Source organism: Streptomyces sp. NPDC096311, assembly GCF_044763085.1.
In the GTDB taxonomy this organism is placed as follows: domain Bacteria; phylum Actinomycetota; class Actinomycetes; order Streptomycetales; family Streptomycetaceae; genus Streptomyces.
Window position 1 is genome coordinate 342,416 of record NZ_JBIWFN010000010.1, and the last position, 57,671, is coordinate 400,086.

The following is a 57,671-nucleotide window of genomic DNA, read 5'->3' on the forward strand; positions in this document are numbered from 1 at the left end:
GGCTGAGGTCGACGATCGAGAAGGCGGTGTCCGCCGGGTTGCCGTCCGCTCCGTGCTCCCACAGCCCGTTGTCGTACTGCTCCTCGGCGAGCGCGTCGGCGAGTTCGGCGGCGGGGCTCAGGAGCGCGGCGGAGTGGTGGTACACCGAGCCCTCGTGCACGTACACCGAGACGAGGGTGCGCAGCGCACGAGTGGCCGCGCGGGCCTCGCCGCCGTCACGGAGTTCGACGAGATCGGCGGCGTACCCGTCGAGGACGGCCTTGGCGCTGGTCTCGGCGGTCGCGGTGAGCAACTCGACGAACGCGGTGTCGAGGGGGACACCGGCGTCGGCGAGCGCGGCGAGGAAGGTCTTGCGGGCTGTCACTGGGGCTCCTGGGAGAGGTCGCGCTGTTCTTCCACGTCACTGTGGTCGAGGGAGGGGTCTTTCACGTCTGTGTGGTCTCTGACGTCTGTGTGGTCTCTAATGTCTGTGCGGTCTCGTACGTCGATCGCGGTGAGCGCCATCGCCAGGGGGCCCGGCACCAGGAACGCGAGCGGTACCAGCATCCACGCGCACAGTACGGCCGCCACCAGGGCGAGCAGCACCAGCGCGCTGCCGCCCACGTCCCGGACCGAGTCGCCCGCCGCCTCGCGCACGGCGGCCCGCCAGTCGGTGCGGGACGCGGGGCGCGCGCAGGCCCGCAGGGCGATCACGGCGGCGTACGCGCCGATCGTGGCGGCGACGACCGCGAAGACCGGCGCGCCCGGCAGCCCCGCGCCCGCGAGCGCGAGGTCCGCCACGAGCAGCCCCGCGCCCGCGATCCAGACCAGCCCGGCCGCCAGGTCCGCCGCCCACGGCCGCTCGCGCAGCAGGGCCACGTACCGCCGTGCGGTGGCCGGTTCGCCCACGCCGGTGGCGCGCAGCACCGCGCACGAGGTCGACAGCGCGGCGGGGACGGTGACCAGCGGCAGACAGGCGACCGCGGTGACCACCCCCACCAGCAGCACGTCGGCGAACAGCGTCATGCGCGGGCCGAAGATCTCGCCCGGCTCCCGGGCCGTGCGGTCGGCGCTCATCCCTTGATCCCCGAGTTCGCCATGCCCTCGACCAGGAACCGCTGGAAGGCGAGGAAGAACAGCACGATCGGCAGCAGCGCGATCACGGACATCGCGAACATCGGGCCGAAGGCCGACTGGCTGGAGGCGTCGACGAACGACCTGAGGGCCAGCGTCAGCGTGAACTTCTCGGGCGAGAAGAGGTAGATGAGCTGGGTGAAGAAGTCGTTCCAGGTCCAGATGAAGGTGAAGATCGCGGTGGTGATCAGGGCGGGGCGGGTGAGCGGGAGGATGACCAGGAAGAAGCTCCGGAAGGGGCCGCAGCCGTCGATCCGCGCCGCCTCCTCCAGTTCACGCGGCAGCCCCCGCATGAACTGCACGATGAGGAAGACGAAGAACGCCTCGGTGGCGAGGAACTTCGGCAGGATCAGCGGCCAGTAGGTGTTCACCATGCCGAGCTTGTTGAAGATGATGTACTGCGGGATCAGCACGGCGTGATGCGGCAGCATGATCGTGGCGATCATGAACGCGAAGAGCGGGCCGCGGAAGCGGAACCGCAACCGGGCGAAGGCGTAGGCGGCCAGCGAGCAGGACAGGACGTTGCCGAGGACCGCGCCGCCCGCGATGAGCAGGGAGTTGCCGAGCAGCCGCCACACGGAGACGTTGTTCACGCCGTCGAGAGCGGTGGTGTAGTTGGACCACTCCAGGTGGCTGGGCAGCAGGTTCAGACTGGCGATGACCTCGTTCGCGGGCTTGAGGGAGGTCGCGAGCAGCCAGGCCAGCGGGTAGAGCATGACCAGCAGCGCGGCCAGACAGCCGGCGTGCAGGGCGACCCGCCGCCAGGCGACCGGCTTGCGGGCGCCGGCGGTCGACGCGCTCACCGGCGTACGCGTCGGTGTACTTGTCTGCGTGGTCATCGGTCCCCCTCGGACGCGTAGAAGACCCAGGAGCGTGAGGTCCGGAACAGCACGGCGGTGACGGCGCCGATGACCAGCAGCAGCACCCAGGCCATCGCGGAGGCGTAGCCCATGTGGGAGGCGACGAAGCCGCGGTCGTAGAGGTAGAGGGTGTAGAAGAGCGTCGAGTCGGCCGGGCCGCCCTTGCCCGCGCTGACGGCGAAGGCGGGGGTGAAGACCTGGAAGGCCTGGATGGTCTGGAGCACCAGGTTGAAGAAGATCACCGGGGAGAGCATCGGCACGGTGATGGAGAGGAACTGGCGCCATCGGGAGGCGCCGTCGACCTGGGCCGCCTCGTACAGCTCGCCCGGGATCTGCTGGAGTCCGGCCAGGAAGATCACCATCGGGGCGCCGAACTGCCACACCGTGAGCAGGGCGACGGCGAGCAGTGCCCAGCCGGGCCGGTTGACCCAGCCGCCGGTGCCCAGGAGGTGGTCGACCGTGCCACCGTCGTTGAAGATCGCCCGCCACACGAGGGCCACGGACATGGAGGCGCCGAGCAGGGAGGGCGCGTAGAAGGCGGAGCGGTAGAAGCCCTTGCCGCGCTTCATGTTCTTCAGGGCGAGCGCGACGACGAGGGCCAGCCCCAGTTGCAACGGTACGGCGATGACGACGTACGTCAGTGTCGTGCCGACCGAGCGCCAGTAGCGCGGGTCCTCGGTGAACATCTGCGTGTAGTTGCGCAGGCCCACCCAGTGCGGGGCGTTGAACAGGTCGTAGTCGGTGAAGGAGAGGTAGAGCGAGACCGCCATCGGCAGCAGGGTGAGGACGGCGGCGCCCAGGACCCAGGGGGAGAGGAACACCCAGGCGGCGCCCTCGCGTCGGCGCTTCGGCTGCTTGGAGGTCGCGGTGCGGGTGCGCACCCGGCCGGCGGGCAGGTCGGTGGTGGTGGTCATGACCGCAGCTCCGCCTTCGCCTCGGTGACGTAGTTCCTGGCCGCCTCGCGGGGCGACATCCGCTCGAAGGAGACCTGGTCGTAGTCGCGCTGGAAGGTGGTCTGGAGCGCGTTGTCGCCGGAGGGCGGGGCCTGTGGTGGGGCGTTGAGGCTGCCTTCCAGTGAGCCCTGGAAGTCCGCGACGGTCTTGTCGAAGTCCTTGAGGTCCGGGGTGAGGTCCCTCCGGATCGACTCGTTGACCGGGATGCCGCGGGTGGCGCCGAGGATGGCGGCGGCCCCCGGGTCGTTGAGCATGAAGTCGATGAGCTGGGCGGCCTGGTCGGGGTGACCGGTGTCGGCGGCGGCGCCCATGAACATGGACGGCTTGAAGTACTGGCCCGGGGTGCCGTCCGCGCCCGAGGGCATGGGCGCGAGGGCCGGGCCGTCCGGGACGAGCGCGAGATAACCGCTGGAGGGGGCGTCCCAGTTGAAGTCGGAGACGGCCTTGCCGCGGCCGAGCGGGGTGTTCTCGACCGAGCCGTCGAGCTGGGTGGTCTGTTCGGCGGGCGAGACCGCGCCCTCGCGCCGCAGTCCGTCGGTGAAGGTCCACCAGCGGGCCAGGTCGTCGGCGGTGAAGCCGAGCCGCCGGTCCTTGGTGTAGAGGGCCTTGCCCTGGCCGCGCAGCCACACCTCGAAGGCGTCCTCGCTCTGCCCCGGGTCGGTGGCGCCGGGCTTGTGGGACCTCTTCCCGAGCGCGCGCACGGCGTCGGCCCACTCGTCCCAGGTCCAGCCCTTGGCGGGCGGGGCGACCCCGGCCGCCTTCCACTGCTTCGCGTCGTAGACCACGGTCTCGGTGCCGCGGCCCTGCGGGACGGCGTACTGCTTGCCGTCCACGACTCCGGTGGCCAGCAGCCCCGCGTCGATGTCGTTGGTGCGCAGCGCCGTCCGCTTGCCGAGGTCGAGGAGCACACCGCCGGACGCGTACTGGTCGATCATCCGGTAGTCGAGCTGCATCACGTCGGGGGCGTCGCCGCCGGCCGCCTGGGTGGCCAGCTTCTGCTTGTAGGCGTCGTATCCCGCGAACGAGGTCTGGACCTGAATCCCGGGATGCTTCTTCTCGAAGAGTGAGACGGCCTGTTCCGTTCTGGCCGCCCGGTCGGGGTTGCCCCACCACGTGTAGCGGAGCACGACCTTCCCACCCGTGCCGCTCGATCCTCCCGAGTCCGAGCAGCCCGCCGCCAGCGTCGCGCAGAACGCGAGAACGAGTGCTGCGGTACGGGACTTCATTGTCCTGTTCCCGGGCATGAGTGAGTCACTCCTCCCATCCAGAAAGCGCTTGCACCTGGAAAGACCCTAGGTAATGTGCGGATGTCACTACAAGACCCGTACACGGATCGGCAGCACGGATCCCCAGGACGGACGGAGACCGTATGACCCCCGCCTCCCCACGCCGCCGCGCGGCCGTGGTGGGCCTCGGCGCCCGCGCGCAGCTGTACACCGAGGCGCTGACCGGCCCGCACGCCGACCGCGTCGACCTCGTCGGCTTCTGCGACGTGAACACCCACCGCATGGCGGTGCACAACGAGTGGATCGCGGCGGCCCACCCCGGCCGGGCGCCCGTACCGGCGTACGCGGCCGAGGACTTCGACCTGATGCTGCGCCGCGAGCGCGTCGACCTGGTCGTGGTGTGCACCGTGGACCGCACCCACGACGCGTACATCGTGCGCGCCCTGGAGGCGGGCTGCGACGTGGTGACCGAGAAGCCGATGACCACCGACGCCGACCGCGCCCGCCGCATCCTGGACGCCCGGCGGCGCACCGGCCGCGAGGTCCGCGTCGCCTTCAACTACCGCTACAACCCGGTGCATTCGGCCGTACGGGAGATCCTCGCGTCCGGCGGGATCGGCGAGGTCGGCTCGGTGCACTTCGAGTGGCTGCTCGACCTGCGGCACGGCGCCGACTACTTCCGCCGCTGGCACCGCGAGAAGGCGAACTCCGGCGGCCTGATGGTCCACAAGTCGACCCACCACTTCGACCTGGTCAACTGGTGGCTGGGCACCCGCCCCGAGACCGTCTACGCGCAGGGCGGCCTCTTCTTCTACGGCGACACGGCCGGCGAACGCCGCGACCTGGCCCGCCCGTACACCCGGGCCCACGGCTCCCCGGCGGCGCGGGACGACCCCTTCGCCGTACACCTGGCGGACTCACCGGCACTGCGCGCGCTGTATCTCGACGCCGAGCACGAGGACGGCTACCACCGGGACCAGAACGTGTTCGGGCCCGGGGTGACCATCGAGGACGACATGGCGGTCCTGGTCCGTTACGCGTCCGGTGCCACCCTCACCTACCACCTGACCGCGTACGCGCCCTGGGAGGGCTACCGGGTCTGCTTCAACGGCAGCGAGGGACGGCTCGAACTCCTCGTGGAGGAGTCCACGTGGTCGAGGCCCCCGGTACGGACGCGGACCTCGGGCCCGGTGATGCACGGCGCGGCGGTGGGCGACGAGGCCGGGCGCACGGAGTTGCTGCTGCGCCGCTTCTGGGAGCCACCGCAGGAGGTGAAGGTGCCGACGGGCGAGGGAGGCCACGGCGGCGGGGACGTCCGCATGCTGGCCGATCTGTTCGGGGAGCGGACGGACGGGGCCGATCCGCTCGGGCGGGCGGCGGACGCGGTGGACGGGGCACGGTCCCTGGTGACGGGCCTCGCCGCGAACCGGTCGTTCGAGAGCGGGCTGCCGGTGCGGGCGCAGGCGCTGCTGGACGTCTGAACAGACCGCAGCTGCCGGCGCCGGAAGGCGAAGCCAGGTACCGTCTGCCGCCCCCTGACGGCCCCCGACCGCCCCTGACCGCCGCTGACCGCCCTTGACCGCCGCGCCGCGTCAGCCCAGCTGCACCGGCAGTACCCGGTAGCCATGGCCGATGAAGGACTCGGCGAGGCGGGCCGGGCCGCTGGTGCCGTCGAGGCTCAGGTCCGGGAAGCGGGCGAAGAGCGCGGGGAGCGCGAGGGACGCCTCCAGGCGGGCCAGCGGGGCACCGATGCAGTAGTGGACGCCGTGGCCGAAGGCGAGGTGCTCCTTGTCCGCGCGGCCGAGGTCGAAGCGGCCCGCGCTCTCACCGTGCCGCAGGGGGTCGCGCCCGGCCGCCGCGTACGTCGCCAGGATCGCGTCGCCCCGAGCGATCAGCGTGCCGTCGGGGAGCTTGATGTCCTCGACGGCGTACCGCAGCGGGAGGTTGGCGATGGAGGGCGCCCAGCGGAGGGTCTCCTCGATCACCTCGCTCCAGGGGATCTCGCCGCCGCGCACCCGGAGCAGCTGCTCGGGGTGGGTCAGCAGGGCGTGGACCGCGTTGCCGATCAGGTTGACCGTGGTCTCGTGGCCCGCGCCGATGACAAGGAGGAGGGTGTCGATCAGTTCGCTCTCGGCGAGCTGCGAACCCTCCTCGTCCCGGGCCGCGATCAGGGCGGTCGTCAGATCGTCGCCCGGCCGCTCACGCTTGGCGGCGACCAGTCCGGCGAGCAGTTCGTGGATCTCCCGGTAGGTGGCCATGGCCTGTTCGGGCGTGATGGTGGTGTCCATGTTGGCCTCGATGAGGCGCGCGGTGTCGGCGCGCCGGTCCTCGGGCAGGCCGAACAGCTCGCAGATCACCTGCATCGGGAGCGGGTGCGCGTAGGCGGACCGGAGGTCGACCCGCCCGTCGGGGGCCTCGGCCATCCGGTCGAGCAGGGTGGCGGCGAGTTCCTCGATGCGGGGCTTGAGCGCGTCCGTACGGCGTTTGGTGAACGCGGGCGAGACGAGTTTGCGCAGCCTGCGGTGGTCGGCGCCGTACGCGGTGAACATGTTGGTCACGCCGACCCAGAGGGTGATCCAGCTCTCGCGGTACTCGCCGCTGATCCAGGCGGGCCAGTGCTGGTTGGGGTCCTTGGAGACCCGGTCGTCGGCCAGGAGCCGCTTGAGGATCTCGTACTGGGTGGGCGCCCAGGCCCTTATCCCGCCCGGCAGTTCGATGAGGGCCGCGGCACCGCGCTCGCGCAGCAGCTCCGCCTCACCGTGGAGGTCGGCGCCCGCGGGGTCGATGACGTGGGGCTGGTCCGGCACGTGGACTCCTGCTCTCTGGGTCTTTGGATCTCTGGGTCTCTGGCGTCTTTTGGGTCTTTGGGTCTTTGGATCTCTGGACCGGTTGATCACGGGGGGTGCGGTGCAAACGGGGAGTGCTCCCCGGATAGCCTGGTGTCTGGCGGACGGTGTGTCAACAGCACGGGAACGAGCGGGAGTTGTCCGTGGGCTGGTCGAAATCGACGGGCGGGCGGTCGGGCGGCGCGGTTAGCATCTCGTGCCGTCGGTCTCGTGCGGCGGGGCTTTGGTGAGGGAAGCGGGGGCGCATGGGCGGGGAGTCGCTGACGGCGGCGGTGCGGAGTGGGGACGTGAAGGCGGTGACGGCCCTCCTGGACGCCGGTGCCGATCCCGACGCCGTCGACGACCGGGGCACGCCCGCGCTCTGCCTGGCGGTGGACGGCTTCGACCTGGCCGCTGTCGAGGTCCTGATGCGCTCCGCCCGGCTGGACCGGGTCGTGGACGGCCGGACCCCGCTGCTGCGGGCGGTCGACCGTGGCGCCTCCGACATCGTGAACGCGCTCATCAACCATGGGGCGCAGCTGTGGCACAAGGACCCTGAAGGACGCGACGCCCTCGCGCTGGCCCGGTCCTGGCACGAGACGGATGCCGTGGCCGAGCTGCGCCGCAGGAGCGGTTCGGCGGGAACGGTGCGGCGCGAGACGGTTCGGGACGAGCACGGGGTGAGCGTCGAGGAGCTGACGCTGGCCGGCCTGACGGTCCGTACCGGGCACGGCGCGATCCTGACGGCGCTGGAGCCCCGGTACGGGATCAGGACCTCGTTCACCGAGCTGCTGTCGAGGGCGCTGGCCGAACCGGACGTCGACCACGAGATCTGGTGGGTGACGACGGATGTCCTCCAGCAGCGCCGCGATCGCGCCACGTGGGACATGGCCACCGCCCTGCGGGACCGGCCGGACCCGCGGGAGCGGTACTTCGGTGCGGAAGTGCTCCGGCTGTTCAACCTCTTCGACTACAGCGACGAGGCACCGTACGACGCCCCGCTGGTCGATCTCTTCCTGCCGTGGGCCGCGCGTGAACCGGATCCGCGCGTGCTGCGACCCCTGACCGCGGGACTGTCCGGCGCCCTGGATCCACGCGCCGAGCGGCCCCTGCACGACCTCGCCCGGCATGCCGACAGCAGGGTCCGGGGGTGGGCGGTCTTCGGTCTGCGGTACGGAGTCGACGCCGGGCGTCGTGACGCCCTGGCCACGGTCCTCGCGTGCACCCGGGACGAGGTGGCCGAGGTCCGCCGGGGGGCCTGCGCCGCGCTGGTCTCCGGGCCCGCGGATTCCGAGGTCGCGGACGCGCTCGCGGCGTGCCTCACCGACGAGACGGAGGACGTACGGGTCACCGCGGCCGTGCAGTTGGCCCTGCGCGACGATCCGCGCGGGGACGAGATCCTGGCCGCTCTCGACGCCAGTGACGATGAGGGGCCGTACTTCGGGCAGCTCTACGACGTGGGGCGGCACCGCCGGAAGACGGACGCGGCCGCGCCGCGCTGACCCGCGGGGTCGTGGGTGGGTCGGGGCCGTGCTGGTACGCCGCGCCCGTCGCCGCCGGATCAGACGTGGGCCGGGCAAGGGAGCCGCTGCTCGATCCGAACGTGAGCGACGGGCTTGCGACGCACCGCCACGGCCCCTCGCGTCGCAGGGCGGCTGCGGGTGAGTGGGACGGACGGTCGGGCCGCCTACGATCGGGCCGTGGTCCTCTTCCAGCTGGAACGCGCGTCCCCTTCTCCCGTCGAAGAGAGTTGGCGTCGCCTCACCGACTGGCCCCGGCATGCCGCCGTCGTCCCGCTGACCCGGGTCACCGTGCGCACGCCGCCGCCGACCGGCGAGGGCACGGTGTTCGTCGCGCGGTCGGGGGCGGGCCCGTTGTTCTTCGACGACCCGATGGAGGTCGTCACCTGGCGGCCGCCCCGGGACGGGGGCGCGGGGAGGTGCCGACTGGTCAAGCGCGGCACGTTCGTCACGGGGTGGGCCGAGATCGAGGTCCGTGCGGTGGCGGGCGGGGGCTCGCGGGTGCTCTGGCGGGAGGACCTGAACGTGCGGTGGCTGCCGCGGTTCTTCGACCGGCCGCTGGGGTGGGCGGGGCGGTGGATGTTCGGGCGAGCGGTGGAAGGGCTGCTGCGGCCGGCTTCCCCAAGATCCTGACGCTCCGTGCCCGCGGCGGGTCGCACGCCGGTGCATGAAACGCGGGAATTGTAGTCTTTACATCATGAATACACGGCTGGCTCTGCTCAGCGCGGTGGACCGCGGTGTCACGGAGAGTGAGATCTTCCGGCTGGCGCTCCAGCACGCGGTGGGCGAGCTGGGCGCCCTGGGGGGAATGATCCATCTGCGGGGCCCCATGTCCGCGCTGCGCCTGGTGTCGGCGGCCGGCCTTCCCGCGGTCCTCACCCGGCCCTGGGAGATCATCGACCAGGAAGGCCCGTTGGCCCCGGCCCGGGCCCTGCACCAGGGCCGCGGTGTGTGGATTGCGCCGGGATCCGGCGAACAGCCCGGATCCGGTGCGGTCTCATGGCCCGGGACCGGGCTGGCGGCCGTGCCGGTGTTCAGCGGCGATCGCGGTATCGGCGCGCTCACCGTGGTGATGGGCGACCAGGGGGAGCCCACCGTCGAGCAGTGGGGTTTCCTTCAGGCCGTGATCGCCTGGACCGAGGAGCGCATGCGGCAGGCACCGCCGCCCGCTCGGCCGCCCCGGGAGGAACTGAGCGGTGACCGGCTGCGGCAGGCTCTGGAGGAGGTCCGGGTCGGCTCGTGGGACTGGAACATCGAGACCGGCGAGCTGGTCTGGGACGAGGCCGCCCTTGAGATCTACGGCACCAGGCCGGCCGAGTTCACCGGCAGGATCGAGGACTGGATGAGGATCGTCCACCCCGACGACCTGGCGCCGACCCTGGGGGCGGCGGAGAAGGCGCTCCGGGACCGCACGGTGTTCGAGGCCGAGTACCGGGTGCGCCGCCTGGACGGCACCTACGGATGGACCCGGGCCCGCGCCCGGGCGACGTACAACGCTCAGGGCGAACCCCTACGGATGGTCGGCGTGGGATGGGAGAGCAACGAGTCACGCTCCGCCCGCGACGCGCTCAGCCGGGCTCTTCGCCATATGAGTGACGGCTTCCTCGCCGTGGACGAACGCTGGCGGATCACCTTCCTGAACCTGGCGGCCGAGCGCATGCTGGGCTCCTCCGAGGAGGAGCTGTTCGGCCGCGTCATGTGGGAGCTTCCCTCCGTCCGGCAGGTCCCCGATCTGGAGAAGCGCTGCCGGGAGGCCGCCGCCGCGCAACAGCCCGCCGGCTTCGACGTGGATGCTCCGAACACCGGGCGCCGCCTCCACCTGCGGCTGGTCCCGGGAGCCGACGGCCTCACCCTCTACTTCACCGACGTGACCGAGATCCGGCGGCACGAGGACGAACGGTCCGCCGCCGAGCAGGCCGCCGCCGAGCGCGCCGCCCGGATCGCCGAGCTGACCGAGTCCCTCGCCAAGGCGGCGACCTCCCGGGACGTGGTGGACGCGGTCGCGCAGCACGTGCTGCCGCCGTTCGGCGCCACCGGCCTCCTGGTTCAGGCCATCGAGGGCGACCGGACGTACAACGTCGGCGCCGTCGGCTATCCGCCCACCTTCCTCGACACGATCAACGGCCGTATGCGGGTGGCCCGCGACCCGGTCTGGGACCCGATCCTGACCGGCACGCCGCTGTTCATCTCCTCAGCCGCCGAGTACAGGGCCCGCTACCCCGAACTCGCCGTCCGGCCGCGCCAGGCGGGCAAGCAGTCCTGGGCGTTCATGCCGCTGACCGTGTCCGGGCACACGTTCGGGTCGTGCGTGGTCTCCTTCGACCGGCCGCGCCGTCTCGGCGACGAGGAGCGCACCCTGCTGACCGCGATCAGCGCCCTCGTCGCCCAGGCCCTGGAGCGGGCCCGGCTCTACGACGCCGAGCACACCCGTTCCCAGGAACTCCAGCGCAGTCTGCTCCCCAGTGGCTTGCCCGAACTGCCGGCGTGCACCGCGGCCGCCCGCTATCTCCCCGCCGGACAGGGCATGGACGTCGGCGGCGACTGGTACGACATCATCCCTCTCTCCGGCGGTCGGGTAGCCCTGGTCGTCGGTGACGTGATGGGCCACGGGCTGCCCGAGGCGGCCACCATGGGGCGGCTGCGCACAGCGGTCCACACCCTGGCCGACCTCGAGCTTCCCCCCGACGAGATCATGAGCCACCTCAACGACATCGTCGGCGGCATGGCGAAGGAGTCCTACGCCACCTGCCTGTACGCGCTCTACGACTCCACCACCCAGATCTGCTCCCTCGCCCGCGCCGGGCACCCCCCGCCCGCCTTGGTCCACCCCGACGGCAGTGTGCATTTCCCCGAGGTCGCCCCCGATCCGCCGCTCGGCGCGGCGGAGCCGCCCTTCGAGACCTTCGAGATGACGGTGCCGGACGGGAGCCTGCTCGTCCTCTACACCGACGGCCTGGTCGAGTCGGCCACCCGCGAGATCGACGACGGCATGGCCGAACTCGCCCGGCTGCTGCGAGCCGCACACGAGGGTCCCGGCGACACGGCGGCCGACCTGGAGCGCCTCTGCGACACCGTCACCGCAGGACTGCTCCCCTCCGAGCACTCCACCGCCGACGACGCGGCCCTCCTCATCGCCCGCCTGCACGCGCTGACCGAGGACAACATGGCTTCCTGGCTGCTCCCCGAGGACCCACGAGCGGCCGGGCAGGCCCGCCGCCACATCCGCGAGCAGCTCCACACCTGGGACCTGGACGACCTGACGCCGACCACGGAACTCCTCGCGAGCGAACTGGTCGGCAACGTCGTGCGCCACGCGAAGGGACCCGTGCGACTGCGCCTGCTGCACGGACCCGAGCTGGTCTGCGAGGTCTTCGACGGGAGTCTGACCGTGCCGCGCATCCGCCGGGCGTCGGAGACCGACGAAGGCGGACGCGGACTGCAACTCGTCACGGCGCTGTCCCGGCGCTGGGGTACCCGCTACACGGCGACCGGAAAGTGCATCTGGACCGAGCAGTCGCTGTTCGGTCCGGAGGGCCCGACAGGGCTGCCCACCGATGTCCTGGACCTTCCGCTCCTGGACACCGAGGAGTTCGCCCGGGACCTCGATGAGCTCACCTCCGGGGACCGGGAACTGCCGGGCCCGGCCCCCCAGTAGCCGACCGGCGGCCGCATCACCCCCGCACTCCCCCGTCGCCGACGCGGCTCAGGCCACCGACCCGATCCGCCGCGCCGGAACCGACATCGCGTCGTGGTGGATCGGCGTGTGTGCCCCGGTGAGCGACACCCCGCTCCCCCCGCGCCGGTTGGCCACGATCTCCGAGGCGATGGACAGGGCCGTCTCCTCCGGGGTGCGGGCGCCCAGGTCGAGGCCGATGGGGGACCTGAGGCGCGCCAACTCCAGCTCGGTGACGCCGACTTCGCGCAGGCGGTCGTTGCGGTCCAGGTGGGTGCGCCGGGAGCCCATCGCGCCGACGTACGCGACCGGAAGCCGCAGCGCGAGCCGCAGCAGCGGTACGTCGAACTTGGCGTCGTGGGTGAGGACGCACAGGACGGTCCGGGCGTCCACCTCCGTGCGCTCCAGGTACGTGTGGGGCCACTCGACGACGATCTCGTCGGCGTCGGGGAAGCGGGTGGCGGTCGCGAAGACCGGGCGGGCGTCGCACACCGTCACGCGGTATCCGAGGAACTTGCCCATGCGGACCAGCGCCGACGCGAAGTCGATCGCACCGAACACGATCATGCGCGGGGGCGGCACGGACGACTCGACGAGAACCGTGAGCGGTGCTCCGCAACGAGAGCCCTGCTCTCCGATCTCCAGGGTGCCGGTGCGGCCCGCGTCCAGGAAGGCGCCCGCCTCGCCGACCACCGTGCGGTCCAGCTCCGGATGGGCGCCGAAGCCGCCCTCGTACGAGCCGTCGGGGCGGACGAGCAGCGCCCGGCCCCTGAGTTCGGCGGGACCGCTGACGATCCGCGCGACCGCCGCCGCCTCCCCGCTCGCGGCGGCGGCCAGCGCGGAGCCGAGCACCGCCCGGGCGGGGTCGCCCGCGCGGACCGGTGTGACGAGGATGTCGATGGTGCCGCCGCAGGTCAGACCGACGGCGAAGGCGTCCTCGTCGCTGTATCCGAAGCGCTCCAGGACACTCTCGCCGTCCTCGAGCGCCTGCCGGCACAGTTCGTAGACCGCGCCCTCCACGCACCCGCCGGAGACCGAGCCGATCGCCGTGCCGTCGGAGTCGACGGCAAGTGCGGCGCCGGGCCGGCGGGGCGCGCTGCCGCTGACGGCCACCACGGTGGCCACGGCGAAATCGCGTCCCTGCTCGACCCACCGGTGCAGCTCTTCGGCGATGTCCAGCATGTCTCGGTCTCCTTAACAGGGGGTGCGTGGAGGGTCGTGGACCGCAAGAGGCGTGTCAGTGCACGCCCATCCAGCTCTCGATCGGATTCAGGGCGAAGAAGACGAGGAAGACCGCCGCCAGGCCCCACATGAACGCCCCGATCTCCCGGGCCTTGCCCTGGGCGATCTTGATGGCGACGTACGACAGCACTCCGGCCGCGACGCCCGCCGTGATGGAGTACGTGAACGGCATGACGACGACGGTCAGGAAGACCGGGATCGCGGTGGCGCGGTCGGCCCAGTCCACATGGCGGGCGTTCATCATCATCATGGCGCCGATGACGACCAGTGCCGCCGCCGCGACCTCGCCGGGGACGATCGCCGTCAGCGGGGTGAAGAAGAGACAGGCCGCGAAGAACAGACCCGTGACGACGGAGGAGAGGCCCGTACGGGCACCCTCGCCGACCCCGGTCGCGGACTCGACGAAGACCGTCTGGCCCGACGCGCCCGCGACCCCGCCGACCGCTCCGCCCGCGCCGTCGATGAACAGCGCCTTGGACAGACCCGGCATCCGGCCCTGCGCGTCGGCGAGCCCCGCCTCCGTGCCGACGCCGATGATGGTGGCCATCGCGTCGAAGAACCCGGCGAGGACCAGCGTGAAGACGATCATGCCGACCGTCATCACTCCGACATCGCCCCAGCCGCCGAACTCGACCTTGCCGAAGAGCGAGAAGTCCGGCAACGAGACCGCGCTGCCGTGCAGTTCGGGGGCGCCGCTCGCCCACTGCTTGGGGGCGATGACGCCGAGCGCGTTGAGGACCACGGCGAGTACGGTGCCGCCGACGATGCCGATCAGGATCGCGCCGGGGATGCCGCGCGCCTGCAGCATGAAGATGGCGAGCAGCGTGGCGGCGAAGAGCAGGACCGGCCAGCCGGCGAGTTCACCGGCCGGGCCGAGAGTGACCGGGGTGGACTTCCCCTGGTGCACGAAACCGGCCTTGTAGAAGCCGATCAGCGCGACGAACAGGCCGATGCCCATGGTGATGGCGTGTTTCAGCGCCAGCGGGATCGCGTTCATGATCATCTCGCGCAGGCCGGTGACGACCAGGAGCATGATGACCGCTCCGTACATCACGCACATGCCCATGGCCTGCGGCCAGGTCATCTGCGGAGCGACCTGCGAGGAGAGCACTCCGGAGACGGAGAGTCCGGCGGCGAGGGCCAGGGGAACCTTGCCGAAGAAGCCCATCAGGAGTGTGCTGAAGGCCGCCGCGAACGCGGTCGCGGTGATCAGCGCGTTCTGGCCGAGCGTGTGCCCCGCCGCGTCCTTGCCGGACAGGATCAGGGGGTTGAGCAGGAGGATGTACGCCATCGCCATGAAGGTGGTGACGCCGCCGCGCACCTCACGCGCGACCGTGGATCCCCGCTGGGATATGTGGAAGTAACGGTCGAGCCAGGACCGCCCGGCCGGGACGCGGGTACCCGCACCCGCGTCGTCGGCGACGGTCCTGGGCTCCACTGACTGCTGGGTCATGGTGCCATCTCCCAAGGTTCACAGGGGCACCCGCGTCAGCAACCACGGTGGTTGCTACGGGATTTGGGATGGTGCACGACCCGGGGGACGGCCCGAGACGAACAGAGAACTACTTGCCGGTCAGGTGCTCGGGACGTACCGGCGTCCTGTTGAGCTCCAGACCCGTCGCGTTCCGGATCGCCGCGAGGACGGCCGGGGTGGACGACAGGGTCGGGGCCTCTCCGATGCCACGGAGCCCGTACGGGGCGTGGTCGTCGGCGAGTTCGAGCACGTCGACCGGGATGGTCGGCGTGTCGAGAATCGTGGGGATCAGATAGTCCGTGAAGGAGGGGTTGCGCACCTTCGCGGTCTTGGGGTCGACGATGATCTCCTCCATGACCGCGATGCCCAGGCCCTGGGTGGTGCCACCCTGGATCTGGCCGATGACGGACAGCGGGTTGAGCGCCTTGCCGACGTCCTGGGCGCAGGCCAGCTCGATGACCTTGACCAGCCCGAGCTCGGTGTCGACCTCGACCACCGCGCGGTGCGCGGCGAACGTGTACTGGACGTGGCCGAAGCCCTGTCCGGTGCGGAGGTCGAAGGCCTCGGTCGGGCGGTGCCGCCACTCGGCCTCGATCTCGACGGACTCGTCGCCGAGCACGTCCACCAGGTCGCAGAGGACCTCGCCGCCGTCGGTGACGACCTTGCCGCCCTCCAGGAGCAGCTCCGCGGTCGCCCAAGCGGGGTGGTACGTACCGAACTTGCGGCGGCCCAGCTCCAGGACCTTCTCGCGGACGAGTTCGCAGGAGTTCTTGACGGCGCCACCGGTGACGTACGTCTGCCGCGACGCGGACGTCGAACCGGCGCTGCCCACCTGGGTGTCGGCCGGTTGGATGGTCACCTGGGTGACGCCCAGCTCGGTGCGGGCGATCTGCGCGTGGACGGTGACGCCGCCCTGGCCGACCTCAGCCATCGCGGTGTGCACGGTCGCGACCGGCTCGCCGCCGACGACCTCCATGCGGACCTTGGCCGTCGAGTAGTCGTCGAAGCCTTCGGAGAAGCCGACGTTCTTGATGCCGACCGCGTAGCCGACACCGCGTACGACGCCCTCGCCGTGCGTGGTGTTGGAGAGGCCGCCCGGCAGCTGCCGTACGTCGGCCGCCTCGCCGGCGCTGAGCCACTGCTGCTCCGGCGGCAGCGGCATCGCCTTGACCCGGCGCAGGAGTTCGGCGACCGGGGCCGGCGAGTCGACGACCTGTCCGGTCGGCATGACGGTTCCCTGCTCCATCGCGTTGAGCTGACGGAAGGCCACCCGGTCCATGCCCACCATGTCGGCGAGCTTGTCCATCTGGGCCTCGTAGGCGAAGCAGGCCTGGACCGCGCCGAAGCCGCGCATGGCGCCGCAGGGCGGGTTGTTGGTGTAGAGGGCGATGGCCTCGATGTCGACGTCATCGACGACGTACGGGCCCGCGCCCAGCGAGGAGGCGTTGCCGACGACCGCGGGGGAGGCGGAGGCGTAGGCGCCGCCGTCCAGGACGATCCGGGCCTTCAGGTGGGTGAGCTTGCCGTCCTTGGTCGCCCCGTGCTCGTAGGAGAGCTTCGCGGGGTGGCGGTGCACGTGCCCGAAGAAGGACTCGAAACGGTTGTAGACGATCTTGACGGGCTTGCCGGTGCGCAGGGCGAGCAGACAGGCATGGATCTGCATCGACAGGTCCTCGCGTCCGCCGAACGCGCCGCCGACGCCCGAGAGCGTCATCCGGACCTTGTCCTCGGGCAGGCCCAGGACGGGCGCGATCTGGCGCAGGTCGGAGTGCAGCCACTGGGTGGCGATGTAGAGGTCGACGCCACCGTCCTCGGCGGGCACGGCGAGACCGGACTCGGGGCCCAGGAACGCCTGGTCCTGCATACCGAAGGTGTACTCGCCCTTGACGATGAAGTCGGCCTTCTTGGCGGCCTCTTCGACGTTGCCGCGGACGATCGGCTGGCGGTGCACGATGTTGGGGTGCGGGACGTGGCCGATGTGGTGGTCGTCGCGGCCCTCGTGGATCAGGACCGCGTCCGGCGCGGTCGCGGACGCCTCGTCCGTGATGACCGGCAGTTCGCGGTACTCCACCTTGATCTTGGCGGCGGCACGGCGCGCGGTCTCCGGGTGGTCGGCGGCGACGATCGCGACCGGCTCACCGTGGTGGCGGACCTTGCCGTGCGCGAGGACCGGGGTGTCCTGGATCTCCAGGCCGTAGTTCTTCACCTCGGTCGGCAGGTCGTCGTACGTCATGACGGCGTAGACGCCGGGCGTCGCGAGGGCCTCGCCGGTGTCGATGGAGACGATCTCGGCATGGGCGACCGTGGAGCGCAGGATCTGGCCCCAGAGCATGTCCTCGTGCCACATGTCGGACGAGTACGCGAACTCGCCGGTGACCTTGAGGATGCCGTCCGGGCGGAGCGTCGACTCGCCGATGCCGCCCCTGGTCTTGGAGCCCTGCGTGAGGTTGGTGGGTGTACCCGTGGTTCCCATGGTCAGACCGCCTCGGACTGCCGGGCGGCCGCGAGGCGGACCGCGTCCATGATCTTCTCGTAGCCGGTGCACCGGCACAGGTTGCCGGAGAGCGCCTCGCGGATGTCCGCGTCGGTCGGCGTGGGGTTGCGCTCCAGCATCTCGTCGGCGGCGACCAGCAGACCCGGGGTGCAGAAGCCGCACTGGACGGCGCCGGCGTCGATGAACGCCTGCTGGATCGGAGAGAGCTGTCCGCCCTCGCCCGTGTGGGAGTCCTGGGGCTTCGACTCCCAGCGCCTGGCCTCGTCCAGCGAGGTGCCGCAGGAGCCGGTGGCGCAACCGCCGTGCTCCGCGCGCTGCTTGGCGAACTCCGCGAGGCCCTCGACCGTGACCACCTCGCGGCCCTCGACCTGGCCGGCCGCGACCAGACACGAACACACCGGCACACCGTCGAGGCGGACCGTGCAGGAACCGCACTCGCCCTGCTCGCAGGCGTTCTTGGAGCCGGGCAGGCCCAGCCGCTCGCGCAGCACGTACAGCAGGGACTCGCCCTCCCACACGTCGTCGGCTTCCTGGGGACGGCCGTTGACCGTGAAATTGACACGCATTACGCGACACCGTCCTTCTGGAATGTCTGGCCGTCAGTGCCGCGGTACGACTCCCAGGTCCAGGTCAGGGTGCGGCGCGCCATGATGCCGACCGCGTGGCGCCGGTAGCTCGCGGTGCCCCGGACGTCGTCGATCGGGTTGCAGGCGGCGGAGCAGAGGTCCGCGAACTGCTTGGCGACCGACGGGGTGATGATCTTGCCGTTGTCCCAGAAGCCGCCCTCCTCGAGCGCGGCGTTCAGGAACTCCTCTGCCGCCTTGGCGCGGACCGGCGTGGGCGCGGCGGAGCCGATGCCGGTGCGGACCGTACGCGTCTCGGGGTGCAGGGCCAGGCCGAAGGCGCAGACCGCGATCACCATGGCGTTGCGGGTGCCGACCTTGGAGTACTGCTGGGGGCCGTCGGCCTTCTTGATGTGGACGGCGCGGATCAGCTCGTCGGGCGCGAGCGCGTTGCGCTTCACGCCGGTGTAGAACGTGTCGATCGGGATCAGGCGCGTTCCCCGTACGGACTCGGCCTCGACCTCGGCGCCGGCCGCGAGGAGGGCGGGGTGGGCGTCGCCGGCCGGGGAGGCCGTGCCGAGGTTGCCGCCGACACCGCCACGGTTGCGGATCTGGGGAGAGGCCACGGTGTGGGAGGCCAGGGCCAGGCCGGGAAGCTCGCCGCGCAGGTTCTCCATGATCCGGGTGTACGGGACGGAGGCGCCCAGGCGCACGCTCTCCTCGCCGACCTCCCACTCGCTCAGCTCGCCGACGCGGTTCAGGTCGAGGAGGTACTCGGGCCGGCGGTGATCGAAGTTGATCTCGACCATCACATCGGTGCCACCCGCAATCGGCACAGCGGTGGGGTGCTCGGCCTTCGCGGCGAGCGCCTCCTCCCAGCTGGCGGGGCGAAGGAAGTCCATGAGTGGCTCTCTTCTTCGTATCGTGGGTCGTTCTGATCAAGCCAGATCGTGTGCGGCGGCCCGGGCTCGTTCATGAGTTGTTCACGTGGAGTGAGGTCAGTACACCGTGCTGTCCTCCACCGGGGTCAGTCACCGAAACCATGAAGGAGTTGGCTGGCCAGGGCGGTCATCTTGTAGATTCGTATGAACGGAGGTCATCAGTAACCTCCTCGTTTTCCTCTGGAAACTTCCGATACAGCCCTAGGGAAACGACAGGAAACATCCAGCACACGCTGGGACCAGGGAGTACGGCTCGCGGACCCGCTCGCCCATTGCTCACCTTCAGATCCATCGTAGATTTCGAGACAAGAACGGCGGCGACGAGAATGCGGCTGCGCGCACTGCTGGACACCGACGCGCTGGGCCTGCGGCTGCTCGGCGGCGAGGACGAGCTGGACCGCACCGTACGCGGTGTGATGACCACGGACCTCAAGGACCCCAGCCGCTACCTCTCCGGCGGCGAGCTGGTCCTCACCGGGCTCGCCTGGCGGCACGGCGCCGCGGACTCCGAGCCCTTCGTACGGATCCTGGCGGCCGCCGGGGTCGCGGCCCTCGCCGCCGGTGAGGCGGAGCTCGGCGACATCCCGGAGGACCTCGTCCTGGCCTGCGTCCGGCACCGGCTGCCGCTGTTCGCCGTGCACGAGTCGGTGGCGTTCGCGACGATCACCGAGCATGTCGTACGACAGGTCTCGGGCGAGCGCGCCGGGGACCTCGCGGCCGTGGTGGACCGGCACCGGCGGATGATGACGTCCGGCCCGGCGGGCGGCGGCCCCGACGTGGTCCTCGACCTGCTCGGTACCGACCTGGACCTGCGGGCCTGGGTGCTCTCCCCCACCGGACGCCCCATCGCCGGTTCGAAGCTCGCCGGGGCCGCGCTGCCCGCCGACGTGTCCGCGAAGCTGGCCGCGGAACACCTCGCGGCGGCACGCACCGGGCGGCGCGGACCGCACCGGGTGCTCGTGGGCACGACGACGTACTCCCTCTTCCCGATCCGCTCCTCCGGGCGCTCCGCGGCCGCCTCCCGCGATGTGCGCGAGACGGTGCTCTCCGACTGGCTGCTCGCGGTCGAGGCGGACGCCGGTGACTGGCCCGCGGAGCGGCTCGACCTGCTCCAGGGCGTCACCCAGCTGATCGCGGTCGAGCGGGACCGGCGGGACGCGGCGCGCACGGTACGGCGCCGGCTCGCTCAGGAGGTCCTCGAACTGGTGCAGACGGGGGCGGCACCCGCGGAGATCGCGGCCCGGCTGCGCGTCGCCGCGCCGGTGCTGCTGCCCGGGCTCGGCGCCGCACCGCACTGGCAGGTGGTGGTGGCCCGCGTCGAGTGGGAAGGTGGCGAGGTCGAGGGCGGGCCGGTCACCCAGTCGCTCCTGGAGGAGATCCTCGTCGACCCGCTGACCAGCGGCCCCGAGCCCTCCGACCGGATCGCCGTCGCCCATACGGGTGAGGAGGCGATCGCGCTCGTCCCGCTTCCGGCGGTCTCCGCGGAGCACGACGGCTCCGAGTCGGGCGTGCTCGCGGACGCCCTCCTGGAGGCCGTACGCGACCCGCTGTCGGCCGGCCTGAACGACGACGGGCGGCTCACGCTCGGCGTCAGCGCCGCCGTGCACTCGGCCGAGGGCCTGCGCGGCGCCCTGGAGGAGGCCCGGCACGCGCGCCGGGTCGCCGCCGCCCGCCCCGGCCGGGTCTGCGCGGCCGGACACCAGGAGCTGGCCTCGCACGTCCTCCTGCTGCCCTTCGTTCCGGACGACGTACGCCGCGCCTTCACCGCGCGCCTGCTCGACCCGCTCCGGGACTACGACCGCCGCCACCGCGCCGAACTCATCCCCACCCTGGAGGCGTTCCTCGACTGCGACGGCTCCTGGACGCGCTGCGCCACGCGGCTCCACCTGCACGTCAACACACTGCGCTACCGGGTCGGCCGCATCGAGCAGTTGACGGGCCGGGACCTCTCCCGCCTCGAGGACAAGCTCGACTTCTTCCTCGCGTTGCGCATGAGCTGAGGTCACGGGTCCGTGCGGCGCGTGTCAGCAAGTGCCGCACCAGTCCCACGACTTTGTGAAATCCTTCACCCACCCCCTTGGCCGGGTGCCGCGATCCGTGCTGAGATGCCACCACTCAACAGCTCAATGGCGTGCTCGGGGAGGGCAACGTGGCGCATACCGCCATGTCTGGTTCCGGAACGAACGCAGGGGACGATCCACTCCAGACCGCGGTATGGCGGCTGCGCTCGCGCGCCTGCTGGGTCGACGCGGCCGCACTGCTGCAGCCCGGGACGGCGGGTCCCGCACTGCAAAGAGCCTCGCTCCTCGTCGAGCGGTGCCTGTACACCGAGCAGGGCTGGGCCGAGGCGGAGGACGCGCTGCGGACGGCGGAGGCGGTGGCCCAGAGCGACGACGAGCGCGGGGCGGCGGCCTGTGAGCGCGGGCAGCTCGCGTACGCGGCCACGCTGCTCGGGGTGCGCGACCGGGCGGACGAGGCACGGGCCGCGCTCGGGCGGGCCGCCGCGCTGATCGCCCCGGGGGCGCCGGGGCGGGCGCTGCTGGACTTCCGGCGCGGGCTGCTCGCCGAGAACCTCGCGCAGTCGCCGCAGGCCGCGCGGGCCGCGTACCGGCGTGCCCACGCGGGCGCTGTCGCCCAGGGCGACCCGCTTCTGCTCTCCTTCACCTGGCGGCACCTGGCCGGACTCGCCCTGCGGGACGGGGAGTTGGCCGAGGCACGGCACGGGTTCGGTGAATCCCTGCGGATCCGGGAGGAGTTGGGGTACTTGGTGGGCACGGCTCCGGCATTGGCCTCGCTCGCGGACGCCGAGGCCGAGCCGGAGGCGACTCGGTTGCGGGCGGAGGCGGGGCGGTTGTTCCGGTTGCTCGGGGGTGTGCCCACCTGGTTGGCCCGGCAGTTGACTCCGCCTGCGGCGACGGCTTGAGGTTGCGAGGAGGCTGCGGATTCGTCATGGCTGGTCGCGCAGCTCCCCGCGTTCGCCGGACCGGGTCAGTTGCTCTGGACGTGTGCCAAGAGGTTGCGGGCGAAGTTCCCCACCGCGGTCCGGAGTTCGGGGTCGTGGGCGACGTAGACCACGACCCCGACGATGATGATCAGGACCAGGAGGCCGCGCAGGCCGCCGCCCCGGGCGCCGGTGTGCGGCACGGGGCGGTGCGTGTGGGGCGCCCCGGTGTGCCGGGCGTGGGCCTGGGCCATGTCGTGCGCCGCGCGGTGGTGGCGTACGTGGTTCTGGTGGATCTGCTGGGCCTGCTGAGCTTGCTGCATCGCCTGCCAGGACGGGTCGGGCATCGTCTTCTCCCCCGGTGTGCTGCTGGTACCGGGGGACACGCGTGCGGGGCCGTCCGGGTTCCCGGCGGCGCGTCCTGTTGCTCGGCGCCCACGGAGCCGTGACGTCCGCCAGGGGAAGGGGACGTACCGGCCCTAGCTGTCGGCGAAGTGCTCTCGTACGAGGGACTGGACGGCCGGGAGGTCCTGGGCGGTCAGGGCGTCCAGGAGGGCGAGGTGCTCGGCGGCGTCGGCCATGAGGTCCGCGCGGCCGCGCGGGACGGGGCCGCCGACGAGGGGCCACTGGGCGCGGCGGTGCAGGTCGTCGGCGATCTGCACGAGCTGGTCGTTGCCGGCGAGGGCGAGGATCGCGTGGTGGAAGGCGCGGTCGCACTCCGCGTAGGTGGCACGGCAGCCCACGGACGCGGCACGCGCCGCCGCCTCGGCGAGCGGGCGCAGTTCGGCCCAGCGCGCGGCGGGCACCGTGCGGGCGAGGCGCAGCACCACCGGGACTTCGAGGAGGGCGCGGATCTCGGCGAGTTCGGCCAGCTCGCGCGTCCCACGCCGGACGACCCGGAAGCCCCGGTTCGGTACGACCTCGACGGCACCTTCGAGGGCGAGCTGCTGCATCGCCTCGCGTACGGGTGTGGCGGACACCCCGAAGCGTTCGCCGAGCACGGGCGCGGAGTACACCTGGCCGGGGGCGAGCTCGCCCGCGACGAGGGCGGTGCGCAGGGCGTCGAGGATCTGCCCGCGGACCGAGGCCCGCTGGACCACGGGGCGCGCGCTCTCCACGGGGCGCGTGGCCTCCACGGGCCGCGCGCTGTCCACAGCGCGCGTGCTCTCCACGCGGGGGTGCGGGATGGGCGGCTCGCTGTGGGTGTGCTCGCCACGGGCCCCGGACGCGGACCGGGACTCGTCCGAGGCGACGCCCCGCTCCCGCTCGACGTCCGCCGCCCGCGCCTGTGCGGGCACCCGGACGGACGCCGTACGGATGTCCGGGGCCGCCGACCCGGTGGAACCGCGCGCGCCCAGCGAACCGGCCTGCTCCACGGGGTCCTCCTCCGGGCTTGGTGGTACTTGGGGGTCATTGCGGCGGTTGTTACCCGTCCGTCAAGCACCATAGGCGCACATGGCCCCAGTTCAAACATCCGATATCGAGGGTAAGGTAAGCCTAACCTTTCAACGATCGTGAAGTGGGGTCCCCGTATGTCCGCTGCCGCCCTGGCCAGGGACCCCCTGGGCCTCGCCGACGGCCACCCCGCCCGCTCGGCCGTCACGGACGCCTACACCCGGCTGACCGAGGTCTTTCCGGGGCTGAGCGTGCGGGAGCTGGGACACGGGGAAGCGGCCCCGGAGGGCGAAGGCTGGGTCGGCGCCGCCGGGCTCGCGGCGGGCGGGACGGACCTCGACACCTTCCTCGCCTGGGACGAAGCGCAGGTCATCAGGGACTACGGGCAGCGGGCGCGCCCGGACGTGGTGGCGAGCTTCGGGCTGCACCGGTACGCCTGGCCGGCCTGTCTGCTGATCACCGCCCCGTGGTTCCTGCTGCGCCGGGTGCCCCGCCTCCCTGTGGAGCGCGTCACATTCCAGCGCACGCTCGGCCGGATGGCGGTGCGGATCGAGGAATTCGCCTGCCTGCCGGGCGACCCGGCGGCCCAGCTGCCCGGTGCCCGGGTCGTCCCGGACGAGGAGGCGCTGCGGGCCGAGGTGCGGGCGGCGGCGGCCGAACACCTGGAGCCGGTCCTCGGCGGCTTCGGCCCGCGCATGCGGCGCCGCGGCCGGGCCCTGTGGGGCATGGCGACCGACGAGGTCGTCGAGGGTCTCTGGTACGTCGCCGAACTGCTCGGCGAGGAGCGGCGCGCGCGGCGCGAGCTGGAGCTGCTGCTGCCGGGGGCGACCCGGCCGTACGTCGGTTCCGCCGCGTTCCGGGAGCTGAGCGGCCCGAACGGGGAGTCCCTGCCCACCCGCGACCGGGCGAGCTGCTGCTTCTTCTACACCCTGGATCCCGAGGACACCTGCGTCAACTGCCCGCGCACCTGCGACACGGACCGCATCGCCAAGTTGACGGCCACCGCGAGGGATTGAACACCGACCCCGCCGTACGGACGGGCCTCCCGGGTGCCCTAAGATCAACTCCGATCGAGACTCCCGGCGGGTGCCCGACAGATGACAGGCACTTCACAACTTCCTCACTTGTCGCAGGAACTTTCCGTAGAACCATCCGTACGGGTAATCTTATTCGCACTCAGCTCCCGTCCCTCGCGCGGCAGTTCGAGCAGAATGTCGCCCTGCGCATCCCCTTGCACTCTCTTGGCGGCCTCTTGCCCCGAAACCCCCTGAGGGTCGACGGGCGTGGGCCAATATGGCGGGCGTTACGCCCTATCCCAATGCAAGGGACCCCAGATGAGATTGACCGACATATCGCTGAACTGGCTGCTTCCGGGCGCCGTTTTGCTCCTGGGACTGCTGGCGGCGGTGGCGGTGCTCGCGCGCAGCAAGCGGTCCGGGGAGAACGCGAGCAGCAACAACGACGACTCGTGGGAGCGCAGCGAGGAGCGTCGCAGGCGTAAGGAAGCCGTCTACGGCACGGCCTCCTATGTACTGCTCTTCTGCTGTGCCGCGGTCGCCGCGGCGCTCTCCTTCCACGGCCTCGTCGGCTTCGGCCAGCAGAACCTCGGACTCACGGACGGCTGGGAGTACCTCGTCCCGTTCGGTCTGGACGGCGCGGCCATGTTCTGCTCCGTCCTCGCCGTGCGCGAGGCCAGCCACGGTGACGCGGCGCTCGGCTCCCGGATACTCGTATGGACCTTCGCCGGTGCCGCCGCCTGGTTCAACTGGGTGCACGCTCCGCGGGGTGTGGACCACTCGGGCGCTCCCCAGTTCTTCGCGGGCATGTCCCTGTCGGCCGCCGTGCTGTTCGACCGGGCGCTGAAGCAGACCCGCCGTGCCGCGCTGCGTGAGCAGGGCCTGGTCCCGCGTCCGCTGCCGCAGATCCGTATCGTCCGCTGGCTGCGCGCACCCCGTGAGACGTACAGCGCCTGGTCGCTGATGCTCCTGGAGAACGTCCGCACGCTGGACGAGGCGGTGGAGGAGGTCCGCGAGGACAAGCGCCAGAAGGAGCAGAACCGCCTGCGCCGGCGCAACGAGGAGCGGGTCGAGCGGGCGCACCTCAAGGCGCTCAGCCGCGGTCACCGGGGCCTGCCCGGCCGTGGTGGCGGCGGTGGTGGCCGGCAGCAGCTGGAGACGACCGTGGAGCGTGCTCCCGCGCAGGCCACCGCGGAGCCTGCCATAGCGCCGGAGCTGCCCGTACGCTCACGGCCCTCCCTTCAGCCCGTCCGCAAGAGTGGTGACCCGATCACGGTCGATCTCACCGCGGAGGACGACACCATGGCCCTGCCGCGACTCGACTCCCTGGAGCGCAAGCTCAAGGACCTGGAGCAGCAGTTCGGCTGAGACACCGGGGTGGTCCGGCCGTTGAACGGCCGGACCCCGGACAGGAATTACGGCGGCGCGGTGACTACACCGTGCCGCCGTCCAGTTCGAACCAGACCGACTTGCCCACGCCGTGGGGGCGTACCCCCCAGGCGTCCGCGAGGGACTGGACCAGGACGAGGCCTCTGCCGTGCGTACCGTCGTCGGCGATCGGTACCCGCAGTCTGGGCCTGCGTCCCACGAAGTCCCTTACCTCCACGCGGAGTCCGCGGGGTTCGACGGTAACCGTCAGGACCGCGTCGTGGTCGGTGTGGATGAGGGCGTTGGTGACGAGTTCGCTGGTCAGCAACTCGGCTATCTCGGACTTCTCCGGCTTCCCCCAGTGCCGTAAGAGTTCCCTCAGCGCTCTGCGGGCCTCCGGCACCGCCCGTAGATCGGCCCTGGCCAGCCGCCGCCTGAGCTGCGGGGCGGCCGGGTCCCTCGTGCCGTCGGTCGCTTCTTCCTCCACTGCCTGTGCCGAGGAGGCCCCGATGGCCACGGGACCGCCCCCTCGTACCTGCCTCTTCATGACCCCCGCCTGCATGCCGATGTCGGGTTCCCCTCCTGATCGAACATGTTCACGGGAATCCATGCCCCATCGGGGACGCGGCAGTCATGTCGAATGGTCAACCACCAGCCAATCCCGAGCGGAAGCACGGCGTCGCGCCGCGACGGCGGCCCGTGGGGCTCCTCCGCCCTGACGTCAGGGCTCTCCGGGACCGGCCCGCGCGACGGCGATCCGCCCCGTGGACAGCCCTGCCTGCCCTGCTCAACGCCTGTTGAGGCGCACGGTTCGGCCCCGGCGCACGGCGGTGGCGCGCCCGGCGGACCCGCACCACCCGGCGCCTCCCCTCCCCGGCGACGTGTTGACCGCGGGCGCTCGGCCCATCTACCGACTCTCGGCTGCGGGTATGGCCGTACTCGACGGGGAGTCGGCGCGGCGGCCCGAGTTCGGTGGTGGTGGTGGTGCCGCTCCGCTTACGGAACGCGGTGGCGGGCCAAGGAAACGGTCAGGGACGCGGCACGTTGCGCAGATTGGAGCGGGCCATCTGCACCATCCGGCCGACGCCCCCGTCCAGGACCATCTTCGACGCCGACAGGGCGAACCCGGTCACCATCTCCGCGCTGATCTTCGGCGGGATGGACAGGGCGTTGGGGTCGGTGACGACGTCGACGAGGGCGGGGCCCTTGTGCTTGAAGGCGGCCTTCAAGGCGCCGGTGAGGTCCTTGGGCTTCTCGACGCGCACGCCGTACGCCCCGCACGCACGCGCGACGGCCCCGAAGTCGGGGTTCTTGTTCGTGGTCCCGTACGAGGGCAGCCCGGCGACCAGCATCTCCAACTCGACCATGCTCAGGGCGGAGTTGTTGAAGAGGACGACCTTCACCGGCAGGTCGTACTGGACGAGGGTGAGGAAGTCGCCCATCAGCATGGCGAACCCGCCGTCTCCGGACATCGAGACGATCTGCCGGCCCCGGTCGGTGAACTGGGCCCCGATCGCCATCGGCAGCGCGTTCGCCATCGAACCGTGCGAGAACGAACCGATGACCCTGCGGCGGCCGTTGGGCGAGATGTAGCGGGCCGCCCACACGTTGCACATCCCGGTGTCGACCGTGAACACCGCGTCCTCGTCGGCGAGTTCGTCGAGGACGGAGGCCACGTACTCGGGGTGGATCGGCACGTGCTTCTCGACCTTGCGCGTGTACGCCTTGACGACACCCTCGAGCGCGTCCGCGTGCTTCTTCAGCATCTTGTCGAGGAAACGGCGGTTCCCCTTGGGCTTCACCCGGGGCGTCAAACAGCGCAGGGTCTCCTTCACATCGCCCCACACCGCCAGATCCAGCTTGGAGCGGCGGCCCAGCCGCTCCGGCCGGACGTCGACCTGGGCGATCTTGACGTCGTCCGGGAGGAAGGCGCTGTACGGGAAGTCGGTGCCGAGCAGGATCAGCAGGTCGCACTCGTGGGTGGCCTCGTAGGCGGCGCCGTAGCCGAGCAGACCGCTCATACCGACGTCGTACGGGTTGTCGTACTGGATCCACTCCTTGCCCCGCAGCGCGTGTCCGACCGGGGACTTGACCTTCTCCGCGAACTCCATGACCTCGGCGTGCGCGCCCGCCGTGCCGCTGCCGCAGAAGAGCGTGATCCGGTCGGCCTCGTCGATCATCGCGACGAGCTTGTCGATCTCGGTGTCGCCGGGGCGGACCGTGGGCCGGGAGGTGACGAGAGCGGTCTCCAGCGCCTTGTCCGGGGCGGGCTCGGAGGCGATGTCGCCGGGGAGGGAGACGACGCTGACGCCCGACTGGCCCACCGCGTGCTGGATGGCGGTCTGCAGCAGCCTCGGCATCTGCTTCGGGTTGGAGATCATCTCGTTGTAGTGACTGCACTCGCGGAAGAGCTGGTCCGGATGGGTCTCCTGGAAGTAGCCGAGGCCGATCTCACTGGAGGGGATGTGCGAGGCGAGGGCGAGAACCGGGGCCATGGAGCGGTGCGCGTCGTACAGACCGTTGATGAGGTGGAGGTTGCCGGGGCCGCAGGAGCCGGCGCAGGCGGCGAGCTTGCCGGTGATCTGGGCCTCGGCGCCCGCGGCGAAAGCAGCCGTCTCCTCGTGCCGGACATGGATCCAGTCGATCGCCGCGTTGCGCCGGATCGCGTCCACCACCGGGTTGAGGCTGTCGCCGACGACGCCGTACAGGCGCTTGACGCCGGCACGGACGAGGATGTCGACGAACTGCTCGGCGACGTTCTGCTTGGCCATGCTGCACGCACCTCTTTGTGATCCATGGATCCGGTGGGTCCCTCGGTTCATCCGTCGGGTCCATGAATTCACACGGTGCGCCGTTACGCCTCCCAAACGGCCGCGACGGTCCGGTCGTCGGCGTATCCCTTGACCCGTACCTGGGTGTCGGCGAGGAACGCGGCGAGGCCGGGCGGCTCGCCCGCCGACCACCGCGCCGTCAGGTGCTCGCAGAACTGCGGTTCGCCGTGCAGGGGCTCCGCGAGGCCGCCGGTGCACAGCAGCAGCGTGTCACCCGGTCGGGCGACGGAGGCGCGGAAACGGAAGGGTTCGCGGGGCGGTTCGGGGGCCGGTTCGTACGGGCTCGGGGGCGTGGTGATGCCCAGGTCCATGGTGAGCCGGTCGCCCTCGGGGGTCTCGTGCGGCAGCGATCCGAAGCCGACCACGGCCTCACCGGTGGTCTCGGCGACCCGCGGCTCGATGTCCTGCCACTCGCCGTCCCGCAGCCGGAACAGGCCGCCGGCGCCGACCCCGAAGAAGACGCGTGTACGGCACTCGGGGTCCCCGGTGAGCAGCAGGCAGCGCAACCCGGCGGTGTACTCCTCGGGTTCGATGCCCTGTTCGGCGGCGCTCGCGCGCAGCTTGCCGAGAGTGCGGTCGGTGAGCCGGTGCAGGCCCGACTTCAGGTCGCCGCGACGGGCCGCCCTTATGTCCTCGGCCAGCCGCGCGTGACTGCGGCCCACGGCGCGCCCGATCCACCGGCATGCCTCGGCCGCCGCCCGGTGCGCGCCGGGGGTCGCCCGGGCGCCGGTCGCCATCGCCACCAGCACCAGCGCGTGCTCGCCCGTTCCGAAGCGGGCGGTGAGCAGGGAGTCCCGGCGGGGCTCGCCCCTGAAGCGCGCGGAGTCGCCGCGCACGGAGGCCGCGCGCAGGGTGCTCGCCCCGTAGCGCGCCCCTTCCATGACGGTGTCGGCGACCAGGTCGTCGAGGTCGTCCGGATCGGCGGGCGGGAGGGCGGTGGGCTCGGCGTCGTAGGTGGGCGGGCCCGAGCCGACGTAGTCGACGGGGGGTGGCTGCTGGGGGACGGTGAGGACCGGCTCGGGGAGGGCGTCCACGGGGGCGGCCGCGCCGGGCGGGGCGGGATCCGGCGGCGCGGTGGGGCGCGGCGGCACCGCCGCGCCGGGCGACTCCTTGGACGTACGGCCACGGAGCGACTCGGCGTGGAACCCGGGCGGCGTCGGTCCCTGCGGAAGGGCCGCGGGGGTCGGCGGTTCGGCGGGCGGACGTTCCCAGGAAGCCGAGGGCTCTTCGTCGCCCCCCGAGGAGCGCGGATCCACACCACTCCGAGAGAAGCCGGTGGCCCCACTGCTCCACCAAGGGCCGGGCTCCGCATCGGCCGGCGAGGGACCGGGATCGTCCCCGCTCCCCGAAGGGCCCAGGTATCCGCTGCTCCACGAAAGGTCCGGGTCCCCGTCACCCCGGGAGACGCCGGATCCCTCCCCACCCCCCGGGAGGCCAAGGTCCCCGCCACCCCGAGAAGAACCGGAGTCCCCGCCACTTCGCGAGGAGCCGCGACCCTCGCCGCCCCACAAGGCACCGGGATCCTCACCGCTCCCCGAGCGGCCGTAGTTCTCACCGCTCCCCGAAGGGACGGCGTCCTCGGTCTCCGAGGGGCCCGGGGCGGCGTCCGCGCTCGTCGAGGGGGGCAGGTTCTCGGCGGGCCGTGCCGGGTCGAGGAAGCGGTCCGGTGGGTCGGACCGGGGCTCGCGGTCCCAGCGGGCGAGGCGCCGGCCCAGCGCCTCGCCACGCGGGGTGGCGCCGCCGCCCCGTTGCTCAGGGACGACGGGAGACCCGTCCGGCTCGGGTGGCGCGGTCCCCGATCCCACCGTCCCCGCGGCCGACGCGAAGCGGTCGTCGAGGGAATCGGCCGCGGGCGTGGGCCCCGTGTCCCCGGTGGCGTCGTACAGCTGCCTCCACCAGTCGTCCTCGTGACCGGTAGGCCTCTCCCCCTGCTGGCTCATGCCCCTAATTGTCCACCGCGAGAGCCGGATGAAAACGGGGCATCCGGAAAAACCGGCCACGGGACTGGTAGTCGAACGGCATGTCGGGTGACGTATCGAACGGCCGTATGAGTGGGGAGGGCTGACGAAAGGTCGGACGTCGCGTCGAACCGGACGTGGCGTCGAAGCCGCCGGACGATTCCACCCCCCACGGGAGAACCGCCCGGCGGCGCCCTGAGTGTGACCTGCTTCCCTGAGGTTCCCCTGTGACGCGCGTTGCCGCGCTCCCCAAGGTGCCACTCCCAAGATCACTCCGCCCACGTCCACGCAGGCCGGTCCGGCCCAAGTCGGGCATTACGGGCGGCTGTTGCTGCCGCGGTGCCGTGATCTTGGCAGAGTTACGTGTGCTGCGGCGATGATGTGCCGAGGCGGGTTTGCGCCGTGGCCGATTTCCGCCAGGTCACGGCCGGAACGGGATTCGGGGAGGGCATCGCCGCATGCTGGGAGCGATAGGTCTGGACGAGACGCACGAGTCGGCGTACCGGGCACTGGTGTCCGTGGGCGCCGCCGACGTGCCCGACCTCGCGCGGCGGCTCACGCTCGGCGAGCACGACACCGAGCGCGCCCTGCGCCGACTGGAGCGGCACGGCCTCGCGGCCCAGTCCTCGGGCCGCCCGGGACGCTGGGTCGCGGCGCCGCCCGGCGTCGCCCTCGGCGCACTGCTCACCCAGCAGCGGCACGAGCTGGAGAAGGCGGAACTGGCGGCCGCCCTGCTCGCCGAGGAGTACCGCGCCCAGGCCACCGAACCCGCCGTGCACGACCTGGTGGAGGTGGTGATCGGAGCGGCGGCGGTCACCCAGCGGTTCCTCCAGCTCCAGCTCGGGGCGACCACGGAGGTGTGCGCGCTGGTCACCGGGACCCCGATGGTGGTCTCCGGGATGGACAACGACGCGGAGGAACAGGCCGCGGGACGCGGCGTCGGCTACCGCGTGGTGCTCGAACGCGCCGTACTCGACCAGCCCACCGGCCTCACCGAACTGTCCGCCGCGCTCAGCCGCGACGAGCAGGTACGGGTCGTGGACAAGGTGCCGACCAAGCTGGTGATCGCCGACCGGACGCTCGCGATGGTGCCGCTCACCTCGCACACCGCGGAGCCCGCCGCCCTCGTCGTGCACGCCAGCGGGCTCCTGGAGCTGCTGTCGGGCCTGTTCGAGTCGGTGTGGCGGGACGCGCTGCCGCTGCGGCTCGGCAGCCGGGGCGTCATGGAGCAGGAGCCGGACGGTCCCGACGTCACCGACCTGGAGATCCTCTCCCTGCTGCTGGCGGGGCTGACCGACGCGAGCGTCGCCAAACAGCTCGACCTGGGCCTCAGGACCGTACAGCGCCGGGTGAAGCGGCTGATGGAGCTGGCGGGCGTCACGACCCGGCTCCAGCTGGGCTGGCACGCCTACGAGAAGGGCTGGGTGGCCCGCGACTGACCTGCGCTCTCGCGCCCGCTCAGTCACCCTGGACAGATGGGAGTGTGGGAACTCCTGCTGGTCGGCGTGGTGATCGTGCTCGGCCTGTGCGGAGTGCTGGTGCCCGGTGTGCCGGGGTCGTGGCTGGTCTGGGCCGCGGTCCTGTGGTGGGCCCTGACCGACCCACGGGCCCTCACCTGGGGCGTACTGGTGGGCGCGACCGTGGTCCTGGTGCTGGCCCAGGCGATCCGCTGGGGGCTGCCGCCCCGACGGCTCCGGGAGGCCGGCGCCACTCCCCGGATGGGCGTGTACGCCGGGATCGGGGCACTGCTGGGTTTCCTTCTGCTGCCGGTGGTCGGCGCGGTCCCGGGCTTCCTCGGCGGGATCTACCTCTACGAACGGCCGCGGCTGGGCGGGCACGGCCCGGCGAAGGCGGCGGTGGGGACGGTCATGCGGTCGGGCGGCTGGCACGTCCTGACGGAGCTGTTCGCCTGCCTGCTGGTCACGGCCGCATGGCTGGCCACGGTGATCTGGGGCTGACAGCGCTGCCAACGGAGCCAACGGAGCCAACACATCGGATCTCTCCCTTCATATTGACGGGCTGCAGTCACTTCTCTACGTTGCATCGCGGGATAGCTCCGATGAATCGATGAATCGCCCGCAGCGCAGTCGCTAGAGCCGCCTGGAGGCACCCGCATGCCCAGCCCGTCCAGACGTACCGTCCTCGCCACCGGATCCGCCCTCGGCGGCACCCTGCTCGCCGGAGGCCTGCCCGCCCAGGCCCGGGCGGCCGATCACGCGGACACCTCCGACCCCTGGCGCACCGTCCTCGACGACGCCGATCTGGTCTGGCAGCGGATGCCGAAGACCTGGTACGAGGGCCCGTACCTCGGCAACGGCTTCCTCGGCTCCGGGATCTACGCCGAACCGGGCGCGGAGACCGGTTCCTTCTCAGCCGTACGTTTCAACGTCCAGCACTCGCAGGTGCAGGATCACCGCCCCGAGTTCGGCTCCCTCTTCGGCCTCGCCCGCCTGCCCATCGGCTGGTTCACACTGGAGCCGGTCGGCGCGATCACGGGCCTGGACTGGCGGCTCGGCCTGCGCGACGCCGAGCTGACCGGCACGCTCACCACCGACAAGGGAACGCTCACGCTCCGCGCCCTGGTGCACAACTCCCGCTCGGTCCTCGCCGTCGAGGTGACCCCCAGCGAGGGCGAGCGCGACTTCCGCTGGGTCTTCCACCCGGCGGACGCGATCAGCCCGCGCGCCGACTTCAAGCCCCTCCCGGACGGCTACCAGGGCAACCCGCCCGCCGAGGTCGCCACGCACGACGGCGTCTCCACCGCCGTACAGCCCCTGCTGTCGGGTGGACAGCATGTGACGGCGTGGCGGGAACGGACGCGAGGCAGCACACGATGCCTGTACGTGCATGTCGCGCACTCGTATCCCCAGTCCACGGCGCTGGGCCGGGCGCTCGCCACCGTGCGCGGGGCGTCGGCGCTGCCGTACGACCTGCTGGCCACAACCCATCGCGCCTGGTGGCACGCCTACTACCGCAAGAGCTTCCTCTCCCTCCCCGACGCGCGCATCCAGCGCTTCTACTGGATCCAGCTCTACAAGGCGGCGTCGGCGGCCCGGCGGGACGCGCCCGTGATGGCGACCAGCGGCCCCTGGCTGGAGTCCACGCCCTGGCCCAACACCTGGTGGAACCTCAACGTCCAGCTGGAGTACTGGCTGATCCACGGCTCGAACCACCTCGAACTCGACGCCGTGACCCGGGCGTTGAGCGAGTTCCGGGGCAATCTGTCGAAGGAGGTGTCGGACCGGTACCGCGCCGACTCGCTCGGCATCCCGCGCACCACGGACCCGCAGCTCGTCAACGGCGCGGCGGGCACCCTCACCGGCTACGGCGTCGGCATCCCCGGCCAGGACCCGCCCACTCCCGAGGTCGGCAACCTCACCTGGGCCCTGCACAACGTCTGGCTGAGCTACCGCCACACCATGGACGAGTCGATCCTGCGGGACGTCCTCTTCCCCCTGCTGCGCAAGGCGGTCAACTACTACCTGCACTTCCTGGAGCCGGGCACGGACGGGAAGTTGCACCTGCCCGCCACCTTCTCCCCCGAGTACGGCGGCAACTCGCGCGACTGCAACTACGACCTGATGCTGCTGACCTGGGGCTGCCGCACCCTGCTGGAGTCGGCCGAACTCCTCGGCGTCCACGACGAGTTGGCGCCGCGCTGGCGCGAGGTGCTGGCCAAGCGGGTGCCGTACCCGACCGACGCCAACGGCTTCATGATCGGCGCGGACATCCCCTTCGCGAAGTCGCACCGGCACTACTCGCATCTGCTCGCGGTGTACCCGCTGTACGAGCTGACCGGCCGCACCCCCGACGAACTGGCCCTGATCGAGAAGTCGTTGGCGCACTGGGTGGGCTTCGAGGGCGCTCTCCAGGGCTACACCTTCACGGGCGCCGCCTCGATGTCCGCGCTGCTCGGCAAGGGCGAGGACGCTCTCAAGTACCTCGGCCAGCTCATGACCCGCTTCATCCAGCCCAACACCATGTACAAGGAGTCGGGCCCGGTCATCGAGACCCCGCTGTCGGCCGCCCAGTCCCTGCACGACATGGTCTGCCAGTCCTGGGGCGGCGTCGTCCGGGTCTTCCCCGCCCTGCCCGCCGACTGGGCGGACCTGACGGTCCACGACTTCCGCACCCAGGGCGCCTTTCTGCTCAGCGCGGTACGGAAGGGCGGCGCGACCCGCTGGGTCCGGCTGGTCAGCGAGGCGGGCGCGCCCTGCGTCGTACGGCACGGCATCGCGGGCGCGATCGACGTGCGGGACGGGCGGGGACGGCCGCTTCGGTACGAGACGGTGGGCGACGGGACGATCCACGTCACCCTGCGCCGCGGCGAGTCGGCGCTGATCACCGCACGGGGCGACCGCCCTGACCTGACCGTCACGCCGGTACGGCCGAACACGGACGCTCCCCGGTGGGGGCTGCCCGCTTAGAGAGAGAGCGTGTCAAGGTCGATGTCGTCGGCCAGCGCCTGCATCCCCGTGTCGTTGAAGTGGAGGTGGTCGCCGGGATCGTAGGCGGGGAGGATGCGGTGCGGGTCGGCCGGGTCGCGGACGACGGCGTCGAAGTCCGCGACCGCGTCGAAGAGTTCGGCGTTGCGGATGAACGCGTTGACCGTCAGCCGGACCGCCTCGCGGGACTCCGTATAGGCGCTGTACCCGCCGTACGGGGTGATCGTGGCACCGACGACCCGGATCCCGCGGGCGTGGGCGCGCTCCACGATCCGGCGGTACGCGTCCTCGATGGCGAGGGGATCCTTCTGCTCGGGCGTGCCCTTGATGTCGTTGATGCCCTCCAGCACGATCACCGCACGCACCCCGGCGCGGGAGAGCGCGTCGGCGTCGAGGCGGGTCAGGGCGCTCGGGCCGCCGTTCTCCAGCAGGAGGCGGTTTCCGGAGATCCCCGCGTTGAGGACACCGAGCCGGCGGTGCTCGGGGAGCGTGCGCAGACGGGCGGCGAGCAGGTCGGGCCAGCGGTGGTTGGCGCTGGACGTCGAGCCGGTGCCGTCGGTGAGGGAGTCCCCGAGCGCGACCACGCTGCCCGCGGCGGGAGCGCCGAGTACGTCGACGCCGGTCACGTAGTACCAGTTGTCGAGGGTGACGGTGTACGCGGTGCCGGGCTCGTCGGCGGTCCGGTCCCCTTCGCGGGCCACGAAGTTGGCCTGGAATGCGGAGCGGTGGTAGGTCGCCGGGCCGGAGTCGGCGGGGGTGTGGACCGAGATCAGGAGGTTGGCGTCGGCGGGGACCGGGAGGTCGACGGGGTCGCTGATCATGTCCTGTCCCACGGGGACCGTCACGGACCGGCGGCCGCCGAACGTGGCGACGCGCAGCGACCCCGGGGCGGCGTTCGGGCTCATGGGCCTGCCCCACTCCTGCAACGCGACCGTGACGGCGGCGAGCTGGAGCGGCGCGGTGCCGAGCCGGTTGGAGACGTGGACGCGGGCGGCGCTGCCGCCGACGCTGGTGTGCACGACGTTGCGGATCGAGGCGCCGGGCAGGGCGGGGGCGGTTCCGGAGGGGGCGGTCTCCCAGGTGCCGGTCCAGCGGGCCTGGTCGATGTCGTGGCCGTGGCCGGTGAGGTGGGTGATGGACCCCGCATCGGCGCTCGCGGCCGGCGGGACGAGCGCCAGAACGGTCACCAGGGCGGTGAAGAGATGGCGAGCCTTGATCACGCGGGTCATGCGGTATCGCTTCCCTGCCCCTCGGGCCGGTCAACGAAAGGTCACACCGTTGGCCGTGCCCACTCACCCGCACCACTGATTCGTAGGACCTATCGTTCGATCGTCCCGAACACAGCGACGTCCGAGCCGCTTTGGGGCGGGAGACCTACGACCAGGACCCGATGCGGTCCGCGCACGGGCGTGTTTGGCTGCTTCCATGACCGAATTCAGCAAGGCGGAACGCGCCTACCTCACCACACAGCGGCTGGGTCGGCTGGCCACCGTCGACGCCCACGGGCAGCCGCAGGCGAACCCCGTCGGCTTCTTCCCGCAGGACGACGGGACGATCCTGATCGGCGGTTACGCGATGGGCACCACGAAGAAGTGGCGCAACCTGCGCAAGAACCCCAAGGTGGCGCTCGTCGTCGACGACATCGTCAGCCACCAGCCGTGGAAGGTGCGCGGCATCGACATCCGGGGCGAGGCCGAACTCCTCACCGGCCCCCACGACTTGGGTCCGCACTTCAGCGAGGAGCTGATCCGTATCCATCCCCGGCGCATCCACAGCTGGGGCCTGGAGGACTGACCGGAGCCCCGACGGCGCTTGGTAGGGTCACCGACCATGACCGCCACGGAACCCACCGTCCTGGCCACGTCGGGTGGTCACCGCGTCGGCAGCCGCACCTGGCTGACCTTCGACGCGCTCGTCCACCACGCCGTCGAACTGTCGGGCGTGCACGGGCGCCGGCCCCGGGTCATGTACGTCGGTACCGCGATCGGCGACGCCGAGCACTTCGCCGCCCGGATGAGCGAGGCGGCTCGCGTGGCGGGCTTCGACCTGACGCCGCTGCGCCTCTTTCCCATGCCCAACTTCGATGACATCGAGGCGGCGGTGCTGGAGCAGGACGTGGTGTGGGTGACGGGCGGTTCGGTGGCGAACCTGCTCGCCGTATGGCGCGTGCACGGACTGGACGCGATCCTCCGTCGCGCGTGGCGGGCCGGGGTCGTCCTGAGCGGGGTGAGCGCCGGTTCGCTCTGCTGGTTCCAGGGCGGCACCACCGACTCCTTCGGCCCCGAACTGCGCCCGCTCACCAACGGTCTCGGCTTCCTGCCGTACGGCAACGGTGTCCACTACGACACCGACCCCGGCCGCCGCCCCCTGGTCCACCGGCTCGTCGCCGAGGGCACACTGCCGCTCAGCCACTGCACCGACGACGGCGTGGGCCTCGTCTACCGCGGCACCGAACTCGTCGAAACCGTCAGCGAGACACCGGGCAAGGGGGCGTACGTCGTCCGGCGGGAGGGGGACCGGGCGGTCGAGGAGCGCGTGGAACCGCGCCTGCTCCCGGCACCGCGACACTGACGTTCCCGACGGCCACCCCGGGGGGCTTCACTCCAACTCCCCAGCCGCCCTGAGGTGTTGAACGGCGTACGAGCGCCACGGGCGCCACGCGTCCGGCACGTCCACCCCCGGCGGCACCACGTCGGGGTCGCCGAGCGCGCGCGTACGGATTTCCGCGGCGGTAGTGCCGTCCAGCCCCGGCAACGCCAGCAGCGCCTCCCGTGCCTCGTCGCGCTCCGCTCCCGCGTCCAGCCGCAGGGTGCCGTCGGCGAGGGCGGCGGTGAGCGCGCCGAGGGGGCCGTCCGGCTCGGCCTCCGCGAGGACGGCCGGCTCCGGGAACACATGGGTGAGCGTGCCGCTCGGGGCGTCCAGCGCCTTCCCGTACCGCCGCACCAGCCGCTCGGCCTCCGCCCGCCCCACCAGTGCGCGCACGGCCAGCTCGTCCGGATCGGCGGCACCCGGCGAGCGCAGGCCGGGGCGCGCGGCGACCAGCGGGGCCAGCCGGGGATCGGCGCCCAACCGCTCGTCGACGGCGTACGGATCGGCGTCGAGGTCGAACAGCCGGCGCAGTCGCTGGACGGCGGTGGTGAGGTCGCGCAGGTCGGTGAGGTGGAGCCGGGCGTCGAGCCAGCCGCGCGAGCGTTCGTCCACCGCGACGATTCCGGTGCCGTAAGGGAGGCGGAGGGTGCGGCGGTACGTACGACGGCCGGGGGTGCCGTCGATGTCCTCGACCCCCGGGACCGCCTCGTGGGCGAGCAGGTCGAAGACGGCGGCGGACTGGTAGGGGCCCCGGTGGGCGAGGCGCAGGGGGATCCCGGCGGTGGGGGTGACCGTGCGCCGGGTTCCGCTCCCGCCCCGTGGTGCGGCTGCCGCGCGCAGTTCGCTCGGCGTCGAGGCGTACACCGCGCGGATCGTGTCGTTGAACTGCCGGACGCTGGCGAACCCGGCCGCGAACGCGATCTCCGTGACCGGCAGGCCGGTGGTCTGGAGCAGGACACGGGCGGTGTGGGCGCGCTGGGCGCGGGCGAGGGCGACGGGGCCCGCGCCGACCTCCGCGGTGAGCTGCCGCTGCACCTGGCGGGCGCTGTATCCGAGCCGGACGGCGAGCCCTGCGACCCCCTCCCGGTCGACCACGCCATCCCCGATGAGCCGCATGGCGCGCCCTACGACGTCGGCCCGCACGTTCCACTCCGCGGAGCCGGGTACGGCGTCCGGGCGGCATCTGCGGCAGGCGCGGAAGCCCGAGCTCTGCGCCGCGGCGGCCGTCGTGTAGTACCGCACGTTCTGCCGCTTCGGCGTCACCGCCGGGCAGCTGGGCCGGCAGTAGATGCCGGTCGTCTCCACCGCGAAGAAGAACTCCCCGTCAAACCGGGCGTCCCTGCTCCGCACCGCCTCGTACCTGGTCTCCGCGTCGATCACACCTACCAGTCTGCGCCGCCCGCCACTCCATCGGCTGGCGGCTTTCAGACACAGCACTCACCCCAGAACCTGATCCCGCAACCAAGCGACCCGGCCGGCCGGGGAATGCGGGGCGAAGTCCCCGCCTCAGGGGCGCGGGGAACTGCGCGCCCAGCCCCCACCGGCCGGCGGCCGAAGATCCCACCCAGGGGGCCTGGGGGGGCAGCCCCGGGCCCCCGTTCCGCGCAGGCTCAGTGCCAACGACCCCGTTTGGCGTCCATCGCCGCCCTCCCCTCCGCCCCCTTCCGCTTCCAGTCCCGTCGCATCTCCGCCCGCACCCGCGCATCCGTCTTCGCGACGATCCGCTGGTTCTCCCGCAGCAGCTTGCGATAGCTGGCGAGGCGGCGTTCGGGAAGGACACCGGAGTCGACGGCGGCAAGCACCGCGCAGCCGGGCTCCGCTTCGTGCGCGCAGTCGTGGAAGCGACAGTCGGCAGCCAGCTCCTCGATCTCGGAGAAGACCTGCCCGACGCCGGTCTCGGCGTCCCAGAGGCCGACCCCGCGCAGTCCGGGCGTGTCGATGAGGACACCCCCGCCGGGGAGGGCGAGAAGGTTGCGGGTCGTCGTGGTGTGGCGGCCCTTGCCGTCCACGTCACGCGCGGCCCGTACGTCCATCACGTCCTCGCCGATCAGTGCGTTGGCGAGGGTCGACTTGCCCGCGCCGGACTGTCCGAGGAGGACGGACGTGCCGCCCGACAGCACCGCCGCGAGCACGTCCAGACCCTCCCCGGCGCTGGAGCTGACCGGCAGCACCGGGACCCCGGGCGCCGTCTTCTCGACGTCCTGGACGAGGTGTCCGAGCGTCGCCGCGTCGGGCACGAGGTCGGCCTTGGTGAGGACGACCAGGGGCTGCGCACCGGACTCCCAGGCCAGCGCGAGGAATCGTTCGACGCGGCCGAGGTCGAGTTCCAGGGCGAGGGACACCGCGACGACGGCGTAGTCGACGTTGGCCGCGAGGATCTGCCCCTCGGAGCGCTTGGAGGAGGTGGAGCGTACGAAGGCGGTACGGCGCGGCAGATACGTGCGCACGTAGCGCGGGTTGCCCGCGGGTTCGACGGCGACCCAGTCCCCGGTGCACACGACCCGCATCGGATCGTTCGGCGTCACGAACGCGGTGTCCGCGCGCAGCACCCCATCGGTGGTGACCACGTCGCACTGACCGCGGTCGACCCGGATCACCCGCCCGGCCAGCAGCCCTTCGGTGGCGTACGGGGCGAACTCGTCGGCCCAGACGTCGTCCCAGCCGTAGGGAACGAGCGCGGCGAACGGTGAAGAGGGGAAAGCGAGAAAAGCGGAAGTCAAGGGAGACCCTTCACAAGGGCGGCCCCGGCACGCGCGCTCCGGCGCGGAGAGAAGAGGAAGGTCAGCCGGTGGCCACGGAGGTGGACTTGATGAACTTCTGGATGCGGGCAGCGCCCATCTCGAAGACAGCCATCGGTCACACCTCCCGGACATGCACCAGACGTGCACAAGTCACCCGCGGCAACCCTCGGTCACCGCTCGAACAGGCACGACCATAGAGGCACACGACCCGCGGCGCCATCGAATTACCGCGCACCCGACAGCGATCCCGGGCCGGGCTGCCCGGTGGTCCGTGGCAGTGCCTGTTCGGCCCAGATCACCTTGCCCTGGGGGGTGTACCGGGTACCCCAGCGCTCGGCCATCTGCGACACCAGGAACAGGCCCCGGCCTCCCTCGTCCATGGTCGCCGCGTACCGCAGATGCGGCGAGGTGCTGCTGCTGTCGGCCACCTCGCAGATGAGCGTACGGTCGTGGATCAGCCGTACGTGGATCGGCTCGGAGCCGTAGCGGATGGCGTTGGTGATGAGCTCGCTCAGGATGAGTTCCATGCTGAAGCCGAGCTCGGACAGGCCCCACTCGTCGAGCTTCTGGGACACGGTCTCGCGCATCCCGGCGACGGCCGCCGGGTCGAGCGGCACGTCCCAGTCGGCGATCCGGTCGGACGGCAGCCCCCGGGTGCGGGCGATGAGCAGGGCGACGTCGTCCTTGGGTCGCCCGGGCAGCAGTTCGTCCAGTACGGCCTGGCAGCTCTCCTCGGGCGACCGGTCTGGGTGCCCCGCCAGCGCGTCGCGCAGCAGTTCCATGCCCACGTCCAGGTCACGTCTGCGGTCCTCGATGAGGCCGTCCGTGTACAGGACGAGCTGGGCGCCCTCCTCGATGTCCAGTTCGGCGGTCTGGAACGGCAGGCCGCCCAGGCCGAGCGGAGGTCCGGTCGGCACGTCCACGAAGGTGACGGTTCCGTCGGGGTGGACGAGCGCGGGCTCCAGGTGGCCCGCACGTGCCATGACGCAACGACGCGTCACGGGGTCGTAGATCGCGTACAGGCAGGTGGCGCCCACGACGCCCGCGGCACTGTCCGTGCCCTGCTCGTCCTGGTCGATGCGGCCGACCAGGTCGTCGAGATGGCTCAGCAGCTCGTCGGGGGGCAGATCGAGGGTGGAGAAGTTGTGCACCGCGGTCCGCAGCCGCCCCATCGTGGCGGCCGCGTGCAGACCGTGGCCGACCACGTCGCCGACGGCCAGTGCCACCCGGCTCCCCGGCAGGGGAATCACGTCGAACCAGTCCCCGCTCACGCCCGACTGGGCGGGCAGGTAGCGGTAGCCGACGTCGAGGGCGCTCTGCTCGGGCAGGGCCCGCGGCAGCAGGCTGCGCTGGAGGGTGACCGCCACCGCGTGCTCGCGGGTGTAGCGGCGGGCGTTGTCGATGCTGACCGCGGCGCGGGCCACCAGTTCCTCCGCCAGCGACAGTTCCTCCTCGTCGAAGGGCTCGTGCTGCTTGGCGCGCCAGAAGTTGGCCACGCCCAGCACGACACCGCCGGCCTGGATCGGGGCGGCGATGAGGGAGTGGATGCCGTAGTCGACGATCTCCTTGGTGCGCTCCGGGTCCTGCGCGTGCCAGCCCAAGGCGGTCGACAGATCGGTCACCAGTTCGGAGCGGCCGCTGCCGTAGCCGCGCGCCTGGGGCGTGGAGGGCACGAAGTCGATCAGTCGGCCCCTTTCGTAGAGCGGATGGTCGTTCCGGAGGCCGCACACGGCGATGCGTCGCAGGTCCGTCGCCGTGGGGGCCGGCTCCTCGCCGTGCAGCACGGCGTCGGCCAGGTCGACGGTGACGAAGTCGGCGAAGCGGGGGACGGCGACCCGCGCCAGCTCGTCGGCGGTGCGCCGTACGTCCAGGGTGGTGCCGACGCCGAGTCCGGCGTCGTACAGCAGCTTGAGCCGCTCCCGTGCGACCTCCGCCCGGCCGGTGACCGCCTGGAGCTCGGTGGAGTCGCGCAGCGTCACGACCGTTCCCTCGATGCCTCCGTCGCGCCCCGTGGGCCGCTGGTTGACCGCCAGCAGCCGCTCCCCGGCGAAGTGCACCTCGTCGGTGGCCTCGCGCCCGGAGACGAGCAGCTCCACCGTCCCGGGGTCGAGGTTCGACAGCTCCGACACCAGTCGCCCCTCGGCGTCGGGGGGCAGCTCCAGCAGCCGTCTGGCCTCGTCGTTCGCCAGCAGCAGCCGCCCGTCGCCGGCGACGATGAGCACTCCTTCGCGTACGGAGTGCAGCACCGTGTCGTGATGGTCGTACATGCGGGTCATCTCTTCCGGGGCCAGGCTGTGGGTCTGCCGGCGCAGCCGCCTGCCCACCAGTGCCGTCACCCCGGTGGACACCACGAGTGCCCCGGCCCCGGCGCCCAGGATGATCGGTAGTTGACGGTCCACCTGATTGGTCACGTTCTTGACCTTCAGACCAGCCGACACCAGGCCCACCACCTTGTCCCCGGTGTTCTTGATGGGAACGGTGGCCTGCACCTCGTGGCCGAGCGGGCCGTGGACGCTCTCCGTGTAGACCTGCCCCGCAAGCGACGGCCCGATGGTGCCCACGAACCGCTTTCCGATCCGGCTCGGCAGGGGGTGGGTGTAGCGGATGCCCTTGGTGTTCATGACCACGATGAAGTCGACCCCGGCGGCCTTGCGGGCCGCCTCGGTGAGCGGCTGGAGGATCTTGCTCGGATCGGGGCTCCGCAGTGCCGCCACGATCCCGGGAGCGTGCGCGAAGGTCTCCGCCGTGGCTATGGAGCGGCGCTTGGCCTCGGCGGTGGTGTCCCGCTCCGACTGCAGGGCAAGGGCGAACACACCGCAGGCCACGAGCAGCACGACCAGGGCCACCTGAAGAACGAACACCTGCCCGGCTACGCTTCGCGGGCTTCTGCTGACCAGTGGCCTGAGTGAAAAGCGTCGAAAACCGGCGAAACGATTCGCCATGTGACCTTTCTAGCACTGGCGATCCCGAGCGGCCATGGCCCACCCGTGGCCCATGATCGCCCGGGGACGCGCCCACCCGCCGAGGGCAGCGGCACGAGCGCGGCTGGTGGCACCCCTCCGCTGTACCGTCTCCGGGGACGATCACCGGGAGGGGCGGGATGACGAATGATCTCCGGTTCGGTTGGGAACTGAGCGGCAGTGGCTGGGCGACTTACCGCATCGCGGACAGCTCTTCGCAGTGGCAGAGCTTCGTCAGCTACTGCACCGATGCCCTGGCCGACCTGCTCCATGGTGTCGCGGGTCTCTACGGCACCTTCGCCGTCCAGCGTTTCTCCTTCGACCTCGAACCGGCCGAAGTGAGGTGGGTCCTGCGAGGCAGGGGCTCGGACGTCGATATCGCGATCTATCGGTTTCCCGACATGTCCACGAGCTTGGACGTGCCCGACCGAGAAGGCACACCCTCCTGGACCTCCACGCAGACCCGCGGTCTCCTCGGGCACGTCGTCATGGAGGCCGCTCAATCGGTGCTTCGGCTCCACGGTGAGGACGGCTATCTGACGAAGTGGGTTCAGCACCCGTTTCCCGTCGCCGCCCTGCAGGACCTCCGTCGACTGCACCTCCAGCACGACGGGTGTGAACGCGAGCACGATGGGGCGTTTCCGTAGCCCGGACACACCTTGACACACCTGGGTTCACAGGACGATCAGGACGATGGTGATGAGCACGGCGATCACGGCGAAGCCGACTCCCATCACACAGCCCGGGTTGTTCGTCAGGTCGGAGAGCCGGGACGTGAGGGTGGGGGGTCTCGGCGGGGTGGAGGAGGGTTCCGGGACCGTCGTGGGGGCCGGGACGGTGTAGGGCGGCTGGGAGGCGGACAGCTGCTGCGGAGCGGAGAGCGTCTGCGGGGCAGAGGGCGGCTGCGGGGCAGAGGGCGGCTGCGGGGTGGAGGGCGGCTGCGGGGTGGAGGGGGCTCGCTCGCCCCGGCTGAGCACGTCGCGCAGGATCTGCTGCCACAGGACCGGCGGCAGGTCGGGGACCTGGCCGTTCGCCGGGGCGATGATGCTCTGACGGAGCCAGTTGCCCCCGGTGGGGTGGCTGTCCCGGGTCATGCGGTGGAGCAGCTCACGCAGATCGCGCAGATAGCGCTCTTCCCGGGCCAGCGGGGCGACGGCCCAGGTGAAGAGGTCGGCGGCCCGGGTGACCATGGCCGTCCTGGAAACGGGTTCCGGGCCCTGTCCGTACGGCGTGAAGTACAGGCCGTTGTGGAGCACCTCCGCGCACAGGTCGTGCCGCATCTCCGGTCGGCGCTCCTGGAGGCGGTGCTCGTTGCCCAGCTCGTCGAGCAGGAGTTCCACGGACTCCGGTGGCAGATCGGCGGAGCGCAGCTCGCCCAGGAGCAACTCGTCGGGCAGGGCACGCAGACGCGCCGCCAGGAGGCCGCGTTGCATGTGGTTCCCGCGCCGATGGTCACGGAGGTCCTCGTGGAGCCCGTACGCCTCGTGGGCTGGAGTCCGGACGGGCGTCTGGACCGGCGTGCGCAGCGGGCGCGGAGGGGCCATGGGGGGAGAATCCCCGGGTGCCGGGGCCGCGTAGGTGTCCGGATGCGGGTCGGCGTACGAGTCCGGGTGCGGGTCGAGGTGCGGGTCGGGATACGCGTACGGCTTCGGGAGCCGCGGCGGGGGCGCGGTCTCGGCCCGTTCCCGGTCCGCGCCCCGTTCCCGGTCCTCGTCCCCCTCGTCCCCCTCCCCGGCCGGGCCCGGTTCCGCGGAGCGGGGCGCGGGCGCGTCGGTGCGCGTGCCGGTCCGGCGGTCGGTGCTGAGGATCTCGTGCAGCAGGACGCGCCGCCGCGCCCACTCCAGCCCCGCGCCGCCGGCGAGCTCATCGACCAGCTGGGGCACCCCGGCGGCGGCGTCGGGATGCGCGAGGAGGTGATCCAGGAGGTGGTCCACCAGTCGGGCGGCCGCCTTGTGCTCGAAGTGGGGGGTGACCCGACGGCCCGTGACCCGGGCCAGCGGACCGGCCCCGCCCGCGTCCGGCTCCCAGTGCGGGACGCACGTCAGACGCAGCTGATGGGTGTCCACCGTGTCGTGGGTGGCGAACGTCCACTCCTGCCCCAGCCAGCGCCCGAAGAGCAGGAACAGCCCCAGATACGCCACCGGCACGGTGTCCTGGTCCGGCCAGCCGGGCTGCCCCTTCTCCTCCGCGAGCAGCGACACCCGCTGCGCCGGATCGCGCAGCCACTCCGCGGCGACCAGGATCAGCGCGTGCTTGACCGCCGGCAGCAGTTCCAGCATGGCCGGGAGCCGCTTGCGCGCCTCTGCGTCGAGCTGGGCGCACTCGATCACGCGCAGGCGTCCGGAGGCCTTCTCGGCGGACTCCCGGCTGCCCCAGCCGCCGTAGGAGAGGCCGAGGCACTGGCGGGTCTTCAGGGTTGCGGGGTCACCGATCAGGACATGGCTGATCGTGCTCGGCCGGCCACCTCGGTCGGTGGTGGGCCAGCGCTGGACCAGCATGACGTCGCCGTCGCGGGACAGGGTGCGTACGACGCTCTGCCGTGCGGCGGCCGTACCGGACACCCACAGCAGCGGGCCCAGTTCCCGGCCCAGTTCCTCGGCGCGTTCGGCCGGGCAGGAGTGGGCGACGGCCTTCATGCCGGTGCCCTGGCGGCCCTGGTTGCCGTCCCACCGGAAGACGACCTGATGCACCGAGCCCCCGGCGCCGCCACCGCCCGGCCCGTGCGCGCCGGCCCGCTCCCCGTGGGCGGCCGGGCTCCTCCGCTCCCGGAAGTCGCTCGCTCGATCCTGGAAGTCGCTCACTTCGCCTCACCTCGCGCGGATCCCGCGGCTCCCACCGCTCCCCCGGTTCGTCCGGCCCTCGCCGACGGCACCGCCTCGAACGCGGGCGCCTCTCCCACGGCGAACGCCTCGGCGCCGCCCGGCACTTCGACCATCCCGTGCAGCGCCAGCAGCGCCAGCAGCGGCTCCAGCACCCGCCGGGGCCCCGCCCCCGCCGGATAGCGGCCCTGGTCCTCCTGGCCGCCGGTGGCCGACGCGACATGCAGGGTGCACCGGCGGATCGCGTCGAAGGGGCGCAGCCAGGCCGGGCCGGCGTGCTGCCGCAGCAGCCCGTACACGTCCCGGCTCTCCTCACGCGTCCGTTCGGGGTCGAGTGAGGTGGCCGGTGCCCGGCCCAGCCACCGGTCGACGGGCGGCTGGAAGCGCAGGAGGTCCGCCTTGCCGAGCACCATCGCGGCGGCCACGTCCAGATACGGTCCGTTCTTCGGCAGCCGGTCGAGGACGGTGCCGAAGGCGAGGTCGCCGTCCCGGTTCACCTCGACACCCCAGCGTTCCCTGGCGTGGTCCAGATGCGGCAGCGGAAGGGCCAGCGCCGGGTCGACGACGAAGATCAGGGCGTCGATCCCGAGCAGGAAGCGCAGCGCGGCGTCGGTCCGTACGAGGTCCTCGCCGCCGAGGTCGAAGAAGGCGACCGGGCGTACCTGCCCGTGGGTGTCGGTGATGAGGAGGGACTCCACGAAACGCGCGAAGCCGTCCAGGCCGAGGGCGCCGGTGTGGTCGAGGACCTTGCCGTTGCGCAGCGGCTGCACCCGTTCGCGTACGAATCTCGCGTGCTGCTCCGGGTTGACGGACTGCCACTTCAGGCCGAACGGCTCCAGGCCGCCGTCGGTGATCTCCGCGATCATCTGGGTCAGCAGATGGCTCTTGCCGGTGGACGACTGGCCGACCATCGCGACGGTCAGCGGGCGGCCGTAGGTGAGGTAGGGCACCGGGATGAAGTGCTCGGGGAAGTCCCGGTCCGCGGTGCACTTCTGGACGGCACCGCGCATGACGTCCTGGCGGCGCAGGGCGTTGCCGATCGTCGAGACGTCCAGCGGCGTGTACTGCATCCTGCTGTCGGTGACGAAGAGCGAGGCGAGGTCGAGCTGGATGTGCTCCAGGCAGTACGGGCACAGCACCTGGCCGTCGCTGCTGCGCCCGGCCGGTGTCCCGGGCCCCTGGTGGGTGACGGGTGCCTGCCGCTTGAGGCGCAGCGCCTGCTCGAACGCCTCCCGGTGCGCGCGGGTCTCGTCGGCGGGCACGGTGAGCGTAACGCGCCGGGCGGCCCCCGGCGCCAGCAGGTCGAGCAGTTGCGCGGGGGTCGGCCGGTCGGCCGCCAGCGGGGCGAAGGCGCCCCGCAACGTCTCGGCGAGCACCCGGTGTTCGCCGAGGTCGGTGGGTGCCCGGTCACCGGGTCCTGGCCGGCCGGTCACCAGCTGGTAGAGCACCTGGGCGGCGCTCCACACCGCGTCCCGGGGGTCGACGAGCCCCTCGCCCCTGCGCTGCTCGGGCGAGCAGTAGGGCGCCCGGCCCCACCGGGTCCTCGGCCGTCCGGTACGGGCCGCCCCCTCCAGTCCCCAGAGCTGGACGGAGGCGCCGTCCCAGAGCACGGTGGCGGGCGAGATGCCCCGCAGCACCAACTCCTGGCTGTCCAGCAGGCACAGGGCGAGCATCAGGTCGCGGGTGAGGACCCGTTGGTCGGTCGCGGACATCACATGGGTACGCGCGAGGGCGGCGCCGCGCGGCGCGGCGTACAGCAGGAACGGCTCGGCCGCGTCCAGTTCGTAGCCGACGATCCTCGGGAAGAGCGCCGTGTACTCCGTGTCGTCGAGGGCCCGGTGCAGGTGCAGGGCGGTGCCCGTCTCCGCGTCGAGCAGGGCGCGCGCGGCCGGGTTGGCCGCGTCGGCGGCGTTCAGGCGGACCTGGACGCACTGCTGCCCCTCGTCGTCGAGCAGTCCGTTGCGGATCAGCTGGGGCAGCAGCGGATCGCGGCGGGACTCGGGGCCGAAGCGGACGGGGGCGACCCGGCGCCGGCCCGAGGGGACGGTGAACGCGAGCGTCTTCCAGCGCGGGCCGTCCGGCTCCGTCAGGCGGGGTTGCGAGGTGCTGGTCACCAGCGGTTGCCGTCCTCTCGGTCGTACGGGTGCGCCGGGCCGGGGTGCGGGGTGCGGGTCACCAGCTGTCGCCGTCCTCACGGTCGTACGCGTTCTCGCGGTCGTACGCGTCCGCGCCGTCGTACGGGTCGAGCCCGTCGGCCGGGGAGTTCTGGCGGGAGCGGACGGTGTCCACCACGCCCATCCGCAACGGAGTGAGCCGGACCAGGCCGGCGTAGCGTCCCGAGGAGGTCCACAGCGTCTGCTCCGGTGGTACGCAGCCGGTGGTCCGCCAGGTCTTCTCGACCTCGTCGCGCACGGCCCGAGGCGCGAACCTGATCCACACCGCGGCCGCCGGGTCCCGGCTGAGCAGCGTTCCCTGCTCGGGTGAGGAGAGCTGGACCACGGCCTGCCGGTCCGCCTCCGTGCCGACCAGGTCGGCCACCCGGCGCGGGTCGGTGCCCAGCAGGTTCGCCGAGCCGGCCCGGGTGCGGTGGTCGGCGGCGAACGGGGGCGGGGCCAGTACGCCGTTGTGCTGGAGGTGGCGGCGGGCCGTCGAGAGCAGGTCGCGGACCCGTTCCTCGGTGCGCCGGACGGCGAGGGCGCCGGCCTGGCCGCGCTCGACTGCACCCCAGTAGGGCTCCATCGCCACCATCGCGGCGTCCGTCAGATCACCGGCCAGGGCGGCGACGAGCTCCGGTCCGCCCTCACCGTTCTCGCGGTCCAGCCAGCGCGGAACCCCCGCGGTGCGGTCCGCCCACGGGTCGGCGGGCCCCGCGGGCTCCGCGAACTCACCCCGCGCGCCGGGCTCGCCGGGCTCGCTCCAGGAAGCCCCGTCCTGCCAGGCGTACGCGCTCGCCCAGTCACTGTCCCCGTCGTCGGGCACCGCGAACGCGTCCGTCTCCAGGACCGAGGCACTGGCCAGCCAGTCGTCCGCGTCGAGCGGCTCGGGGCCGGACGCGCCGGTGACCGTGGGCCGCTCGGGCTCGGGCACCGCCTCGACCGCCGCGGCGGCGGCCGTCGCCCGCAGCATGCCGGCGACGGACCGGGCCGCGTCGGCGCAGTGCAGGCGCTCCTCGACGGCCCAGTGCTCACGGACCGCCTCGGCCAGCAGCTCATCGAGCCCGGCCAGCGACTTGCGCAACGCGGCGGTGGCGTGGAAGGCCGCCCAGGAATCGATCGCGGCGCGCCACAGCCGGCGTGCCGTCTCCACCGCGACACCGAGGCCCACCAGGAGACCGGCGGCGCTCAGCCAGAGCGGGGGCTCGACCGCGTACGCCACCGCCACACCGGCCGCGGCGCCACCGAGTGCCGCGGCCCGGGGACCCCAGCCCCAGCGGCCCGGGCGTCCCGCGCCTCGCAGCCTGGCCGCGCCGAGCAGCGCCACCGCGAGGAAGACCAGCGGGACGGCGATCGCCAGCGCCGCCAGGGGCCCCCGCCACAGGCCGCCGAGCAGCCCCGCCACGGCCGCCGCGGGCAGCGCGCCGCGCCCCGTGGCCACGATGCCGTTCCCCACGACGGGCCGCCGGGACACCGCTTCGGTGGCGTGGTCGGCGAGTTTGCGCACCAGTGCCGAACCCGGTACGGGCTCCACCCGCCCGGCAAGCCCGGTGAAGCGCTGGGCCACGGACCGCAGGGCGAGCCCCTGTCCCAGCAGCTTTCCGGCGAACTCCCGCAGGCCCTCGCCGATCCGCTCCCCCATGCCCTCGGCCGAGGGCACCCGCAGACCGAGGGCCCCGAGCCGGGCCGCCGTCTCGGCGGCGGACGGCGCCGTACCGGAGCCGCCGCCGCGCAGGGCCGTGCCGACGAGGTCCCGGTACTCGCCGAGCGCCTGGTGCGCCTGGTCGAGGTCCGCCTCGAACGCCTGCCTGCGGGAGGCCCGCAACAGCCCGGGCAGGGACCGCAGTCCGGCCAGCGCGTCCTCGGCGTAGTCGAGGGCCTGTGCGCAGGCGGCGTATGTGCTGTCCGCCACGCCGCCCGGCTCCCGGTGCCGTTGGTCGCGACCGCCCCGGCCCGCCACCAGACTCCGCAGCGGCTCCGGCAGATCGGCGCCGGAGGAGGCGGTCGCCAGCAGGTCGGGGGCGAGTTCAGTGTCCTCCCCCGCGAACCTGAGGAGCGCGTCGCGCCAGGCCCGGTCGCGCACCTCAAGGGGCAGGTCCTGCTCCAGCAGCCGCACGCCGGGGGCGGCGACGGCGTCGGGCAGCGCCCCGAGGCCGTCGAGGACCTTCAGGTAGACGTCCGGGACCGACAGCACGTCCACCAGGACGGCGAGCGCCTCCGGGGCGTCGGGCTCGGGCTGTTCCAGCGCCGTGCGCGCGGAGCGCAGATCGCCCGCCCACAGCAGGGCGGTGCCCGAGGCCCGCAGCACCGCGGGCCGTACCAGGCGCCGGTCGGGCTGGAAGGCCTCGTCCTCGCCCGCGTACGAACCGGGTGCGCTGCCCACCAGCAGGACCAGGATCCTGACCTCGCCCACGGCCCGGTAGGCGGTGAGCAGTTCGTACTGCCGCTGGTGGTCGGTCAGCCCGGCCGGGGTGTCGACCACCAGGAACAGCGGGTCGTCGGGTTCGGGCAGCCCGGCCCGGCCCAACTGCCGGGCGACACTGGCCCGCAGGGACTTGGCGGTGTCGAGTTCCGCCGCGCCGCTGCGCAGGTCCAGCTGGATGACGGTGCCGAGATCTTCGGACGTCTTCACTCCGGGTCACCGTCCCAGGGGTTGCGGCGGGGGCGTTCGCGCTCGCCGTCGTCGCCGTACGGGCCGGGGTCACCGGGCTCGTCCCAGGGCGCCGAGGGCCGGTCGGCGCCGCTGGAACGCCCGTTGACGCGGTCACTCAGGTCACCGCGATCGGCCCGATCATCGCGACCGGCCCGGTCACCACGATCACCGCGTTCGGCGTCGTACCGGTCGTCGTAGCCGTCCACGGACGCGCGGCGCGGACGTTCCTCCGTGCCGCTCGGGTACTTGTCGAAGGAGGCGCGCGGTGCGGTGCCCCAGTCGTCGTCATCGGGCACGGCTCGCCGGGGTTCGGGGAACTCCTTGCGCACGCGCGGCGCGGGAGTTCCGCCGCGTACGTGCTCCAGCAGCGTGCGCAGCGTCGGCTGGACGGCGCGCTGGTCCCCGAACTCGGTGTCCAGCGCGGCCGGCAGTGTCTTCGCCCAGAACTCCCACAGCGGGCGCACCCAGCCCTCGACCCGCTCGCCGCCGCGCTCCCGGCGCTCGGCCAGCAGTTCCAGCTGGCGCGGGGCGGTCTTCTCGACGAGTTCGACGAAGAGGGGATGCGGTTCGCTCGCGCTCCTGGCGAGACCGAGCGGCTGAGCCCCCATCAGTTCGCGGCAGTAGTCCTCCACGGTCCGTTCGTCGTCGAGGACGGTCCAGCGTTCGTACGACCGCAGCAGTTCCGCCCAGCTCGACACCCCGCCGGGGAAGTCCCCCAGCCGCAGCCGGACGCCGGGCACATGGGCGCCCTTCTCGGGGAACAGCCGCAGCCTCAGCCGCTCCGGCGACGCCGGGTCGCCGTCCACCACGTCGACCTGGCCGTTCCACATGCAGCACAGCAGCCGGTACAGGATGACGCGGCGGTCCTCCTCACTGCTCACCATCCAACTGTCCCGGTAGCCGAGCCGCTGCCGCCAGCGCAGTACGTCCTGGGCCTGCTCGGAGTCCTTCGCCCTGGCCCACTGGCGCAGCACCTTGCGGGCCTCGGGGACCTGGGTGAGGCTCATCTCGCTGCGGAAGAGGACCACGGTGACGGAGTCGCTCTCCACTCCCCGGTACTCCACGGAGTTCTTGGCGTCGGACGGCAGTCGCAGCGCCTTGCCGAGGTACTCCTGCACCTCCTCCACGGCCTGCACCCGCGGGTGGGTGACCAGGACCCGCAGCGGTCCGGTGCCCTCCGGGGTGAAGCCCACCGGCAGCAGCCCGGTCAGCTTGCGGCCGAACAGGTCGAGCGCCTCCTTGCTGACCTGGTCGGCGGCGTCCGCGTCGCCCGCCGCGGCGGCCAGCAGGGTGCCCATGGCCGGCAGCAGCGGGCGTTCCTCCAGGTGTTCGCCGCTCTCCGCGAACAGCCGGGTGATGCGGCCCTCCAGCTGTGCCTTGACGACCGCGACCGCGTTGTCCGGGTTGCGGCGGCTGAGGGTGTGGACCTCGCGCCAGGTGTCCCCGTCGATCATCCTGAGCAGGAGCGCGGCCTCGTCGTCGTTCTCGCGCATTCCCTCCCTGCGGATCAGCCGGGTGACGACGTCCTCGTAGAAGTGGTTGAGGGTGCGCTGCGGCGGGAGCAGATACGAGATCCCGGTGCGGTCCTCGTACAGTTCGAGGCCCTTCTGCGCGGAGACCTTGCGTTCCTGGTCGGAGTGTTTGCGGAAGGCGTTGACCAGGCGTCCGAGGTCGGCCCCGGCCGTGTTGGCGGGCGGCTGCCACTGCTGCTGCTGTTCCCGCCAGGCCTCGTGCCACACGGTCCGGCTGCGCCACTGGTACCAGAGGTCCTGCTCCTGGAGGGCGGCCTGCACGTCGTCGTCGCCCCAGCGGGCCGGTGACATACCGGCCAGCCTGCCCTTGATCCTGGGGGTCTTGGGCGGCTGATCGGTCACGCCCGGCGGGCGCTGGGGGGCGCGGGAGCGGCTGTCGAGCATGCCGAGGAAGCCGAGCCGGGCGATCGGTTCGTCGCTGTCCTGGACGCCTCTGACGATGCGTTCGGCGAGGAAGGGGTCCACGGTCTGGAGGAGTTTGTCGATGGCGGGGCGCGGGGCGAACCGGTCGGCCATCGAGGCGGCCTGGCGGTCGGCGATGGACTGGAGGTCGGACAGCAGCCGCTGCATGTCCGTGAGCCGTTCGCCGAGCGCCTGCTCGATGGCCTTGCCGCCGCGCGGCAGCGGATCGGGTTCCGGGACGGCCAACTGGGCGCGTTCCCACAGCTCTTCGAGGTGGGAGTCGGCGAACAGCTGCCGGATCAGCGGCACCGCGTTGTCGCGCAGCGCGGCACGGGGCCGCTCCACGAGATCGGTGACCGCCTCCCGCAGCAGGCGGCCCGCCACCAGGTCGGCCAGTTGGTCCATGGGGGCGGTCATGGAGGCCACCAGGCTGGTGGAGACGCCCTGCCGGCCGATGCCGGTGGGGGACACGGCGCTGCGGTGCACGCCCCGGTTGATGAAGCTCGCGGCGAAGGTCTGGAAGTCGTCGTCGGTCGCCGTCGCCCGGCCCCGGGGGCGGCTGTCGCCCAGTTCGGTGCCGATCAGCGACATCACCAGGGAGACGATGGAGCGGCGCAGGTCGTCCTGGCGGATGCCGGCGGTCGGGCTGAACAGGAAGGCCGTGGGCAGGATGCCGGTGCGCAGCCGGATCGGTGTCGTGCCCGGGTAGCGGATGCCGAGCCCGGAGTCGAGGTCGAGGTCCAGGTCGCCGATCTCCGTTCCCTCGCTCGGCGCGTTCTGCGCGTCGACCAGCCGGAACAGGTCGACCAGCGCGCGGGCCGCGTTGAGCTCCGCCTCCCGTCCGCCGCCGCCCGCCGAGGAGAACGAGGACGGCATCACGACCAGCGGGTAGATCTTCACCCCGTCGAAGCGGCGCAGCTGGAAGGCGTGGTTGATCAGGTGCAGATAGTCCAGGAAGATCCCGGCGCCGGTGCCGCCGGCCACCGAGAAGGCGACGAACACGTCGCAGCCGTTGACCTTGCCGCCGCCGAGCTCGGCCAGTTCACCGGCGGACTTGGCGATCGCGTCGATCGCCTGGAGCAGCGGTTCGAGGACCGGGGTGAGGCTGTGCCGGAGCGTGGCGAACAGGGCGGCCCGTCCGACGGTGGGCAGTTGGCCTGCGCCGTTGTGCAGCGGGGTGACCTTCGGTTCGTCGGTGCGCGGCGGCAGCCAGTCGGCGACCTCGTCGCGCAGGCTCGCCCTGAGCATCTTGGTCAGTTCGGGTGACGCGTCGAAGTTCGGCAGCAGGTTGTGGGTGGCCCGGGAGGTACGGGAGTACGCGGCCCGCAGCGAGGGGTCCACGTTGAACTGGGGCAGCCGCTGGAGGTCGGACTCGCTGTAGTCCGCGTAGACGAACTGGAGGCAGTCGGGCAACTGGTAGGGGGCGTGTCCGCTGAGGTGGCTGAGCGCGACGCCGTCCGGCCCGCACAGCTCGGCGCGCAGTTTGCGTTCGAGTTCGGCGCCGACCAGGCCACCGGTGCCGCCCAGGCCGACGAAGAGCATCGGCTGGAAGATCTTCATGGGTTTCCTCCCCGCTTACGGCCGCCCTGGCGGCCGGTTCGTGCTCGGTACGTCCGTGGAGTGCGCGCGGCACGGCGGCCGGGCCGCGGTGCGGTGCGCGGGGGCGGCCCGGTGACGCGTCGGGCCGCCCGTGGCGTCACAGGTACGACCCGTACGAGCTCCCGCTCTCGCCGGTACCGGTCGCGGAGGTGGTGGAGCCCGCGGTCGTCCGCGCGGAGGGCCGCGGTCGGCGGACCTTCGAGGCGCGGGTGTCCTCGCCGAGGGCCAGGCTCAGCGTGTCGGTCAGCTGGACCTGGCCGCGGGCGGGCAGCGGGGTCCGGCCGCCGCCGCGCTTGCGCAGCACCGCTCCGCCCTCGGGGCTGCGCTGGACGGCGTACGGGCCGTGGGCGCGCCGTTCGATGCGCGGGCTGCGGTGGGGTTCGACGACGGCGAACTCGTACCACTGCTTGTGTCCGTGTCCTGCGAGGTGCTCGCCGAGCACGTCGCCCTCCGCGGAGACCAGCCGCAGCACCAGGCCGAACGGGTCCCTGCGGGTGCGGCGTTGGCGCAGCCGGGCGAGGACCGCCACGGTGGCCAGCGCGATCAGTGCGGCGGCGGACATGAACGCCCACCAGTACTTCGCCCAGATGCCCGGCTCGGGTGTCACCCGCACCGAGAGCGGGGTGCGCACCAGTGTCCGGTCGTGGTCGGTGGTGTCCACGACGGTGACGGTGCCGCCGAGTTGCAGTCCGCCGTCGCCGAGGCGGTCGCCGAAGACGTCGCGGGGGGCGACCTCGACCGTGACCTTCCGGGTGCCGGACTCGCCGGGCTTCACCTGGATCTCGGCCGGGGTGACGGTGAGCAGTCCGGACTTGAGGTCGGCGACGGACAGCCGCAGGGTGTGCGCGGTGTCGCTGATGTTGTGGACGGCCAGCGTGCCGGTGACCGTGGAGCCGGGGTGGGTGTTCGCGGTGGGCAGTTCGAGCGCCGTGGTGACGGGCAGTGCGCCAGGGGCGATCTCGCCGCCCTCGCTGCGGGTGTCGGCGCTCAGCCCCGAGGCCGTCAGCGTGCCGCTCACCTTCAGTGCCCCGTCGGCGCTCTTGGGGATCTTCACGGAACCGGTGAAGGAGCCGTCGCTCGCCTTGGAGTCGGGCCCCTGGCCGTCGTCGGTGAGGCGCAGCGCCAGCGGGTCGAAGCCGTCGCCGGTCAGTTCACTGCGGACGCGCAGCCCCTCGTAGTCGCGTGCGTCCTTGATCTCGTAGCCCTCGCGGGTCTGCAGGCGCATGGTCACCGTGACCTTGTCGCCGGCCTGCGGGGACGGCGGGTCCATGCTGATGGCGCCGCGCAACTCGCCCTGCCACAGCACGCTGACCGCGACGGGCAGGGAGCGGTGGCCCTCCGGGGCCTCGGCCTTCACGCGCCAGGTGCCGGGCACCGGATCGACGATCTTCAGCGCCTCCACGGTGCCGCTGCCGCCCGCCAGCTCGAAGCCCGACCTGCGGTACGTCCCCGTGGTGGGGACCTGGTGGCCGTTGGGGTCGAAGTAGGTGATCTTCACCTGGGGGTCGCCCTTGTCGACGACGATGCTGCCCACGGTCGCCAGCGGCGAGATGCCGATCTCCAGGGTGGCGGGGGGCCGCTTGCTGGGGCCCTGTTCGTGGCGCAGGCAGTGGGCGGCGGCGAAGATCTTCTCCAGCATGGGGCCGACGTCCTTGGCCCCGGAGACCTTGCCCGCGCTCGGGCGGGCGGAGGGCAGTGCGACGCAGCCCTTCTGGTATCCGCCGGCGGCGATCCGGTCGAGCTGCGCCTTGTCCGGGTCGGATCCGAAGCCGAGCGGCCAGATCTGTACGTGCTGGGCGGCGGCGTTCTCGAGCTCCTGCGTCAGCTGCTGTTCGCCCTCGTCCTTGCGGTGCGCGGGGTCGCCGTACTTGGGGCTGTCCTGGACGTCCAGCTTTCCGTCGGTGAGCAGGAACAGCACGCGGGGCTGGGAGGGGTCGGTGCCGGTGGTGAGGTCGTGGACTCCCTGGCGTATCGCGCTCGGGAAGTCGGTGCCGGTGCCCTCGTTCTTCGTGCGGCCGCGCAGTTTGTCCACGCAGGTGCCGATCGTCTCGCGGCCCGCCGCGTCCAGCGTGGTGCGCGGGCAGACCGGGTCCACCGCGCGCTGGGCGTCGGACTCGGCGGCGGCGAAACCGAAGACGGTGGCGTGGGAGGACGAGGAGACGTCGCCGAGCGCGATGCGTGCGGCGGCGGCCTTCTCGGCCTTCATGTCCTCGGGTGCGAGGCTGGCGGACTCGTCCACGGCGATGGAGTAGTTGACCGCCGGGAAGGCGGGTTCGGAATCCGCCGCCGCCACCGGATCATGACCGGCGGGTGCCAGCAGGGACACGAGCACCGCCCATCCGCCGAGCGCGCCGACCGCGCGGCGGCGCACCCGGCCCCTTCCTGTCTGCCGTCTTCCCGTGATGCGTTCCACGGCCGTCCCCCTGGTTCCTTGGTTCGTCTCTGTGTCGTGTACGTGCTGTGCCGCGTGTCAGCGGGCGGTCAGGCTCCAGGCCAGCGCCAGCGCCGTGGAAGGGGCGAGCGAGCCCACTCCCCAGCGGATGGCCCGGTACTTGGCGGACAGGATCGAGCTGACGTCCACGGCCTGGACGAGCAGCCATCCGGCGGTGTCGCGTCCGGCCTCGGTGACGTCGGCGGTCAGCCCCGCGAGGTCGCGGGGGGCCAGCAGGTCGCCGAAGTACGTCACCCCGTCCCGGCCGCGGACCGTGCGGGTGCGCGGCATGAGCGCCCCGACCAGCGCGGTGACCGCGACCACCCAGAGCACGCTCGCGAGGATCAGCGTCACGTCGGCGAGCCCGCCCCAGTCGGGCGGGCCGTGCCGCCCGATCAGGAACGCGGGCAGCGCCAGCGTTCCCGAGAGCAGTACGGCCGCTTTCGCGTCGGCCCGGCCGAGGTCCTCCCTGACCGTGCTCAGCAGCCGTTCGGCGATGCGCTCCCCCCGGTCGGACCCGTGCGGACCCCCGTCCGGCACGGGCCCGACCGGGTCGGGGGAGGTGCGCGCCGGGCCGTCGCCGGTCACCGGTCCTCCTCCGCCCAGGACCATCCGTCGTCCCGGGAGCGTGTGCGGCGGCGCGGCGGTTCGGGTTCGGCGTCCTGGGGGTCGCCCGAGTAGGGCTCTCTCGCGCGTGGTCCCCGGTCCGCCCGGGAGGGCGGTTCGTCCGCCACCCAGTCCGGGGTGAACGGCTCGTCGGCGGCCGGCGCCAGCTGCGGGGTCTCGCGGCGGGCGGGCAGCGAGCCGATGGGCCCCTGGAGGGGGTGGCGGCCCTGGTTGAGGAGGTTGAGGGCCTGGGTCTCCATGTCGTTGGACTGGATCTGGCCGCTGGCGACCATGGCGAAAAGCCGGTCGACCCGTTCCTTCTCGTCCTGCCGGCCCTCCTGGCGGATC

41 protein-coding genes (2 of these 41 running past the window's edge) are annotated in these 57,671 nt (G+C 72.2%); 14 read left to right on the top strand and 27 right to left on the bottom strand.

Annotated features, from left to right (window positions below):
* The 5 genes in view from ACIRA5_RS26555 to ACIRA5_RS26575 are tightly spaced (each overlapping or abutting the next) and all read right to left on the bottom strand, a layout consistent with a single transcriptional unit that may run on beyond the window.
* Positions 1-364, bottom strand: partial view of a hypothetical protein gene (locus ACIRA5_RS26555; RefSeq protein ID WP_403694342.1) — the beginning only. Its footprint begins 1,400 nt before the window's first position; the window shows 364 of its 1,764 coding nt (coding positions 1-364); the start codon lies at positions 362-364; its stop codon lies off the left edge, out of view.
* Positions 361-1,056, bottom strand: a complete 696-nt coding sequence (locus tag ACIRA5_RS26560; protein ID WP_403694345.1) for a hypothetical protein — start codon at positions 1,054-1,056, stop codon at positions 361-363. Before ACIRA5_RS26560 ends, ACIRA5_RS26555 begins: the two co-directional genes overlap by 4 nt.
* Positions 1,053-1,952 (bottom strand): carbohydrate ABC transporter permease, encoded by a 900-nt coding sequence (locus ACIRA5_RS26565; RefSeq protein WP_403694347.1) that lies wholly within the window; start codon positions 1,950-1,952, stop codon positions 1,053-1,055. Before ACIRA5_RS26565 ends, ACIRA5_RS26560 begins: the two co-directional genes overlap by 4 nt.
* Positions 1,949-2,887 (bottom strand): carbohydrate ABC transporter permease, encoded by a 939-nt coding sequence (locus ACIRA5_RS26570; protein ID WP_403694350.1) that lies wholly within the window; start codon positions 2,885-2,887, stop codon positions 1,949-1,951. Before ACIRA5_RS26570 ends, ACIRA5_RS26565 begins: the two co-directional genes overlap by 4 nt.
* Positions 2,884-4,170 (bottom strand): ABC transporter substrate-binding protein, encoded by a 1,287-nt coding sequence (locus ACIRA5_RS26575; RefSeq protein WP_403694353.1) that lies wholly within the window; start codon positions 4,168-4,170, stop codon positions 2,884-2,886. The genes ACIRA5_RS26570 and ACIRA5_RS26575 overlap by 4 nt, the downstream gene beginning before the upstream one ends.
* A 125-nt stretch (positions 4,171-4,295) precedes the next feature.
* Here ACIRA5_RS26575 and ACIRA5_RS26580 point away from each other — a divergent pair, with 125 nt between their 5' ends.
* Positions 4,296-5,633 carry a Gfo/Idh/MocA family protein gene (locus ACIRA5_RS26580; RefSeq protein ID WP_403694356.1) on the top strand — a complete coding sequence of 446 codons (1,338 nt, stop codon included), beginning with the start codon at positions 4,296-4,298 and terminating at the stop codon, positions 5,631-5,633.
* A 111-nt stretch (positions 5,634-5,744) separates the two neighbouring features.
* Here ACIRA5_RS26580 and ACIRA5_RS26585 read toward each other — a convergent pair whose 3' ends face one another.
* Entirely contained in the window at positions 5,745-6,959 is a 1,215-nt protein-coding gene (locus ACIRA5_RS26585; RefSeq protein ID WP_403694358.1) for a cytochrome P450, read from the bottom strand.
* 284 nt (positions 6,960-7,243) lie between these two features.
* Here ACIRA5_RS26585 and ACIRA5_RS26590 point away from each other — a divergent pair, with 284 nt between their 5' ends.
* The 3 genes from ACIRA5_RS26590 to ACIRA5_RS26600 all read left to right on the top strand — a co-directional run bounded on the left by ACIRA5_RS26590 (position 7,244) and on the right by ACIRA5_RS26600 (position 12,152).
* Positions 7,244-8,479, top strand: coding sequence for an ankyrin repeat domain-containing protein (locus ACIRA5_RS26590; RefSeq protein ID WP_403694361.1), 1,236 nt, complete (start codon positions 7,244-7,246; stop codon positions 8,477-8,479).
* Between the two features lie 198 nt (positions 8,480-8,677).
* Entirely contained in the window at positions 8,678-9,130 is a 453-nt protein-coding gene (locus ACIRA5_RS26595) for an SRPBCC family protein (protein WP_403694364.1), read from the top strand.
* 64 nt (positions 9,131-9,194) lie between these two features.
* Positions 9,195-12,152: a SpoIIE family protein phosphatase gene (locus tag ACIRA5_RS26600; RefSeq protein WP_403694366.1), complete on the top strand. Its 2,958-nt coding sequence runs from the start codon at positions 9,195-9,197 to the stop codon at positions 12,150-12,152.
* A 48-nt stretch (positions 12,153-12,200) separates the two neighbouring features.
* On the opposite strand, the gene ACIRA5_RS26605 is transcribed toward ACIRA5_RS26600, so the two are convergent.
* The 5 genes from ACIRA5_RS26605 to ACIRA5_RS26625 form a co-directional block, all read right to left on the bottom strand.
* Positions 12,201-13,352 carry an XdhC family protein gene (locus ACIRA5_RS26605; RefSeq protein ID WP_403694368.1) on the bottom strand — a complete coding sequence of 384 codons (1,152 nt, stop codon included), beginning with the start codon at positions 13,350-13,352 and terminating at the stop codon, positions 12,201-12,203.
* Between the two features lie 55 nt (positions 13,353-13,407).
* Complete coding sequence (locus ACIRA5_RS26610) at positions 13,408-14,865, bottom strand: NCS2 family permease (RefSeq protein WP_403694370.1); 1,458 nt, start codon at positions 14,863-14,865, stop codon at positions 13,408-13,410.
* 109 nt (positions 14,866-14,974) lie between these two features.
* Positions 14,975-17,359, bottom strand: a complete 2,385-nt coding sequence (locus tag ACIRA5_RS26615) for a xanthine dehydrogenase family protein molybdopterin-binding subunit (RefSeq protein WP_403694374.1) — start codon at positions 17,357-17,359, stop codon at positions 14,975-14,977.
* Between the two features lie 2 nt (positions 17,360-17,361).
* A complete protein-coding gene (locus tag ACIRA5_RS26620; protein ID WP_060901054.1) occupies positions 17,362-17,946 on the bottom strand; it encodes a (2Fe-2S)-binding protein in 585 nt (194 codons plus the stop codon).
* Positions 17,946-18,845, bottom strand: coding sequence for an FAD binding domain-containing protein (locus ACIRA5_RS26625; RefSeq protein WP_403694376.1), 900 nt, complete (start codon positions 18,843-18,845; stop codon positions 17,946-17,948). The genes ACIRA5_RS26620 and ACIRA5_RS26625 overlap by 1 nt, the downstream gene beginning before the upstream one ends.
* Positions 18,846-19,210: 365 nt before the next feature.
* On the opposite strand from ACIRA5_RS26625, the gene ACIRA5_RS26630 reads away from it, so the two are divergent.
* Both ACIRA5_RS26630 and ACIRA5_RS26635 read left to right on the top strand, forming a co-directional pair.
* Positions 19,211-20,884: a PucR family transcriptional regulator gene (locus ACIRA5_RS26630; protein ID WP_403694379.1), complete on the top strand. Its 1,674-nt coding sequence runs from the start codon at positions 19,211-19,213 to the stop codon at positions 20,882-20,884.
* A 149-nt stretch (positions 20,885-21,033) separates the two neighbouring features.
* Positions 21,034-21,807 carry a hypothetical protein gene (locus tag ACIRA5_RS26635; RefSeq protein ID WP_099946718.1) on the top strand — a complete coding sequence of 258 codons (774 nt, stop codon included), beginning with the start codon at positions 21,034-21,036 and terminating at the stop codon, positions 21,805-21,807.
* A 65-nt stretch (positions 21,808-21,872) separates the two neighbouring features.
* Here ACIRA5_RS26635 and ACIRA5_RS26640 read toward each other — a convergent pair whose 3' ends face one another.
* Both ACIRA5_RS26640 and ACIRA5_RS26645 read right to left on the bottom strand, forming a co-directional pair.
* The gene (locus ACIRA5_RS26640; RefSeq protein WP_403694382.1) at positions 21,873-22,172 is read right to left on the bottom strand and encodes a hypothetical protein; all 300 of its coding nucleotides are present in this window, start codon (positions 22,170-22,172) and stop codon (positions 21,873-21,875) included.
* 132 nt (positions 22,173-22,304) lie between these two features.
* A complete protein-coding gene (locus ACIRA5_RS26645; RefSeq protein WP_403694385.1) occupies positions 22,305-23,201 on the bottom strand; it encodes a GntR family transcriptional regulator in 897 nt (298 codons plus the stop codon).
* A 156-nt stretch (positions 23,202-23,357) separates the two neighbouring features.
* On the opposite strand from ACIRA5_RS26645, the gene ACIRA5_RS26650 reads away from it, so the two are divergent.
* Together ACIRA5_RS26650 and ACIRA5_RS26655 are read left to right on the top strand one after the other, a co-directional pair.
* Positions 23,358-24,236: a (2Fe-2S)-binding protein gene (locus ACIRA5_RS26650; RefSeq protein WP_403694387.1), complete on the top strand. Its 879-nt coding sequence runs from the start codon at positions 23,358-23,360 to the stop codon at positions 24,234-24,236.
* Positions 24,237-24,554: 318 nt separating this feature from the next.
* A complete protein-coding gene (locus tag ACIRA5_RS26655; RefSeq protein WP_075031095.1) occupies positions 24,555-25,604 on the top strand; it encodes a DUF2637 domain-containing protein in 1,050 nt (349 codons plus the stop codon).
* Between the two features lie 64 nt (positions 25,605-25,668).
* Here the strand turns inward: ACIRA5_RS26655 and ACIRA5_RS26660 are convergent, their stop codons facing one another.
* The 3 genes from ACIRA5_RS26660 to ACIRA5_RS26670 all read right to left on the bottom strand — a co-directional run bounded on the left by ACIRA5_RS26660 (position 25,669) and on the right by ACIRA5_RS26670 (position 30,375).
* Positions 25,669-26,151, bottom strand: coding sequence for an ATP-binding protein (locus ACIRA5_RS26660; protein ID WP_403694390.1), 483 nt, complete (start codon positions 26,149-26,151; stop codon positions 25,669-25,671).
* 481 nt (positions 26,152-26,632) lie between these two features.
* A complete protein-coding gene (locus ACIRA5_RS26665) occupies positions 26,633-28,375 on the bottom strand; it encodes a pyruvate dehydrogenase (protein ID WP_403694392.1) in 1,743 nt (580 codons plus the stop codon).
* 83 nt (positions 28,376-28,458) lie between these two features.
* Positions 28,459-30,375 carry a protein phosphatase 2C domain-containing protein gene (locus ACIRA5_RS26670; protein ID WP_403694395.1) on the bottom strand — a complete coding sequence of 639 codons (1,917 nt, stop codon included), beginning with the start codon at positions 30,373-30,375 and terminating at the stop codon, positions 28,459-28,461.
* 476 nt (positions 30,376-30,851) lie between these two features.
* Here ACIRA5_RS26670 and ACIRA5_RS26675 point away from each other — a divergent pair, with 476 nt between their 5' ends.
* The 3 genes from ACIRA5_RS26675 to ACIRA5_RS26685 all read left to right on the top strand — a co-directional run bounded on the left by ACIRA5_RS26675 (position 30,852) and on the right by ACIRA5_RS26685 (position 34,820).
* Positions 30,852-31,832, top strand: coding sequence for a helix-turn-helix domain-containing protein (locus tag ACIRA5_RS26675; protein WP_403694397.1), 981 nt, complete (start codon positions 30,852-30,854; stop codon positions 31,830-31,832).
* Positions 31,833-31,868: 36 nt separating this feature from the next.
* Positions 31,869-32,351, top strand: coding sequence for a DUF456 domain-containing protein (locus tag ACIRA5_RS26680; RefSeq protein WP_403694400.1), 483 nt, complete (start codon positions 31,869-31,871; stop codon positions 32,349-32,351).
* Positions 32,352-32,507: 156 nt separating this feature from the next.
* Positions 32,508-34,820: a glycosyl hydrolase family 95 catalytic domain-containing protein gene (locus ACIRA5_RS26685; protein WP_403694403.1), complete on the top strand. Its 2,313-nt coding sequence runs from the start codon at positions 32,508-32,510 to the stop codon at positions 34,818-34,820.
* Here ACIRA5_RS26685 and ACIRA5_RS26690 read toward each other — a convergent pair.
* A complete protein-coding gene (locus tag ACIRA5_RS26690) occupies positions 34,817-36,067 on the bottom strand; it encodes an SGNH/GDSL hydrolase family protein (protein WP_403694405.1) in 1,251 nt (416 codons plus the stop codon). The genes ACIRA5_RS26685 and ACIRA5_RS26690 overlap by 4 nt on opposite strands.
* A 196-nt stretch (positions 36,068-36,263) precedes the next feature.
* Here ACIRA5_RS26690 and ACIRA5_RS26695 point away from each other — a divergent pair, with 196 nt between their 5' ends.
* Entirely contained in the window at positions 36,264-36,632 is a 369-nt protein-coding gene (locus tag ACIRA5_RS26695; protein WP_351311274.1) for a PPOX class F420-dependent oxidoreductase, read from the top strand.
* Positions 36,633-36,668: 36 nt separating this feature from the next.
* A complete protein-coding gene (locus ACIRA5_RS26700; RefSeq protein ID WP_403694408.1) occupies positions 36,669-37,409 on the top strand; it encodes a Type 1 glutamine amidotransferase-like domain-containing protein in 741 nt (246 codons plus the stop codon).
* A gap of 27 nt (positions 37,410-37,436) precedes the next feature.
* Here the strand turns inward: ACIRA5_RS26700 and ACIRA5_RS26705 are convergent, their stop codons facing one another.
* The 3 genes from ACIRA5_RS26705 to ACIRA5_RS26715 all read right to left on the bottom strand — a co-directional run bounded on the left by ACIRA5_RS26705 (position 37,437) and on the right by ACIRA5_RS26715 (position 43,110).
* Positions 37,437-38,804 (bottom strand): bifunctional transcriptional activator/DNA repair enzyme AdaA, encoded by a 1,368-nt coding sequence (locus tag ACIRA5_RS26705; RefSeq protein ID WP_403694490.1) that lies wholly within the window; start codon positions 38,802-38,804, stop codon positions 37,437-37,439.
* Positions 38,805-39,037: 233 nt separating this feature from the next.
* A complete protein-coding gene (rsgA, locus tag ACIRA5_RS26710; RefSeq protein WP_403694411.1) occupies positions 39,038-40,147 on the bottom strand; it encodes a ribosome small subunit-dependent GTPase A in 1,110 nt (369 codons plus the stop codon).
* Positions 40,148-40,392: 245 nt separating this feature from the next.
* Positions 40,393-43,110: a SpoIIE family protein phosphatase gene (locus tag ACIRA5_RS26715; RefSeq protein ID WP_403694414.1), complete on the bottom strand. Its 2,718-nt coding sequence runs from the start codon at positions 43,108-43,110 to the stop codon at positions 40,393-40,395.
* A 158-nt stretch (positions 43,111-43,268) separates the two neighbouring features.
* Here ACIRA5_RS26715 and ACIRA5_RS26720 point away from each other — a divergent pair, with 158 nt between their 5' ends.
* On the top strand, positions 43,269-43,775 hold the full coding sequence (locus tag ACIRA5_RS26720) for a hypothetical protein (RefSeq protein ID WP_403694417.1): 507 nt from the start codon (positions 43,269-43,271) through the stop codon (positions 43,773-43,775).
* A 27-nt stretch (positions 43,776-43,802) separates the two neighbouring features.
* On the opposite strand, the gene ACIRA5_RS26725 is transcribed toward ACIRA5_RS26720, so the two are convergent.
* The 7 genes from ACIRA5_RS26725 to ACIRA5_RS26755 all read right to left on the bottom strand — a co-directional run.
* A complete protein-coding gene (locus tag ACIRA5_RS26725) occupies positions 43,803-45,929 on the bottom strand; it encodes a hypothetical protein (RefSeq protein ID WP_403694418.1) in 2,127 nt (708 codons plus the stop codon).
* Positions 45,926-48,061: a hypothetical protein gene (locus ACIRA5_RS26730; RefSeq protein WP_403694420.1), complete on the bottom strand. Its 2,136-nt coding sequence runs from the start codon at positions 48,059-48,061 to the stop codon at positions 45,926-45,928. Before ACIRA5_RS26730 ends, ACIRA5_RS26725 begins: the two co-directional genes overlap by 4 nt.
* Before the next feature lie 58 nt (positions 48,062-48,119).
* Complete coding sequence (locus ACIRA5_RS26735; RefSeq protein WP_403694421.1) at positions 48,120-50,732, bottom strand: hypothetical protein; 2,613 nt, start codon at positions 50,730-50,732, stop codon at positions 48,120-48,122.
* A complete protein-coding gene (locus tag ACIRA5_RS26740; RefSeq protein WP_403694424.1) occupies positions 50,729-54,247 on the bottom strand; it encodes a tubulin-like doman-containing protein in 3,519 nt (1,172 codons plus the stop codon). Before ACIRA5_RS26740 ends, ACIRA5_RS26735 begins: the two co-directional genes overlap by 4 nt.
* A 136-nt stretch (positions 54,248-54,383) precedes the next feature.
* Complete coding sequence (locus ACIRA5_RS26745; protein WP_403694426.1) at positions 54,384-56,699, bottom strand: VWA domain-containing protein; 2,316 nt, start codon at positions 56,697-56,699, stop codon at positions 54,384-54,386.
* Between the two features lie 57 nt (positions 56,700-56,756).
* Complete coding sequence (locus ACIRA5_RS26750) at positions 56,757-57,305, bottom strand: Pycsar system effector family protein (protein WP_352051505.1); 549 nt, start codon at positions 57,303-57,305, stop codon at positions 56,757-56,759.
* A protein-coding gene (locus tag ACIRA5_RS26755; protein WP_403694429.1) for a hypothetical protein crosses the window boundary here: on the bottom strand, positions 57,302-57,671 show its 3' portion. It continues 728 nt past the right edge of the window; the window shows 370 of its 1,098 coding nt (coding positions 729-1,098); its start codon lies off the right edge, out of view; its stop codon occupies positions 57,302-57,304. The genes ACIRA5_RS26750 and ACIRA5_RS26755 overlap by 4 nt, the downstream gene beginning before the upstream one ends.

What these genes read in the sequence shown, in the direction of transcription:
- ACIRA5_RS26560 (WP_403694345.1), bottom strand. Translation starts at nt 1,056, where the DNA reads ATGAGCGCCGACCGCACGGCCCGGGAGCCGGGCGAGATCTTCGGCCCG.
- ACIRA5_RS26565 (WP_403694347.1), bottom strand. Translation starts at nt 1,952, where the DNA reads ATGACCACGCAGACAAGTACACCGACGCGTACGCCGGTGAGCGCGTCG.
- ACIRA5_RS26570 (WP_403694350.1), bottom strand. Translation starts at nt 2,887, where the DNA reads ATGACCACCACCACCGACCTGCCCGCCGGCCGGGTGCGCACCCGCACC.
- ACIRA5_RS26575 (WP_403694353.1), bottom strand. Translation starts at nt 4,170, where the DNA reads ATGCCCGGGAACAGGACAATGAAGTCCCGTACCGCAGCACTCGTTCTC.
- ACIRA5_RS26580 (WP_403694356.1), top strand. Translation starts at nt 4,296, where the DNA reads ATGACCCCCGCCTCCCCACGCCGCCGCGCGGCCGTGGTGGGCCTCGGC.
- ACIRA5_RS26590 (WP_403694361.1), top strand. Translation starts at nt 7,244, where the DNA reads ATGGGCGGGGAGTCGCTGACGGCGGCGGTGCGGAGTGGGGACGTGAAG.
- ACIRA5_RS26600 (WP_403694366.1), top strand. Translation starts at nt 9,195, where the DNA reads ATGAATACACGGCTGGCTCTGCTCAGCGCGGTGGACCGCGGTGTCACG.
- ACIRA5_RS26605 (WP_403694368.1), bottom strand. Translation starts at nt 13,352, where the DNA reads ATGCTGGACATCGCCGAAGAGCTGCACCGGTGGGTCGAGCAGGGACGC.
- ACIRA5_RS26610 (WP_403694370.1), bottom strand. Translation starts at nt 14,865, where the DNA reads ATGACCCAGCAGTCAGTGGAGCCCAGGACCGTCGCCGACGACGCGGGT.
- ACIRA5_RS26615 (WP_403694374.1), bottom strand. Translation starts at nt 17,359, where the DNA reads ATGGGAACCACGGGTACACCCACCAACCTCACGCAGGGCTCCAAGACC.
- ACIRA5_RS26620 (WP_060901054.1), bottom strand. Translation starts at nt 17,946, where the DNA reads ATGCGTGTCAATTTCACGGTCAACGGCCGTCCCCAGGAAGCCGACGAC.
- ACIRA5_RS26625 (WP_403694376.1), bottom strand. Translation starts at nt 18,845, where the DNA reads ATGGACTTCCTTCGCCCCGCCAGCTGGGAGGAGGCGCTCGCCGCGAAG.
- ACIRA5_RS26630 (WP_403694379.1), top strand. Translation starts at nt 19,211, where the DNA reads ATGCGGCTGCGCGCACTGCTGGACACCGACGCGCTGGGCCTGCGGCTG.
- ACIRA5_RS26640 (WP_403694382.1), bottom strand. Translation starts at nt 22,172, where the DNA reads ATGCCCGACCCGTCCTGGCAGGCGATGCAGCAAGCTCAGCAGGCCCAG.
- ACIRA5_RS26650 (WP_403694387.1), top strand. Translation starts at nt 23,358, where the DNA reads ATGTCCGCTGCCGCCCTGGCCAGGGACCCCCTGGGCCTCGCCGACGGC.
- ACIRA5_RS26655 (WP_075031095.1), top strand. Translation starts at nt 24,555, where the DNA reads ATGAGATTGACCGACATATCGCTGAACTGGCTGCTTCCGGGCGCCGTT.
- ACIRA5_RS26660 (WP_403694390.1), bottom strand. Translation starts at nt 26,151, where the DNA reads ATGAAGAGGCAGGTACGAGGGGGCGGTCCCGTGGCCATCGGGGCCTCC.
- ACIRA5_RS26665 (WP_403694392.1), bottom strand. Translation starts at nt 28,375, where the DNA reads ATGGCCAAGCAGAACGTCGCCGAGCAGTTCGTCGACATCCTCGTCCGT.
- ACIRA5_RS26670 (WP_403694395.1), bottom strand. Translation starts at nt 30,375, where the DNA reads ATGAGCCAGCAGGGGGAGAGGCCTACCGGTCACGAGGACGACTGGTGG.
- ACIRA5_RS26675 (WP_403694397.1), top strand. Translation starts at nt 30,852, where the DNA reads ATGCTGGGAGCGATAGGTCTGGACGAGACGCACGAGTCGGCGTACCGG.
- ACIRA5_RS26680 (WP_403694400.1), top strand. Translation starts at nt 31,869, where the DNA reads ATGGGAGTGTGGGAACTCCTGCTGGTCGGCGTGGTGATCGTGCTCGGC.
- ACIRA5_RS26685 (WP_403694403.1), top strand. Translation starts at nt 32,508, where the DNA reads ATGCCCAGCCCGTCCAGACGTACCGTCCTCGCCACCGGATCCGCCCTC.
- ACIRA5_RS26690 (WP_403694405.1), bottom strand. Translation starts at nt 36,067, where the DNA reads ATGACCCGCGTGATCAAGGCTCGCCATCTCTTCACCGCCCTGGTGACC.
- ACIRA5_RS26695 (WP_351311274.1), top strand. Translation starts at nt 36,264, where the DNA reads ATGACCGAATTCAGCAAGGCGGAACGCGCCTACCTCACCACACAGCGG.
- ACIRA5_RS26700 (WP_403694408.1), top strand. Translation starts at nt 36,669, where the DNA reads ATGACCGCCACGGAACCCACCGTCCTGGCCACGTCGGGTGGTCACCGC.
- ACIRA5_RS26715 (WP_403694414.1), bottom strand. Translation starts at nt 43,110, where the DNA reads ATGGCGAATCGTTTCGCCGGTTTTCGACGCTTTTCACTCAGGCCACTG.
- ACIRA5_RS26720 (WP_403694417.1), top strand. Translation starts at nt 43,269, where the DNA reads ATGACGAATGATCTCCGGTTCGGTTGGGAACTGAGCGGCAGTGGCTGG.
- ACIRA5_RS26740 (WP_403694424.1), bottom strand. Translation starts at nt 54,247, where the DNA reads ATGAAGATCTTCCAGCCGATGCTCTTCGTCGGCCTGGGCGGCACCGGT.